51 protein-coding genes and 1 pseudogene (2 of these 52 cut by a window edge) are annotated in these 57,671 nt (G+C 69.3%); 38 read left to right on the top strand and 14 right to left on the bottom strand.

What is annotated here, in order from left to right; all coding sequences use genetic code 11:
• Positions 1–287, bottom strand: the beginning of a protein-coding gene (locus tag ACH4EW_RS11535; RefSeq protein WP_398254603.1) for a S8 family serine peptidase. Its footprint begins 3,538 nt before the window's first position; the window shows 287 of its 3,825 coding nt (coding positions 1–287); its start codon is at positions 285–287; its stop codon lies beyond the left edge, outside the window.
• A gap of 36 nt (positions 288–323) precedes the next feature.
• On the opposite strand from ACH4EW_RS11535, the gene ACH4EW_RS11540 reads away from it, so the two are divergent.
• A complete protein-coding gene (locus ACH4EW_RS11540) occupies positions 324–503 on the top strand; it encodes a hypothetical protein (RefSeq protein WP_398254605.1) in 180 nt (59 codons plus the stop codon).
• Positions 504–632: 129 nt separating this feature from the next.
• Positions 633–1,802 carry a cysteine desulfurase family protein gene (locus tag ACH4EW_RS11545; protein ID WP_398254607.1) on the top strand — a complete coding sequence of 390 codons (1,170 nt, stop codon included), beginning with the start codon at positions 633–635 and terminating at the stop codon, positions 1,800–1,802.
• Between the two features lie 5 nt (positions 1,803–1,807).
• Here ACH4EW_RS11545 and ACH4EW_RS11550 read toward each other — a convergent pair whose 3' ends face one another.
• Complete coding sequence (locus ACH4EW_RS11550; protein ID WP_398254609.1) at positions 1,808–2,518, bottom strand: N-acetylmuramoyl-L-alanine amidase; 711 nt, start codon at positions 2,516–2,518, stop codon at positions 1,808–1,810.
• Positions 2,519–2,579: 61 nt separating this feature from the next.
• Here ACH4EW_RS11550 and mnmA point away from each other — a divergent pair, with 61 nt between their 5' ends.
• The gene (gene mnmA / locus ACH4EW_RS11555) at positions 2,580–3,713 is read left to right on the top strand and encodes a tRNA 2-thiouridine(34) synthase MnmA (protein WP_398254611.1); all 1,134 of its coding nucleotides are present in this window, start codon (positions 2,580–2,582) and stop codon (positions 3,711–3,713) included.
• Positions 3,714–3,790: 77 nt separating this feature from the next.
• Here mnmA and ACH4EW_RS11560 read toward each other — a convergent pair whose 3' ends face one another.
• The 3 genes from ACH4EW_RS11560 to ACH4EW_RS11570 all read right to left on the bottom strand — a co-directional run bounded on the left by ACH4EW_RS11560 (position 3,791) and on the right by ACH4EW_RS11570 (position 6,269).
• Positions 3,791–4,297, bottom strand: a complete 507-nt coding sequence (locus tag ACH4EW_RS11560; RefSeq protein ID WP_398254613.1) for a hypothetical protein — start codon at positions 4,295–4,297, stop codon at positions 3,791–3,793.
• Positions 4,298–4,419: 122 nt separating this feature from the next.
• Positions 4,420–5,058 carry a flavin reductase family protein gene (locus tag ACH4EW_RS11565; RefSeq protein ID WP_398254615.1) on the bottom strand — a complete coding sequence of 213 codons (639 nt, stop codon included), beginning with the start codon at positions 5,056–5,058 and terminating at the stop codon, positions 4,420–4,422.
• A gap of 218 nt (positions 5,059–5,276) precedes the next feature.
• Positions 5,277–6,269, bottom strand: a complete 993-nt coding sequence (locus tag ACH4EW_RS11570) for a GlxA family transcriptional regulator (RefSeq protein ID WP_398254617.1) — start codon at positions 6,267–6,269, stop codon at positions 5,277–5,279.
• 52 nt (positions 6,270–6,321) lie between these two features.
• Here ACH4EW_RS11570 and ACH4EW_RS11575 point away from each other — a divergent pair, with 52 nt between their 5' ends.
• Positions 6,322–6,717, top strand: a complete 396-nt coding sequence (locus ACH4EW_RS11575) for a cupin domain-containing protein (RefSeq protein ID WP_398254619.1) — start codon at positions 6,322–6,324, stop codon at positions 6,715–6,717.
• Positions 6,718–6,830: 113 nt separating this feature from the next.
• Here ACH4EW_RS11575 and ACH4EW_RS11580 read toward each other — a convergent pair whose 3' ends face one another.
• From ACH4EW_RS11580 to ACH4EW_RS11590, 3 genes are all read right to left on the bottom strand, one after another.
• Positions 6,831–8,474, bottom strand: a complete 1,644-nt coding sequence (locus ACH4EW_RS11580) for an alpha/beta hydrolase (RefSeq protein WP_398254620.1) — start codon at positions 8,472–8,474, stop codon at positions 6,831–6,833.
• Between the two features lie 210 nt (positions 8,475–8,684).
• Positions 8,685–8,879, bottom strand: a complete 195-nt coding sequence (locus ACH4EW_RS11585; protein WP_398254622.1) for a DUF397 domain-containing protein — start codon at positions 8,877–8,879, stop codon at positions 8,685–8,687.
• A gap of 12 nt (positions 8,880–8,891) precedes the next feature.
• A complete protein-coding gene (locus ACH4EW_RS11590) occupies positions 8,892–9,743 on the bottom strand; it encodes a helix-turn-helix domain-containing protein (RefSeq protein WP_398254624.1) in 852 nt (283 codons plus the stop codon).
• 278 nt (positions 9,744–10,021) lie between these two features.
• Between ACH4EW_RS11590 and ACH4EW_RS11595 the strand changes: the two genes are divergently transcribed.
• Positions 10,022–10,480: an ATP-binding protein gene (locus tag ACH4EW_RS11595; RefSeq protein WP_398254627.1), complete on the top strand. Its 459-nt coding sequence runs from the start codon at positions 10,022–10,024 to the stop codon at positions 10,478–10,480.
• A gap of 176 nt (positions 10,481–10,656) precedes the next feature.
• On the opposite strand, the pseudogene ACH4EW_RS11600 reads toward ACH4EW_RS11595, so the two are convergent.
• A pseudogene (locus ACH4EW_RS11600) lies at positions 10,657–10,779 on the bottom strand (alpha/beta hydrolase); the annotation flags it as partial.
• 102 nt (positions 10,780–10,881) lie between these two features.
• Complete coding sequence (locus ACH4EW_RS11605; RefSeq protein ID WP_398254629.1) at positions 10,882–11,217, bottom strand: DUF427 domain-containing protein; 336 nt, start codon at positions 11,215–11,217, stop codon at positions 10,882–10,884.
• Positions 11,218–11,317: 100 nt separating this feature from the next.
• On the opposite strand from ACH4EW_RS11605, the gene ACH4EW_RS11610 reads away from it, so the two are divergent.
• From ACH4EW_RS11610 to ACH4EW_RS11670, 13 genes are all read left to right on the top strand, one after another.
• Positions 11,318–11,857, top strand: a complete 540-nt coding sequence (locus ACH4EW_RS11610) for a TIGR00730 family Rossman fold protein (RefSeq protein WP_398254632.1) — start codon at positions 11,318–11,320, stop codon at positions 11,855–11,857.
• 125 nt (positions 11,858–11,982) lie between these two features.
• Positions 11,983–12,672 carry an SDR family oxidoreductase gene (locus ACH4EW_RS11615; RefSeq protein ID WP_398254635.1) on the top strand — a complete coding sequence of 230 codons (690 nt, stop codon included), beginning with the start codon at positions 11,983–11,985 and terminating at the stop codon, positions 12,670–12,672.
• 143 nt (positions 12,673–12,815) lie between these two features.
• Entirely contained in the window at positions 12,816–13,841 is a 1,026-nt protein-coding gene (locus ACH4EW_RS11620) for a methionine synthase (protein ID WP_398254638.1), read from the top strand.
• Between the two features lie 30 nt (positions 13,842–13,871).
• A complete protein-coding gene (ligA, locus tag ACH4EW_RS11625; protein ID WP_398254640.1) occupies positions 13,872–16,094 on the top strand; it encodes an NAD-dependent DNA ligase LigA in 2,223 nt (740 codons plus the stop codon).
• 326 nt (positions 16,095–16,420) lie between these two features.
• Positions 16,421–18,565: a putative bifunctional diguanylate cyclase/phosphodiesterase gene (locus tag ACH4EW_RS11630; RefSeq protein ID WP_398254642.1), complete on the top strand. Its 2,145-nt coding sequence runs from the start codon at positions 16,421–16,423 to the stop codon at positions 18,563–18,565.
• A 174-nt stretch (positions 18,566–18,739) separates the two neighbouring features.
• A complete protein-coding gene (gatC, locus tag ACH4EW_RS11635; protein WP_015036350.1) occupies positions 18,740–19,036 on the top strand; it encodes an Asp-tRNA(Asn)/Glu-tRNA(Gln) amidotransferase subunit GatC in 297 nt (98 codons plus the stop codon).
• Positions 19,037–19,041: 5 nt separating this feature from the next.
• The gene (gene gatA / locus ACH4EW_RS11640; protein ID WP_398254645.1) at positions 19,042–20,544 is read left to right on the top strand and encodes an Asp-tRNA(Asn)/Glu-tRNA(Gln) amidotransferase subunit GatA; all 1,503 of its coding nucleotides are present in this window, start codon (positions 19,042–19,044) and stop codon (positions 20,542–20,544) included.
• Positions 20,541–20,780, top strand: coding sequence for a hypothetical protein (locus tag ACH4EW_RS11645; protein ID WP_398254648.1), 240 nt, complete (start codon positions 20,541–20,543; stop codon positions 20,778–20,780). Before gatA ends, ACH4EW_RS11645 begins: the two co-directional genes overlap by 4 nt.
• 15 nt (positions 20,781–20,795) lie before the next feature.
• Positions 20,796–22,304 (top strand): Asp-tRNA(Asn)/Glu-tRNA(Gln) amidotransferase subunit GatB, encoded by a 1,509-nt coding sequence (gene gatB, locus ACH4EW_RS11650; RefSeq protein ID WP_398254650.1) that lies wholly within the window; start codon positions 20,796–20,798, stop codon positions 22,302–22,304.
• A gap of 245 nt (positions 22,305–22,549) precedes the next feature.
• Entirely contained in the window at positions 22,550–24,673 is a 2,124-nt protein-coding gene (locus ACH4EW_RS11655; protein WP_398254653.1) for a phosphocholine-specific phospholipase C, read from the top strand.
• Between the two features lie 177 nt (positions 24,674–24,850).
• Entirely contained in the window at positions 24,851–27,088 is a 2,238-nt protein-coding gene (locus ACH4EW_RS11660; RefSeq protein WP_398254655.1) for an MMPL family transporter, read from the top strand.
• On the top strand, positions 27,088–27,642 hold the full coding sequence (locus tag ACH4EW_RS11665; RefSeq protein ID WP_398254658.1) for a GNAT family N-acetyltransferase: 555 nt from the start codon (positions 27,088–27,090) through the stop codon (positions 27,640–27,642). Before ACH4EW_RS11660 ends, ACH4EW_RS11665 begins: the two co-directional genes overlap by 1 nt.
• A 70-nt stretch (positions 27,643–27,712) precedes the next feature.
• Positions 27,713–28,432 (top strand): hypothetical protein, encoded by a 720-nt coding sequence (locus ACH4EW_RS11670; RefSeq protein WP_398254660.1) that lies wholly within the window; start codon positions 27,713–27,715, stop codon positions 28,430–28,432.
• A gap of 268 nt (positions 28,433–28,700) precedes the next feature.
• Here the strand turns inward: ACH4EW_RS11670 and ACH4EW_RS11675 are convergent, their stop codons facing one another.
• The 3 genes from ACH4EW_RS11675 to ACH4EW_RS11685 form a co-directional block, all read right to left on the bottom strand.
• A complete protein-coding gene (locus ACH4EW_RS11675) occupies positions 28,701–28,991 on the bottom strand; it encodes a DUF6191 domain-containing protein (protein ID WP_398254662.1) in 291 nt (96 codons plus the stop codon).
• Between the two features lie 22 nt (positions 28,992–29,013).
• Complete coding sequence (locus tag ACH4EW_RS11680) at positions 29,014–30,186, bottom strand: PQQ-dependent sugar dehydrogenase (RefSeq protein ID WP_398254822.1); 1,173 nt, start codon at positions 30,184–30,186, stop codon at positions 29,014–29,016.
• Positions 30,187–30,378: 192 nt separating this feature from the next.
• Complete coding sequence (locus ACH4EW_RS11685; protein WP_398254825.1) at positions 30,379–31,335, bottom strand: aldo/keto reductase; 957 nt, start codon at positions 31,333–31,335, stop codon at positions 30,379–30,381.
• 169 nt (positions 31,336–31,504) lie between these two features.
• On the opposite strand from ACH4EW_RS11685, the gene ACH4EW_RS11690 reads away from it, so the two are divergent.
• The 6 genes from ACH4EW_RS11690 (at position 31,505) to serA (ending at position 41,177) form a co-directional block, all read left to right on the top strand.
• Positions 31,505–32,455, top strand: coding sequence for a 2-hydroxyacid dehydrogenase (locus ACH4EW_RS11690; protein ID WP_398254665.1), 951 nt, complete (start codon positions 31,505–31,507; stop codon positions 32,453–32,455).
• Positions 32,456–32,747: 292 nt separating this feature from the next.
• Complete coding sequence (locus tag ACH4EW_RS11695; RefSeq protein WP_398254667.1) at positions 32,748–35,591, top strand: putative bifunctional diguanylate cyclase/phosphodiesterase; 2,844 nt, start codon at positions 32,748–32,750, stop codon at positions 35,589–35,591.
• Positions 35,592–35,808: 217 nt separating this feature from the next.
• Positions 35,809–37,665, top strand: coding sequence for an acetolactate synthase large subunit (locus tag ACH4EW_RS11700; RefSeq protein ID WP_398254670.1), 1,857 nt, complete (start codon positions 35,809–35,811; stop codon positions 37,663–37,665).
• 22 nt (positions 37,666–37,687) lie between these two features.
• Positions 37,688–38,215 (top strand): acetolactate synthase small subunit, encoded by a 528-nt coding sequence (gene ilvN / locus ACH4EW_RS11705; RefSeq protein WP_351206880.1) that lies wholly within the window; start codon positions 37,688–37,690, stop codon positions 38,213–38,215.
• A 94-nt stretch (positions 38,216–38,309) separates the two neighbouring features.
• Entirely contained in the window at positions 38,310–39,311 is a 1,002-nt protein-coding gene (gene ilvC, locus ACH4EW_RS11710) for a ketol-acid reductoisomerase (RefSeq protein ID WP_398254672.1), read from the top strand.
• A gap of 273 nt (positions 39,312–39,584) precedes the next feature.
• Positions 39,585–41,177, top strand: coding sequence for a phosphoglycerate dehydrogenase (serA, locus tag ACH4EW_RS11715; protein WP_398254675.1), 1,593 nt, complete (start codon positions 39,585–39,587; stop codon positions 41,175–41,177).
• 6 nt (positions 41,178–41,183) lie between these two features.
• Here the strand turns inward: serA and ACH4EW_RS11720 are convergent, their stop codons facing one another.
• Complete coding sequence (locus tag ACH4EW_RS11720) at positions 41,184–42,326, bottom strand: PucR family transcriptional regulator (RefSeq protein ID WP_398254678.1); 1,143 nt, start codon at positions 42,324–42,326, stop codon at positions 41,184–41,186.
• Positions 42,327–42,505: 179 nt separating this feature from the next.
• Here ACH4EW_RS11720 and ACH4EW_RS11725 point away from each other — a divergent pair, with 179 nt between their 5' ends.
• From ACH4EW_RS11725 to ACH4EW_RS11790, 14 genes are all read left to right on the top strand, one after another.
• Positions 42,506–43,432, top strand: a complete 927-nt coding sequence (locus ACH4EW_RS11725; protein ID WP_398254682.1) for a proline dehydrogenase family protein — start codon at positions 42,506–42,508, stop codon at positions 43,430–43,432.
• Between the two features lie 47 nt (positions 43,433–43,479).
• Entirely contained in the window at positions 43,480–45,111 is a 1,632-nt protein-coding gene (pruA, locus tag ACH4EW_RS11730) for an L-glutamate gamma-semialdehyde dehydrogenase (protein WP_398254685.1), read from the top strand.
• Between the two features lie 148 nt (positions 45,112–45,259).
• Positions 45,260–45,802, top strand: coding sequence for a GNAT family N-acetyltransferase (locus ACH4EW_RS11735; protein ID WP_398254687.1), 543 nt, complete (start codon positions 45,260–45,262; stop codon positions 45,800–45,802).
• A 262-nt stretch (positions 45,803–46,064) separates the two neighbouring features.
• Positions 46,065–46,193 (top strand): hypothetical protein, encoded by a 129-nt coding sequence (locus ACH4EW_RS11740; RefSeq protein ID WP_382942278.1) that lies wholly within the window; start codon positions 46,065–46,067, stop codon positions 46,191–46,193.
• A gap of 218 nt (positions 46,194–46,411) precedes the next feature.
• The gene (locus ACH4EW_RS11745; RefSeq protein WP_398254689.1) at positions 46,412–47,485 is read left to right on the top strand and encodes a 3-isopropylmalate dehydrogenase; all 1,074 of its coding nucleotides are present in this window, start codon (positions 46,412–46,414) and stop codon (positions 47,483–47,485) included.
• 241 nt (positions 47,486–47,726) lie between these two features.
• A complete protein-coding gene (locus ACH4EW_RS11750; protein ID WP_398254692.1) occupies positions 47,727–48,815 on the top strand; it encodes a branched-chain amino acid aminotransferase in 1,089 nt (362 codons plus the stop codon).
• Between the two features lie 86 nt (positions 48,816–48,901).
• Positions 48,902–49,222, top strand: coding sequence for an FtsX-like permease family protein (locus ACH4EW_RS11755; RefSeq protein ID WP_398254694.1), 321 nt, complete (start codon positions 48,902–48,904; stop codon positions 49,220–49,222).
• Positions 49,223–49,392: 170 nt separating this feature from the next.
• Positions 49,393–50,076, top strand: a complete 684-nt coding sequence (gene ureA, locus ACH4EW_RS11760) for an urease subunit gamma (RefSeq protein WP_398254697.1) — start codon at positions 49,393–49,395, stop codon at positions 50,074–50,076.
• On the top strand, positions 50,073–51,761 hold the full coding sequence (locus tag ACH4EW_RS11765) for an urease subunit alpha (protein WP_398254700.1): 1,689 nt from the start codon (positions 50,073–50,075) through the stop codon (positions 51,759–51,761). Before ureA ends, ACH4EW_RS11765 begins: the two co-directional genes overlap by 4 nt.
• Positions 51,762–51,783: 22 nt before the next feature.
• Positions 51,784–52,785, top strand: coding sequence for an agmatine/peptidylarginine deiminase (locus ACH4EW_RS11770; RefSeq protein WP_398254828.1), 1,002 nt, complete (start codon positions 51,784–51,786; stop codon positions 52,783–52,785).
• Positions 52,786–52,788: 3 nt separating this feature from the next.
• A complete protein-coding gene (locus tag ACH4EW_RS11775; protein WP_398254702.1) occupies positions 52,789–53,427 on the top strand; it encodes a TetR/AcrR family transcriptional regulator in 639 nt (212 codons plus the stop codon).
• A 101-nt stretch (positions 53,428–53,528) separates the two neighbouring features.
• Positions 53,529–54,863, top strand: a complete 1,335-nt coding sequence (locus tag ACH4EW_RS11780; RefSeq protein ID WP_398254705.1) for an MFS transporter — start codon at positions 53,529–53,531, stop codon at positions 54,861–54,863.
• A 304-nt stretch (positions 54,864–55,167) separates the two neighbouring features.
• Positions 55,168–56,775 carry a citramalate synthase gene (gene cimA / locus ACH4EW_RS11785; RefSeq protein ID WP_398254708.1) on the top strand — a complete coding sequence of 536 codons (1,608 nt, stop codon included), beginning with the start codon at positions 55,168–55,170 and terminating at the stop codon, positions 56,773–56,775.
• Between the two features lie 86 nt (positions 56,776–56,861).
• Positions 56,862–57,671, top strand: partial view of a hypothetical protein gene (locus ACH4EW_RS11790; RefSeq protein WP_398254710.1) — the 5' portion only. Its footprint extends 558 nt past the window's final position; only the first 810 of its 1,368 coding nucleotides appear in the window; its start codon is at positions 56,862–56,864; its stop codon lies beyond the right edge, outside the window.

The raw sequence follows: 57,671 nt of genomic DNA on the forward strand, positions 1-57,671 counted from the left end.
CGGGGCAGTACGTACAGCTGCTTGTCGATCTCCAGCTGGGTGAAGTCGGCCTGCGAAGCGCCCGGGGCCGGCTCGACGGATAAGGCCTTCCGGCCGCCGGGGAAGGTCTCCAGCCGCACCCGGTCACCGGTCACGAGCGTGACGGAGCTGACCTGGGGGCGGCCGGCGGAGTTCGCGCCGACGGAGGCGGGCGCCGGGGCGGCGCTCGCGCCGGAGGAGGTGGGGGCGAGGGTGGCGATGAGGACTCCTGCCGCCAGTACGGCGGCAGAGCGATACCGTCTGTGCATCGGAACCTTTCCAGGAGGCAAGGAAATGGACACGCGGTGCGGCTCAAGACTGGGGCCCCACTGATCGGCCGCACCAGCCTTTTCCGTGCCGTGCTTGCGACATGTCGCCAAAACGACACGGCGCGCCCCACCGCGCGCACCGGCGGAGTCACCGGGGCCGAGCGGCCCCTCCTCGTCACCGGCAACGGCCTCGTCGCCCGGGACTTCGCCGGCTGAACCGGGCGCGGAGCCCGACGCCCTCCCCGCCCGGACGGGCCCGGGAACGGGGCGAGGAAGATCGCACCCGGCCGTGCGCGGGTGTGCCCGCCGTACGCCCCGCCGCGGGCTCGTAGAATCGAGCCCACCATGGCTTACCTCGACCACGCCGCGACCACGCCGATGCTTCCGGAGGCGATCGCGGCGATGACCGCCCAGCTCGCCGTCACCGGCAACGCGTCCTCACTGCACGCCGCCGGGCGCCGGGCCCGCCGTACCGTCGAGGAGTCGAGAGAGACCCTCGCCGATGCCCTGGGCGCACGCCCCAGCGAGGTGGTCTTCACCTCCGGAGGCACCGAGGCCGACAACCTCGCGGTGAAGGGCCTGTACTGGGCCCGCCGCGACGCCGACCCCCAGCGCACCCGGGTGCTGGCCAGCCCCGTCGAGCACCACGCGGTGCTGGACGCCGTCGACTGGCTCGCCGAGCACGAGGGCGCGAACGTCGAGTACCTCCCCGTCGACAGGTACGGACGCATCCACCCGGACGTACTGCGCGAGGCGATCCTCCGCAATCCCGACGATGTCGCGCTGGTCACCGTGATGTGGGCCAACAACGAAATCGGCACGATCATGCCGATACGTGAACTGGCCGCCGTGGCCCGCGAGTTCGACGTACCGATGCATGCCGACGCGGTCCAGGCCTTCGGGCAGCTGGAAGTCGACTTCGCACGGTCCGGGCTCGCCGCCATGACGGTCAGCGCGCACAAGATCGGTGGACCGTTCGGCATCGGCGCGCTGCTGCTCGGCCGCGAGTACACCCCCGTACCCGTGCTCCACGGCGGCGGCCAGGAGCGGCACGTCCGCTCGGGCACCCTCGATGTGCCCGCCATCGCCGCCTTCGCCGTCGCGGGACGGCTGGCCGCCGACGGACGCGAGGAGTTCGCCCGCGAGATCGGCGGTCTGCGCGACGACCTGGTCGCGGCCGTGCTGGCAGCCGTCCCCGACGCCGTCCTCGGCGGCGACCCGGCGCCGGGCGGCAGGCTCCCCGCCAACGCACACTTCACCTTCCCCGGCTGTGAGGGGGACTCCCTGCTCCTGCTGCTGGACGCCCAGGGCATCGAGTGCTCCACCGGCTCCGCGTGCACCGCGGGGATCGCCCAGCCGAGCCACGTCCTGCTGGCCACCGGCACCGCCCCGGACCTGGCCCGCGGCACCCTGCGCTTCTCGCTCGGCCATACGTCCACCAAGCAGGACATCGACGAGGTGGCCCGCGCGATCGGCCCGGCGGTGGAGCGGGCACGGACGGCAGGACTCAGCTGAGGAGATCAGGCCCGTCCGGCGCCGGGGGAAGGTGACGGGCCCGAATCCGCCGCCCGGACCAGCTTCAGATACCGGTCCCAGTCCCAGTGCTTCCCCGGATCGGTGTGGTCCGTATCCGGCACCTCCACATGCCCGACGATGTGCTCGCGGTCCACCGGTATCCCGTACCGTCCGCATATCGCCGCCGTCAGCCGCGCCGACGCCCCGTACATCGCCGCCGTGAAGTCCTGCGGACGGTCCACGAACCCTTCGTGCTCGATGCCGACACTGCGCTCGTTGTACGACCTGTTCCCCGCATGGAATGCCACATCCAGCTCACGGATCATCTGCGTCACATGGCCGTCCTTGCGCACCACATAGTGCGCCGCCGCCCCGTGTGCCGGGTCCTGGAAGACCTTCACCGCGCTCTGGTAGCTGCCCTGGGTGACATGGATGACGACCCGGTCGATCCGGTAGTCGGCGGGGCGGTCGGCCCGCCGCCAGTTCGCCGAGGACGCCGATATCCACTCGGCCCGCGCGTAGTCCACCTCGCCCGGCGTGCGGGGCTTGTCCACCCCGGGCAGCCGCCACCAGGCACGCTCCAGCGTCTCCCAGCCCAGCGCCGCCGTACCCGCGGCCGTGACGGCAGCGCCGATCAGCAGCCCGCGGCGGCTGATGCCGCGCCCGGACTTCGCCCCTGCGGAGCCCTTGGCGCCCGCTGTCCCCTTGGTCCCCATGTGGTCCACAACGCTTGTGCACGAGCGTTCGGTTCCCGGCGCACCGTACCCTGGTGAAGCTATGACTGAGACTTCCCAGCGCCCCCTCCGTGTGCTCGCCGCCATGTCGGGCGGTGTCGACTCCGCCGTCGCCGCGGCCCGCGCCGCCGAGGCGGGCCACGACGTGACCGGTGTGCACCTCGCCCTTTCCACGAACCCGCAGTCCTTCCGTACCGGGGCGCGCGGCTGTTGCACGATCGAGGACTCCCGTGACGCGCGCCGCGCCGCGGACGTCATCGGCATCCCGTTCTACGTCTGGGACCTGGCGGAACGCTTCCGCGAGGACGTCGTCGACGACTTCATCGCCGAGTACGAGGCCGGGCGCACCCCCAACCCGTGTCTGCGCTGCAACGAGAAGATCAAGTTCGCCGCGCTCCTCGACAAGGCCCTCGCGCTCGGCTTCGACGCCGTGTGCACCGGCCACTACGCCACCGTCGTGCTGAACGAGGACGGCAGCCGTGAGCTGCACCGCGCCTCCGACATGGCCAAGGACCAGTCGTACGTCCTCGGCGTCCTGGACGAGAAGCAGCTCGCCCACGCGATGTTCCCGCTCGGTGACACCCTCACCACCAAGGACGAGATCCGCGCCGAGGCCGAGCGCCGGGGCCTGGCCGTCGCCAAGAAGCCCGACAGCCACGACATCTGCTTCATCGCCGACGGCGACACCCAGGGCTTCCTGGCAAGCCGGCTCGGCACCGCCGAGGGCGACATCGTCGACGAGTCGGGCACGAAGGTCGGCACCCACGAGGGCGCCTTCGGCTTCACCATCGGCCAGCGCAAGGGCCTGCGCATCGGCCACCCCGCCCCCGACGGCAAGCCGCGCTATGTCCTGGACATCTCCCCGGTGAACAACACGGTGACGGTCGGCCCGGTCGAGTCCCTTGACGTCACCGCGCTCACCGCCATCAAGCCCCGCTGGTGCGGCACGGCCCCGGCCGGCCCCGGTACGTACACCGCCCAGCTCCGCGCCCACGGCGGCGAGACCGAGGTGACCGCCGAACTGGTCGACGGCACGCTGAACGTCACCTTCACCGAGCCGGTACGCGGCGTGGCCCCCGGCCAGGCCGTCGTGCTGTACGACGGCACCCGCGTGGTCGGCTCGGCGACGATCGCGACGACGGCGCGGCGCACCGAGGCCGGGGCAGCGGCCGACTGAGCGGCAGGGCCACGCACATCGCGCCCCGCATCCGACAGCTGCCGGATGCGGGGCGCGATGTGCGTCGGGACCCGGGATCAGTCGGCAGGGGCGAGGGCGTAGCCCCACCACACGCCGTGTTCCCTGGCCAGTTGGATACGCACGTGCTTGCCGTCCGAGAGAGTGAGTTCGGCCTCGGACGTACCGCCCCGGGGGGCCTTGAGACGCTGGAGGAGCGACCGGCTGTCGCGCACTGGTTCGGCACGGGCCGTGACCTGGCCGCCTGCTGCCGCCGTGGCGAGCGGACGCAGGAAGTCCGAGGATTCCTGGGTCGTCGCCGTGCCGTCGGGGTAGCCGTCGGCCAGCGCGTCGATGCCTCTTACGTCCCCGTCCGCCAGACGCTGGACGAACACCGTCAGGAATGTACGCACCTCCTCGGGCGGACGCTCGCCCTCGTAGGTGACGCTCACTTTCGGCTCGGCGGCGAGTGCGTACGGGGTGTCGTCGGTGCGGTTGAACCACCAGACGGCGGCCGCGCACAGGCCTACGAGGACTGCGGCGGCGCCGGTGAGGGCGGCGGTGCGCTTACCCGTGCGGAGTGACATGGGCGATCCAGACTGAGCGAGGATGGTTACGGCTTCGGGCGGAGGCGCCATCGTGCAGACCCGAGTCGCCCTGCGTGAATGATCACAAAAATGCGGGCGAGTTGCTGCCAGGAGGTACCAGCTCAGAGGGCCGTCGACTGAAGCTGATGAGGCATGTTCCAGCCTGCGGCGAGTTTCGAGGGGTGGACGTTACGCCCACCGCCGAAGAACTCGCAGAACTTCATGATGAGCGGGTCCCAGCCGCGCGGATCCACATAGTGCGTGCCCGGGATGACCAGTTCCTCCTCGATATGGGCCCGAAGGACCTCGACCTGGAAGGCGGTGGCGTGCGGCTCGGGACCGCCGAAGGGATGGGCCGAGACGACCCTGCACTCCAGTTGGATCGGACATTCCGCGACCCGCGGCGCCCGGACCAGCTCCGATTCCTGCTCGGTCAGCTGTGCGGTCGAGAACTTGTCCGGCTCGTATCGGTAACCCTGCTTCACCTTGTAGTCCGGCACGGCCTGCTTCCCGGTGGTGAGCGCGATCCGGTCCACGGCGTCGACCATCGCCGAGGAGGGCAGGTTGAGCACGCATTCGCCGTCGCGGAGCAGGTTCGCGGTGGTCTGGGCGTTGTTGCCGAGACCGAGCATGCAGGACTGGCCCAGCCACCATGCGGAGGACATCGGCGCGAGGTTCGCCGTGCCGTCCTCGTTGAGCGAGCTGATCAGCACCACCGGAGTTCCGAAGTACAGGACCTTGAGCCCGGGGACGACGTGCATGCGCTGTGCCTTTCGCAAAGTACCGGCTGGACAGACTCACGATCTGGAGCGCGAGCCGTCGCCGAATCTTCCGGAAGAAGGTGAACGCTGCTGGCGGGAATCAGACCTTGCGTTCCGGCGGGCCGGATCGACGGCAGTGCTGGAGACACCCAGCTGCCTGCCCGTGGGCGCGCGACGACCCGGCGACCACACACGGTGAACAGCAGGACAGACTCCGCCTACCTCACCCCCGGGCCGAACCGACTCCGGTAATCTGACGGACTAAGTCCCGTCTCGCGACGCATGAGCGCGCGCAGATTGGCAGCACTGCCAAGCCCGCTGCGCCGTGCAACCACGTCGAAGTGGTTCTCACCCCGCTCGATCAGCCGGCAGGCCAAGGCGAGGCGTTCCCGTGTGAGCCACGCCAACGGAGTCGTGCCCAGTTGTGCCTGGAAACGGCGATGCAGCGTCGCCGGACTGACTGAGGCGCGCACCGCGAGATCGGCCACCGTGAGCGGTGAGTCCAGCCGCTCCTGGGCCCAGGCCAGGACAGGCGCCAAGGACTCGTCCGGGGCGTCGGGCACGGGGCGTTCGATGAACTGCCGCTGCCCTCCGTCCCTGTGAGCTGCGAAGACCAGCCGTCTGCTGACCGAGTTGGCGACCTCCGCGCCGTGGTCGCGGCGCACGATGTACAGCCCGAGGTCGAGGGCAGCCGCGCTCCCCGCGGCCGTGAGGATGTCACCGTCGTCCACGAACAGCACGTCTTCTTCGAGTCGAACGCAAGGAAAGCGGGCCCGGAAGGAGTCCGCCCATTGCCAGTGCACAGTGGCCCTGCGCCCGTCGAGAACCCCGGCCTCGGCCAGGGTGAACGCACCGCTGCAGAAGCCGACAAGCCTCGCACCGCGCGCGTGCGCCCGCCTAATGGCGTCAAGCACAGCTGGGCGGCGAGCCACCTCGACATCGGGTCGGTTGGGGACGATCAAGGTGTCCGCCGAGCCGGCTGCTTCCAGGTCGGCGACTCCCGTGAGCGTGAAGAAGCCGTCCCTCATCAACGTGCGAGGCTCGGGCGAGCAGAGCCGGAAATCGTAGAGATCACGGCCGATCTCGGGTCTGCGCAGGCCGAAGACCTCGGTTGCGCAGCCGAACTCGAAGGGGTTTGAGTTCTCGTCCACGATCACGACGACCCGGTGCGGGCCCGCCATGCGTGCTGCACGCGAGGATTCTTGCGACATGTGCGATTTCTAGCACTCACGCCTGCCGTGCTCAACCGGCAAGGATTCACCCATGAACAGTGAACCCATCGCCCTCAGCAGGGCTCTGGCCTCCTTTGATGCGCTGTGGAGCCCGCGCATCGTCACCCGTGTCAACGACTACGACGTACGGATCGCCAAGGTCGCCGGCGAGCACCTCTGGCACGTCCACGACGACACCGACGAGTTCTTCCTAGTACTCGACGGGGAGCTGCACATCTCGTTGCGCGAGCCGACCGGGGAGCGCACGGTCAAGCTCACACAGGGCATGGTCTTCACCGTCCCGCGAGGTGCGGAGCACAAGCCGTACGCCCCTACCGGTGCCGCAATCCTTCTCTTTGAGCCCACAGGGACACCGACGGTCGGCGACCGCCATGACGAGATACCCGATCACGTCGACGCGACGACAGGACACGCACTCGACTCTTGACGAACCGCTTTCCTCCGACGCCGACGCCGACGACGCACGATGGGGCGGGACCCCTTCAGGAGGTCCCGCCCTATCGTCAATGGGTCATGCGGCAATGGGCCGTGCGACCGGGCTCAGAAACGGTCCGGGGCACGCTCCGGGAGCGGGGACCCAGGGAGCAGGTCCCGCTTCTGGTTCTTCCGTGCCTCCGCGTTCGAGTCGGCCGTCGCCTCGCAGGTCACGTCCTTCGCCGGGAGCTTGCCGGTGAGCAGGTAGTCGGTGACCGTACCGTCCGTGCACGCGTTGCCGTTCGGGTAGACGCCATGGCCCTCGCCGCCGAGGACGGTGACCATTTTCGAGCCCTTCAGGTAGGAGTGCAGGGCCTGACCGTTGGTCAGCGGGGTCTGCGAGTCCCATTCGTTCTGGACGACCAGGGAGCCGACCTTGTTGTTCACCTTGGTTGCCGGTTCCACGGACTTGTCCCAGAACGCACAGGGCTTGATGCTGGACGTGAAGTCACCGTAGAGCGGGTAACGGCCCTTGTCCTTGATGGCGTCCTGCCGGTAGCTCTCAGGAGCGCGGGACCATGCGGCCGAGTTGTCGCCGCACGCCACGGCCCAGAAGCTCGCCGTCATGTTGTCGGCCGGCACCTCGGCGGCATCGGCGGCGCCTGCGGTCCCGGTCCCCTCGGATCCGGCGGACGCCGTGAGCTTCTTCGCGGAGGCGGGCTCGCCGGCCGCGGCCTTCTTCAGCTGCACGACCCACGCGGTGGCGTACTCCGGGCTGAAGACCGCCCCGCGCATACCTCTCCGGATGTCATCACCGGTGGTCGGCTGCCCCTCTACCTCGATGGGCTTCTCGTCGGCCTGCGCGACCAGGTCCCAGAAGGTCCGGTCGACCTTCTTCGGGGTGTCACCGAGGCCGTACTTCTCCGAACGCTCGGCGGCCCACCCGGTCCACCGGTCGAACGCGGGCTCGGCGCCTTCCGCCCACGACTGGATCATCCCGCGCCAGGCGCGCGCCGGATCGACCGCGCTGTCCAGCACGAACCGGTCGGCCCGGCCCGGGAAGAGCTGGGTGTAGACGGCTCCCAGGTAGGTGCCGTATGAGTAACCCACGTACGAGATCTTCTTCTCACCGAGGATCGCCCGGAGCAGATCCATGTCGCGCGCGGTGTTGCGCGTGGTGATGTGCGGGAGCGTGTCGCCCGCTTTCTCCTTGCACTTGTTAGCGACGTCGCGTGCCCAGGCGACGTCCCTGTCGAACGTCTCCTTCTTGTACGGCCGCAGCCAGTTCTCCTCCTCCGGCTCCAGATCGCAGGAAACCGGGCTGCTCTGTCCCACACCGCGCGGGTCGAAGCCGATGAGGTCGTACTTCTGCTGTGCGGACTCGGGGAGCACATCCTGCATATCCAGCGGCATGTAGAGCCCCTGTCCCCCCGGGCCGCCGGGGTTGGAGAACAGGACACCGTGCCGCTTGTCGGGCGCGGTGCTCTTGATCCGGGATATGGCCAAGTCGATCCGCTTGCCCCCGGGAACCCGGTAATCCAGCGGGACCTTGATCGTGGCGCACTCGAACTCTGCCGGAGAGTCGGCTTCGCACCGCTTCCACTGCGGCTTCTGCTTCACATACCGGTCCAGCGCGCCCTTGGCGGCGAACGAGGAGGCGGTCGACGGGGTGGCGGCCGGAGCGGCCGTGGCCGTCGAGGTGGCGAGCGCGGGAGCCAGCGTTGCTGTGAGGCTCACGGCCAGCAGCGGCGCGAGACGTCCTCTGCGCATGGTATCGATCCTTCCGGTCGCATGTTCGGACAGGAAAGATCTTTCAGGAACCGGCCACGCATGCGGATCCCCCGCTGGGCTGCACCTCCCCCTCCACCCTGGTGATGACGCAACAGTCGTGAGTGGTCCCCGAGTTGTAGGGGACGGACCGCCCTCAGCGACGGGCGGTACCCTAGCGGGCGCCTGCGGTGGACGCGGGCTTGCCCTACCTCAGGTAAGTGTGGACTTGTCGGCCTTCACTCCGCGCACAAGGGCGCGTAGCGCTGCTCGGTTCGTCGATATGACAGCGGCCGGGCTCTCGCTCTCGCGGAGGGCGATGCGGTCCGCCTCCACCGCCGCGACCTCGACACAATTGTTGCCGGAGGCCTCGGAGAACGAGGACTTGAACCAGTTCAGTTCGGGCAAGGCTGACACCTCTTACAGCTCATTTGCAATGGTCAGGATGGCGTCCTGCGACTGCGTCGGATTCAACGCCACCTGTTCGACCGCGTCCAGCCGCCTGCGGAAGTTGGTCAGTTGTGTCGGTGAGTCGAAGTAGACGGCGCCGATGGGCGAGTCCACCTGCACTGTGTCCAGGTGGGGGCTGTGGGCTGCTGCGTACAACACCGAGTCCCCCGCCATGGGGAATCCGCCGATCGAGAACGGGATCACGAGAAGCGTCACGTTGTCGCGCTCGCTCTCTTCCAACAAGCGTTTGAGCTGCGTCTTGGCCACCCGACGGCCACCCACTTGCATCCGTAGGGCTGATTCGTGGATGAGCCCGTTGTACGGGATGGCGGGTTTCTTCGTGAGTACCTGATGGCGGGCCAGACGCTGGGCGATACGCAGCTCGATCTCCAAGCGAGGAAGCGCCGGGATGAAGAGATCGAAGAGAGCCCGCGCGTGGTCTTCGGTTTGGAACATCCCAGGGAGATGCGCGGTCTGGAGCGTCCGGAGACTCGATGCGTGGTGTTCGAGTTCGGATACTTCGAGGAAGTCCGGCGGGATCTTGCCCCGATACTCGTCCCACCAACCTGCCCTTCGGCCACCCGTCATCGTGGCAAGAGCATCGATGAGCGTGGGGTCGTCGCATTCGTAGATGCTGGCCAGCCTGCGAAGGCGCTCCTCGCTGATGCCGAAGCGACCAGCCTCCACGTTCGAAATGGTCGTGCGATCGGTACCCAACAGCTCTGCAGCCTTCGGGGCGGACATGCCTGTTGCTTCGCGCAGCCGCCGAAGCTCTGTGCCGAAACGGCGTTGACGAACTGTTGGTGCCTGCCGTGGTGCCATGTGTCCTCTCCTCGGTCGCGCTCATTGTGTCGATGCCGGATGCGCGCGTCCATCCATCCCAGAAATTCAACTCGTTGGACTGAAAGTGGTCTCACGGGTTGGAAGTTTGTGGTTACTCTATGTCTCGCACTGGTCACGCTGTCGTCACAACGGAAGCGCACCGATCCGCCCCGCCCACCCGGGACGGCGGCCCCCGGACCGGCAATGCCACCGCTCGACAGCGACGGCCCGTGGCGCACTCACACTTGTCACTGCTCGCACGCACCCAGGAGGTGCCCGTGAGGACTGAACCCACCCCCGGCATCCGCCCCCACCCGGTTCCCATCGCGTTCACCGAACCGTGGAGCTACGAACTCAGCTTCCCCTGCGACCCGCGCAGCCCCCGTATCGCCCGCACTGCCCTCAGGGCCATTCTCGGTGCTCACGAGCTGGGTGAACTCACCTACCGCGCGGAGCTGTTGACGTCCGAATTGACTACCAACTCCGTACGGCACACCAAGGGGCCAGCCGCCGTACGGCTCCAGTGGCGGCACCCCGTGCTCCGGGTCAGCGTGTGGGACATGAGCCCGGATCTTCCCGAGCCGTATGCACCGCCTGCGCACCCCGACGCCGAAGCCGGGCGGGGCATGGCCATCCTCGAACTCGTCGCCGACCGCTGGGGAGGGTGCGCCATAGGGGAAGGGGCATGCGGGCCGGGCGGCAAGACTGTCTGGTTCGAGCTCGCCATCGGTGTCTGACGGGAAATGCAGATCAGGGAGGTGTCCGGGTTCGGGTCCGCCGACAGGCGAGCTTCACGGTGCCGGAATCAGCGACCTCTGAGGTCGGGCCGTGTCCCTGCCGGTCATTCCGCACGTGTCCCGCGCGGCCGCGTCCGACCCTGTACGGGCGTGGCTGCGCGGGGTGGACCGTGGGCTCAGGATGCCTGGCGCTCGTACACGTCCCTGGCGAAGAAATCCGCCAGTACTGGGGCCATCACCTGGGGCGCCAGTTCGCGTGTCTGGCCCGTCAGGGCGCGGTGCCGTCGCGGGAGAGAGTCCTACCCGTGTGAAAGTTGACTGCGATGGTGCGGAAAAGTCATCGCCGCAGTCGTGAATTTTTGAGGTTCTTCAAATCGAAAGGCAGCAGCGGTGCTTGACGATCAGTCGGAGACCGTTTCGGTGTCGTAGAAGCAGAAGTGGTCCTTGATCGCGGCGACTTCGGGCTTGGGATCCGGATATGCCCAGACGAGATCGGCCGCGTCCAGCAGCGACCAGTAGGAGGCATCGCCCTTGAACGGGCAGTGGGTATGGGTGTCCGAAGCCGTCAGGAGTTCCGTGCGTACGTCCTCGGGCGGCAGGTAGTAGCGGACCGGGCAGCCCGTCTCGCGCAGGACGAGCGGGCGCCTGCTCTCGGCGAGCACCTGTCCGTCGCGCACCACACGTACATGCTCGGTGCCGGGTTCGACGGTGATGATGTGTCCTCGTGTGGAAGTCATATCTGGTACAGCGGCGCCACGGGCCGGTTTCTTCCCCGGCGTCGGCTGGATGTCCGCCTGTCCGCCCGGGGGCGTCAGTGCTGGCCCTTACCGTGTCCGCATGAACATTTGCGTTTTCCTCTCCGCCGCCGACCTCGACGACCACTACACCCAGCCCGCCCGCGAATTCGCCGAGCTGCTCGGTCGGGGCGGGCACACCTTGGTCTGGGGAGGGTCGGAGAGCGGCCTGATGAAGGTCGTGGCCGACGGGGTGCAGGAATCGGGCGGACGACTGGTCGGGGTATCGGTCGAATTCCTGGCCGCGAAGGCCCGTACCAACGCGGACGAGATGGTGATCGCGCGTGATCTCGCCGAGCGCAAGGCGCTGCTGCTGGAGAAGGCCGACGCGATCGTGATCATGGTGGGGGGTACGGGCACGCTCGACGAGGCGACCGAGATCCTGGAGCTGAAGAAGCACGGCAAGCACGGCAAGCCGGTGGTCCTGCTCAACACGGCGGGCTTCTACGACGGGCTGCGCCAGCAGTTCCAGCGCATGGAGGACGAGGGCTTCCTGCCCATCCCGCTGAGCGACCTGGTGTTCTTCGCGAAGGACGGCGTGGGCGCCTTGGCCCACCTGGAGGAGTGGTCCGGCCTGCAGTGACGCGGGGGCGGTGAGCCGCTTGCCGTGACCGGCCGCGGTGACCCGCTTGCCGTGACCGGCCGCGGTGACCCGCTTGCGGCGACCGGTCGGCGGGGTGCGGTCGGGCAGGGTGCGATCATGGGGGCATGTCCACTCATGTCATCACCGGGGCCGGCTCCGGCATCGGCGCAGCTGTCACCCGTCGTCTTCTGGAACGCGGGGACGAGACCGTGCTGCTGGCCCGTGATGCGGGTCGTGCGAGGGAGCTGGCCGAGCTCCACCCCGGCGCCCGTACGCTCGTCGGTGACCTCTCCAATCCGGACCGGCTCTCCTGGGCTTTCGCTCAGCAGGCGGTGCCGGAGCGGGTCGACTCGCTGCTGCACATCGCGGGCGTCGTCGAGCTCGGCAAGGTCGGTGAACTCACGCCCAAGGCATGGCACTTCCAGCTCAACGCCAATCTGGTCGCGCCCGCCGAGCTGACCCGGCTCCTCCTGCCGCAACTGCGGGTCGCCCAGGGCCATGTGCTCTTCGTGAACTCGGGCTCCGGCCTCGCCGCGCACGCCGAGTGGAGCGCGTATGCCGCGAGCAAGCACGGCCTCAAGGCGCTCGCCGACTCGCTGCGCCAGGAGGAGCACGCGGGCGGCGTCCGGGTGACCTCCGTCTATCCGGGGCGCACCGCCAGCCCCATGCAGGCCAAGGTCCACCAGCAGGAGGGCAAGGAGTACGACCCCTCCCGCTGGATCGACCCGGAGTCGGTGGCCACCACGATCCTGATGGCCATCGACCTGCCGCGCGACGCCGAGGTCAACGACCTCACGGTGCGTCCCGGCCGCTGAGCGCCCGGTTGCCGGACAGGGCCGGTGCCGGACTGTCGCGCGGGATGCCGCCCCGGGGAGGTCCCGGCCGCCTCACGGAGGGCCGGACCTCCCTAAGGGCTGTCCCGCGACGGGCCCGGCCGCCCGGACCGTAGGCTTCCCGTGTGAGCGAGAAGAGCAAGTTCAGGGTTCGCCGGGCCACCGGAATCGGTTCCATGCCCGGGGGAGACGCACGGGAGGCGGCCAAGACCGTCACCGGGTCCTTCGGGGACGGCGAGGGCCTGCCGTATCTGGCGGAACTTCCGGCCCGCGGGCCCGGTGCGGACATGATCGGGCGGACCATCGGGCTGCTCGTCGACCTGTACGGCCATGTCGAGCCCAGTGGCTGGCGGATCAGCGACCGGCCCGGACGGGACACCCGCCGGGCCAGGTCATGGCTCGGCGAGGACCTCGACGCGCTGGAGGAGTTCACCCAGGGGTACGAGGGACCGCTCAAGGTCCAGGCCGTCGGGCCCTGGACGCTGGCCGCCGCACTGGAACGGCGGAGCGGCGAGGCCGCGCTCGGCGATCTCGGTGCCTGCCGCGACCTGGCGGGCTCGCTCACGGAGGGGCTGGGCGCCCACCTCGCGGAGGTACGGCGCAGGGTGCCCGGCGCGGAAGTGGTCCTCCAGCTCGACGAACCGTCGCTGACCGGCGTATTGCGCGGGCAGATCAGGACGGCGAGTGGCTACCGCACCTATCGGGCCGTGGACCGTCAGGTCGTGGAGGGGACCCTGCGTGATGTGCTGGCGGCGGGCGGGGAGGGGGCGACGGTCGTGCACACCTGTGCGCCCGATGTACCGTTCGCGCTGCTGCGCCGGGCCGGGGCCGACGGGATCTCGTTCGATTTCTCGTTGCTCACCGAGCGTGAGGAAGAGGCGATCGGGGAAGCGGTCGAGGGCGGCACCCAGCTCTTCCTCGGGGTGGTTCCGGGCACCGACCCGGCCTCAGGCGGATTGTCCGACCCGGGCGGTAGCGTCATGGGTGTCAGGACGCTGTGGCGCAGGCTGGGGCTGAATCCGGGGACTCTGACGGAGTCCGTGGTGATCACCCCGTCGTGCGGGCTCGCGGGTGCCTCGCCCGCGTACGCGCGCGCCGCGCTCGCCCACTGCGCCCGGGCCGCGAGATCGCTCGCAGACAACCCTGAGTAACGGGGCAACGGGTAACGGGAGGACGGGACGATGGTCGGCGAACAGCAGATGGCAGTGCCCTCACAGGCGCAGGAGCAGCACGCACTCCTCGCCGAGCAGATCGAGGAGCACCGCTTCCGGTATTACGTGAACGACCAGCCGGTCGTGAGCGACGCCGAGTTCGACCGGCTGATGCGCGCGCTGGAGGCCCTGGAGGAGACATATCCGCAGCTGCGCACGCCGGATTCGCCGACGCAGAAGGTCGCGGGGCCGTATCTGACGGAATTCACCTCCGTCGAGCACCGCGAGCGGATGCTCTCGCTGGACAACGCCTTCGACGACGTGGAGTTGGCGGCGTGGGGCGAGCGGATCGCCAAGGACGCCGGCTCCGCCGACCACCACTTCCTGTGCGAGCTGAAGGTCGACGGTCTCGCGGTCAACCTCACCTATGAGCACGGGCGGCTGACCCGGGCCGCGACCCGCGGCGACGGCCGCACCGGCGAGGACATCACCCCCAACGTCCGCACGATCGCCGAGATCCCGCACCGGCTGAAGGGTGACCGGGTTCCCGCGCTGGTCGAGATCCGCGGTGAGGTCTTCTTCCCGATGGAGGCCTTCGAGGAGCTCAACGCCCGGCTCGTCGAGGCCGAGGACAAGCCATTTGCCAACCCGCGCAACGCGGCGGCGGGTTCACTGCGCCAGAAGGACCCGAAGGTCACCGCCACCCGCCCGCTGCACATGGTGGTGCACGGCATCGGCGCCCGCGAGGGCTTCGACATCGACTGCCTCTCGCACGCCTACGAGCTGCTGCGTGAATGGGGTCTGCCCACGGCCAGGCACAACAAGGTGGTGGGTTCCCTCGACGAGGTAAGGGAGTTCATCGCGTACTTCGGCGAGAACCGGCATTCCGTGGAGCACGAGATCGACGGCGTCGTCGTCAAGCTCGACGAGATCCCGCTCCAGGGCCGGCTCGGCTCCACCTCGCGCGCCCCGCGCTGGGCGATCGCCTGGAAGTACCCGCCGGAGGAGGTCAACACCAAGCTGGTGAACATCCGGGTCGGCGTCGGACGTACCGGCCGGGTCACGCCGTACGCCCAGGTCGAGCCGGTCGAGGTGGCGGGCTCCGAGGTGGAGTTCGCCACCCTGCACAACCAGAACGTGGTGAAGGCGAAGGGCGTCCTCATCGGGGACACAGTGGTGCTCCGCAAGGCGGGCGATGTGATCCCGGAGATCCTCGGCCCGGTCGTCGATCTGCGCGACGGCACCGAGCAGGCGTTCGTGATGCCGTCGCACTGCCCCGAATGCGGTACGGAGCTGCGGCCCATGAAGGAGGCCGACATCGACGTCCGCTGTCCCAACGCGCGTTCCTGCCCAGCGCAGTTGCGCGAGCGCCTCGCCTACCTCGCGGGGCGCAAGTGCCTCGACATCGACCACTTCGGCTATGTCGCGGCCGCTGCCCTGACCAAGCCGCTGGAGCCCGCCGAGCCGCCGCTGCGTGACGAGGGCGATCTCTTCGGGCTGACCGTCGAGCAGTTGCTGCCGATCCGGGCCTATGTCCTGGATCAGGACAGCGGACTGCCCAAGCGCGATCCGAAGACCGGTGAGGAGAAGACCGCCTGGGTCTTCGCCAACCAGCAGGGCGAGCCGAAGAAGAACGCCCTCGCCATGCTCGATGCCGTCGCCGCGGCCAAGGGCGCCCCGCTGGCCCGGATCCTCACCGGTCTCTCCATCCGCCATGTGGGCCCGGTCGCGGCCGAGGAGCTGGCCCGTCAGTTCCGCTCCATCGACCGGATCGACGAGGCGACCGAACAGGAGCTCGCCGATACCGACGGGGTCGGCCCCATCATCGCCGCCTCGGTGAAGCAGTGGTTCGCCGAGGACTGGCACCGGGAGATCCTGCGCAAGTGGCGGGAGGCCGGGGTCCGGATGGAGGACGAGGGGGCGGGGGAGGAAGTGGGACCGCGCCCGCTCGAAGGACTCACCGTCGTCGTCACCGGCACGCTGGCCGGGCACACCAGGGACGGCGCGAAAGAGGCGCTCCAGAGCCGGGGGGCGAAGGTCACGGGTTCCGTCTCGAAGAAGACCTCCTTCGTGGTCGTCGGCGAAAACCCCGGCTCGAAGTACGACAAGGCGATGCAGCTGAAGGTGCCCGTGCTGGACGAGGACGGCTTCGCCGTACTGCTCGAACAGGGTCCGGACGCAGCACGCGAGGCGGCGGTACCCGTCGCAGAGCCGACGGAACAGGGCAGCTCCGTCGCAGAGCCGACGGAATAGGACGATTCCCCGTCGGACAGTCCCGGCATGGGGCCGATCGGTGGGCGAGCGGCGAACAAGACGGTGCGGAAAGGGTGTAGAGGGGCGAACGCGAAAAGGGTTGTCTTCGGGGGCCGGGTTCACCCGATCAGCGCATACCAGATGCTGACGGACGGTCGGTCTGCATTCGGGCAAGAGCTGTAGAGCGCTGCCCGTAGAAGCCTTCTGCGGCCTACTGTTGAGATATGCACCTGCCGTGCCCGGCCACGGGGTGGGAAATCGGGTCGTGGCGGCATGGAGCCGAACCATCGGTCCACATCGGCACCGCCGGCTGTGAGAGGGACGGAATGAAACCGACCGAGAGCGCCGCACCGGTGTTGCGGCTGCAAGGTTTCGTCGGCCATATGCCCAAAGTGGGTGCCGTCATCGTGGCGATCGCCGTTGTCCAGCTCGCGACCGGTTTCTACCGGACCGTGAGCGAAGGACACGCACTCTTCCCCGACGGCAGGGTCGGCTGGTCCCTCGCCGTCCTCACCGGAATCATCGTCGGCCATCTGGTCACACTCGGACGCGACCGCTGGTGGGGCGGCACCGGTTCCGGGTCCGCCCTCACCCTTGCCGTGCTGCTCCTCTACGGCTGGGTGCCCGCCGGTCTGGTCAGCCTGGTCGTCGTCGTCCTCGTCGGCGCGGTCCGCAGACACCGGTGGTGGCAGGGGCTGTTGCACGGCGCGGTGGACATCCTGGGGATCGGCGCGGCAGCCCTGGTGCTCGCCGCGTTCGGTGAGGCGCAGACCGTCGAGTCGCCCTGGCAGCCACTCGACTGGGGCATCGCCACCGTGCCGGAAGTCCTCCTGGCCGCCGCCACCTATCTTGTGGTGACCAGGGTCCTGCTGTGGTACACACGGGCGCCCCAGGGCTGCGGGCTGCCGACCGTCGCCCGCACCGCCCTGCTGCGCCAGGGCCTCGTCGCGGTGGCCCTGCTCGGCATCGCGCCGCTGATCTGCGTCGTCGCGATGGCCATGCCCGTACTCCTGCCGCTCTTCGCGGTCCCGTTGATCGCCCTGGACTCCACCCTCCGGATCGCCCGCGCCCGGGCCGAGGAGCAGCTGCGTGACCCGCTGACCGGACTGCCCAACCGGCAGTGGCTGCTGGAACGCACCTGGACGGCCCTGGAGGACGCCGAGTCCATCGGCGCCAGGTCCGCTCTCGTCCTGATCGACCTCGACCGTTTCCGTGCGGTCAACGACACCCTCGGTCATCTGGCGGGGGACCGGCTGCTGCTGCAGATAGCGGAACGTCTCAGACTCGCGCTCCCGCGAGGAACGGAGGCCGCGCGGCTCGGTGGTGACGAATTCGCCGTGCTCCTGCCGACCGCCGACTCCGCCACCAGTGCCCAGCGGGTCGCCCGCCATCTGGTCGCCGAGCTGTCCTCCCCGCTGGACCTGGACGGTCTGACCCTGGTGCTGGAGGCGAGTGCCGGGGTCGCCGTCTACCCGGACCACGCACTGGACGCCGAAGGGCTGCTCAGGCGTGCGGACGTGGCGATGTACCAGGCCAAGCGCGACCGTACGGGCGTCGAGGTGTACGAGTCGAAGCGGGACAGCAACACTCCGGACCGGCTCGGGCTCCTGGGCGATCTGCGGCGTGCGCTGGACGCCGGCGAGGTGGAGCTCCACTACCAGCCGAAGGTCCGCTTCGACGGCCAGGTGGCCGGCCTCGAAGCGCTGGTGCGCTGGGTGCATCCGGAACGCGGGCGGGTCCCTCCGGACGAGTTCATCGCCATCGCCGAGTCGTCCGGCCTGATGCCGCACCTCACGGAGTACGTCCTGGAGACGGCGCTGGCCCAGGTCGCCCGGTGGCGGGCGCAGGGGCTGTTCGTCCCGGTCGCGGTCAACGTCTCCCCGCGCGACGTCCACACCCCCGGATTCGCGGGCGGCGTCGCGGCCCGGCTCGCCCGGCACGGCGTCCCGGCCGGGGCGCTGCAACTGGAAATAACGGAACACGTACTGCTGGAGGACCCGCAGCGCGCCGCAGACACCCTCGCCGGACTCGCCGGACACGGCGTGAAGATGTCCCTCGACGACTTCGGTACGGGGTACTCCTCGCTGGTCCATCTACGCCGGCTGCCGGTCAGCGAGCTGAAGATCGACCGGTCGTTCGTGGCCCGTCTGGCCGTCGACAACGAGGACGCGGAGATCGTCCGCTGCACGATCGACCTGGCCCACTCGCTCGGCCTGCTGGTCGTCGCGGAAGGGGTCGAGGACGACGAGACCTGGGAGCGGCTGCGGGATCTGCGGTGCGATGCGGTGCAGGGGTGGCTGGTCGCCGCCGCGATGCCGCCGCAGGAGACGACGGCCTGGCTGCGGGCGCGGGGAGAGCACGGGTGGCGGCGGCCGGCGGAGCTGGCGGCCGCGGCGGCAGCCGGTGCGACGCCCGAGCTGGAGCAGCGGACGTCCGGGCGGTCGGCCGAGTCGCGGTCCGCGACGACGTGAACGCGGGGGTGCGGCGTGTGGGCACCGGGGGCGTCCGGTGCCCGCTCCGCCGTCGACCGCCGGACGGGCTTGAAACCGGATCTGACCAGGGTGTTCGCCCGGGTGGCGGGAGTGGCTGTGGGCGACACCATAGGATTGGGCCAAAACCACACACCAACCCCTGAGGATCGCTGCATGCCTGGCATCACGCGCGAGGAGGTCGCCCACCTCGCCCGGCTGGCACGTCTGGAACTGAAGGGCGAAGAGCTCGATCACTTCGCCGGTCAGCTCGACGACATCATCGGCGCGGTCGCCCGCGTCTCCGAGGTCGCCGACCAAGACGTACCGCCGACCTCCCACCCGCTGCCGCTGACCAACGTCATGCGCGCGGACGAGGTCCGTCCGTCGCTCACCCCCGAGCAGGCGCTCTCCGGCGCCCCGGCCCAGGAGCAGCAGCGTTTCAAGGTGCCGCAGATCCTGGGGGAGGACTAACAGCCATGACGGACAACAGCACCATCATCAAGCTCACCGCAGCCGAGATCGCCGCGAAGATCGCGGCCGGCGAGTTCACGGCCGTCGAGGTCACCGAGGCCCACCTGGCCCGGATCGACGCGGTCGACGAGAAGGTCCACGCCTTCCTCCACATCGACCGCGAGGGCGCGCTCGCGCAGGCCCGTGCCATCGACGCCAAGAAGGCGGCCGGCGAGAAGCTCGGACCGCTGGCCGGTGTCCCGCTCGCGCTGAAGGACATCTTCACCACCGAGGGCATGCCGACCACCGTCGGCTCCAAGATCCTCGAAGGCTGGATCCCGCCGTACGACGCGACTCTCACCAAGAAGCTGAAGGCCGCCGACGTCGTCATCCTCGGCAAGACCAACATGGACGAGTTCGCCATGGGGTCCTCCACCGAGAACAGCGCCTACGGCCCGACCGGCAACCCGTGGGATCTCACCCGTATCCCGGGCGGCTCCGGCGGCGGCTCCTCGGCCGCGCTCGCGTCGTACGAGGCCCCGCTCGCCATCGGCACGGACACCGGCGGTTCCATCCGCCAGCCCGCGGCCGTCACCGGAACCGTCGGCGTCAAGCCCACCTACGGCGGCGTCTCCCGCTACGGCATGGTGGCGTTCTCCAGCTCCCTGGACCAGGGCGGGCCCTGCGCCCGTACCGTCCTGGACGCGGCCCTGCTGCACGAGGTGATCGCCGGGCACGACCCGCTCGACTCGACGTCCATCGACGCCCCGGTCCCGCCGGTCGTCGAGGCCGCGCGCAACGGCAGCGTCGACGGCATGCGCGTCGGTGTCGTCAAGCAGTTCGCCGGTGAGGGCTACCAGCCCGGTGTCGTCCAGCGCTTCAACGAGTCGGTCGAGCTGCTGAAGTCGCTCGGTGCCACGATCGTCGAGCTGGACTGCCCGTCGTTCGACCTGGCCCTGTCGGCGTACTACCTGATCGCGCCGTCCGAGTGCTCCTCCAACCTGGCCCGCTTCGACGCCATGCGTTACGGCCTGCGGGTCGGCGACGACGGCACGAAGTCCGCCGAGGACGTCACCGCGCTCACCCGCGAGGCCGGCTTCGGCGACGAGGTCAAGCGCCGCGTCATCCTCGGTACGTACGCCCTCAGCTCCGGCTACTACGACGCGTACTACGGCTCGGCGCAGAAGGTCCGCACCCTCATCACCCAGGACTTCGAGAAGGCCTTCGAGCAGGTCGACGTCATCGTCTCCCCGACGACGCCGACCACCGCCTTCCCGATCGGCGAGCGCGCCGACGACCCGATGGCGATGTACCTCGCGGACCTGTGCACCATTCCGACCAACCTCGCCGGCAACTCCGCCATGTCGCTGCCCTGCGGCCTGGCCCCGGAGGACGGCCTGCCGGTCGGACTGCAGATCATCGCCCCCGCCATGAAGGACGACCGGCTGTACAAGGTCGGAGCCGCCGTCGAGGCCGCCTTCGTGGAAAAGTGGGGCCACCCGCTGCTGGAGGAGGCTCCGTCGCTGTGAGCGCACTGACCAAGGCCAAGGGCTTCAAGAAGTCCAAGACCGGTACGTACCTGTCCATCGGCACCACCGCCTTCGGGGCCATCGGCGTCGCCAAGCAGGCCAAGAAGGCCCGCTGCGAACACGACACGCTCCGACTGGTCGACGCCGTTGTCTCCGCCGCCGCCATCGCCACTGGTATCGCCCTGCTGCTGCGCGAACTCAAGCGCATCGGCGATGACGACGTACTGCTGGGCTGAGAGGGAAGTTTCACCGTGACTGTCACCGACCTGGTGTCGTACGAGGACGCGCTCGCGTCCTACGACCCCGTCATGGGCCTGGAGGTCCATGTCGAGCTCGGCACCAAGACCAAGATGTTCTGCGGCTGCTCGACCGAGCTCAAGCAGGACGCCAACTCACAGACCTGCCCGGTCTGTCTCGGCCTGCCCGGCGCGCTGCCCGTCGTCAACGAGATCGGCGTCGAGTCCGCCGTCAAGATCGGCCTCGCGCTGAACTGCGAGATCGCCGAGTGGTGCCGCTTCGCCCGGAAGAACTACTTCTATCCGGACATGCCGAAGAACTTCCAGACCTCCCAGTACGACGAGCCGATCGCCTACAACGGCTATCTGGACGTCCAGCTGGAGGACGGGGAGATCTTCCGGGTGCAGATCGAGCGCGCCCACATGGAGGAGGACACCGGCAAGTCGACCCACGTCGGCGGCGCCACCGGCCGTATCCAGGGCGCGTCCCACTCCCTGCTCGACTACAACCGTGCGGGCATCCCGCTCATCGAGATCGTCACCAAGCCGATCGAGGGAGCGGGCGCGCGTGCCCCCGAGGTCGCCAAGGCGTACGTCGCCGAGCTCCGCGAGCTCATCAAGGCGCTCGGTGTGTCGGAGGCCCGGATGGAGATGGGCCAGATGCGCTGCGACGTCAACCTGTCGCTGCGCCCCAACGGCACCGAGACGTTCGGTACGCGCTCCGAGACGAAGAACGTGAACTCGCTGCGTTCCGTCGAGCGCGCCGCCCGCTTCGAGATCCAGCGCCACGCCGCGGTGCTGAGCTCGGGCGGCACGGTCGTGCAGGAGACCCGGCACTTCCACGAGGAGGACGGCTCGACCACGGCCGGCCGCATCAAGGACAACGCCGAGGACTACCGCTACTTCCCCGAGCCCGACCTGGTTCCGGTCGCCCCGGCCCGCGAGTGGGTCGAGGAGCTCCGCAAGGGCCTCCCCGAGCTGCCGCGGCTGCGTCGCAACCGGCTGAAGGAGGAGTGGGGCGTCTCCGAGCACGACATGCAGTCCATCCTCAACGCCGGTGCGGTCGACCTGATCGTCGCCACGACCGACGCGGGCGCCCCCTCGGACCAGGCCCGCAAGTGGTGGATGGGCGAGCTGGCCCGTAACGCCAACGAGACAGGCCGCGGCCTCGACGAGCTGCCGATCACCCCGGCGCAGGTCGCCAGGGTGGCCGAACTCGTCACCTCGGGCGACCTCAACGACAAGCTGGCACGCCAGGTCATCGAGGGCGTCCTCGCGGGCGAGGGCGCCCCGGACACCGTCGTCGAGAAGCGCGGCCTGAAGGTCGTCTCCGACGAGGGCGCGCTGGGCACGGCCGTGGACGAGGCCATCGCCGCCAACGCGGCCATCGCGGACAAGATCCGCGGCGGCAAGATCGCGGCGGCGGGCGCGCTCGTCGGCGCGGTCATGAAGGCCACCCGAGGCCAGGCGGACGCGGCCCGCGTGCGCGAGCTGATCCTGGAGAAGCTCGGCGTCGAGGGCTGATCCCGGAGAGGCCTGCCGTCCTGTGCGTGGGCGGTTCCCGTATGTCCCTGAAGGGGCGGTGCACCCGTGAGCCGGGTGCACCGCCCCTTCACCCATCCCGAGAGCTCAGGGTCCGCCGAACACCGAGCGGTCGGACTATTCGGGACGACCTGTCGGACGTTCACCACCGAGCCGCACGAATTCCTTCCCCGCGCCACCTGGCTTGATTAGATTCCGGGCCATACCACAGGACTTGGGAGGCTCACTTGACCACGGACATTTCACGGCGACGGCTCTTCGCGCTCGGCGGCGGCGCACTCGGTGTCGCAGCGGCGGGGTCGCTGCTCCCGCCGTCGCTGCAGGCCGCGATCGCCGCACAGCCGGCGCACTCGCCGGGGTCCGGTGGTGGCGGGCTCGGAGCCATCAAGCACGTGGTGATCCTGATGCAGGAGAACCGTTCCTTCGACCATTACTTCGGGACGCTCCGGGGAGTACGCGGCTTCGGCGACCGCAACGCCGTCGAACTGCCCTCCGGCAAGCCGGTCTTCGAGCAGCCCGCCCCGCTCGGCACCTCCGTGCTGCCGTTCCCGGTGCGGGACGCCGCCGAGACGCAGAAGAAGGACCTCCAGTACATCGGCGAGCTCGACCACTCCTGGAACGGTGGCGGCAAGGCATGGGCCGGAGGGTGGATGAACGGCTGGGTGACCGCCAAGACGGCCGCCACCATGGCGTACTACGACCGTCGCGACATCCCGCTGCACTATGAACTGGCCGACACCTTCACGGTCTGTGACGCCTACCACTCCTCCATCCACTCCTCGACCAGCCCCAACCGCAACCACCTGTGGAGCGGGAAGACGGGCAACGAGGCGAACGGCAAGCGGGCCGTCGGGAACGACGCGTACAACGAGGGCAGACACCCCGGGTACGACTGGAGCACGTACGCGGAGCGGCTGGAGAAGGCCGGGCGCAGCTGGCGCACGTACACCGAGTGGGAGAACTTCACCGACAACCAGATCGAGTTCTTCGCCACCTTCAAGGCGATAGCCCGCAAGGCGCTGGCGAAGACCGGCGGCCATACGTACATGGAGTCGTTCTACTCGGCGATACGAAACGCGGACGCCACGCAGCGGCAGCGGCTGTTCGGCCTGCTCGAAGAGGGTGTCGCCACCCTGGACAAGACCGAACGCAGCCTCTTCGAGCGTGGGCTGCGCCGGGTGGAGACCGGAACGCTGGCCGACGAGTTCGCCAAGGACGTGGCGGCCGGCACGCTGCCCGAGGTCTCCTATCTGGTGCCGTCGGCCGTCGACTCCGAGCACCCGAGCGTCTCCTCACCGATCCACAGCGCGACGATCGTCTACAAGGTCCTGGACGCGCTGGGCAAGCACCCCGATGTGTGGCGGCACACCGCCGTCCTCATCAACTACGACGAGAACGACGGCTTCTTCGACCACGTGCCGCCGCCGGTCGCGCCGCCCGAGGTTGCCGAGGAGCGGTGGGAGGGCAAGCCCACCGGTCTCGGGATGCGGGTGCCGCTGCTCGTGGTGTCGCCGTGGACCGTGGGTGGCTACGTCTGCTCCGAGGTCTTCGACCACACCTCCGTGGTCCGCTTCCTGGAGCGCTGGACCGGCGTGAAGGAACCGAACATCGGCGACTGGCGGCGCACCGTCACCGGCGATCTGACCTCGGCCTTCGACTTCGGGCACGCGCGGCGCCGGCCCGACGTGGAACAGCCGGGCGCCATTCCGCCGTTCAGCGGACGCTGGGCGCCGAAGCCGCCGCTCGTGCAGCACATGCCCGTACAGGAGCCGGGGACACGCCCGGCCCGTGCGCTGCCGTACCAGCCGGACGCCCAGGCGAAGCTGGTGGACGGGGCGGTGCAGCTGGCCCTCAGCAACACAGGGCGCTCGTCCGCGCATTTCGCGCTGTATCCGTACGCGGGGGAGTTCCCCGTACCGCAGCACCGCGATGTGAAGGGCACGGCGCAATGGACGGTGCCCCTCACCGGTGCGGCGTACCGGTTCACGGTGACGGGGCCGAACGGCTTCCGGCGCGAGTTCGCCGGTCCCGCGAAGGACGGTGTTTCGGCTGGGGCGGAGGTCGCCTCGCGGATCGACGCGCATGAGCGCGATCTGCATCTCACCCTGCGCAACACGGGGCGCACGACACTCACCTTCACCGTGCGGCCCCTGGGCTACGTCGACGAGGCCGATCTGCGGGACTGGACCAGGACCGTCAAGGTCAAGCCGGGACGCAGCCGTACAGTCGTGCACTCGGCGGCCGACGCACACGGCTGGTACGACCTGGCCGTCACCGTCGACGGGGACGATGCCTTCCGGCGCCGGCTGATGGGGCACATCGAGAACGGCCGGGCGAGCGTCTCCGGCTGACGTGGTGAGGCGGCCCGCGGGCCGTGGTGATCTCTGCCACCTTTGTGATTAAAGCCACGAAAGGGACAAAGGATCATTACTGGCTGCGAGAGTGGCTGTTCTCAGGTCATGTGTTCTTTGCGGGTCATTCATGTTTTGAACCGGTAAAGAACCGCGAACCCTCAGGGAGCACGTCCGTTGGCTGCCATAGCCCGCTGGTGCATCAGGCACCGCCTCGTCGCCGTCCTCATATGGCTCTTCGCCCTTGGCGGCGCAGCCACCGCGGCGGGTTTCGCGGGTTCTGCCTATTCCAACGACTACGAGGTGCCCGGTACGGAGTCCGGCCAGGCCGCCGAGCTCCTCAAGAACGGCTTCACGGACCTCGGCGGTGACACGGACACCATCGTCTGGCACACCGCCGACTCCACCGTGCGGGCCGCCGATGTCCAGCAGACGATGACCCGGACCCTGCACGCGGTCGAGGAACTGCCCGGTGTCAGCGCCGTCACCGGACCGTACGGGGCGTCCGGCGCCGGGCAGATCAGCGAGGACGGACACACCGCCTACGCCACGATCACCTTCGACCACCAGTCCGACGACATCCCGGTGGAGCAGGCCCAGGCGGTCGTCGACACCGCGAAGGCTGCCGCCGGCGACCATCTCCAGGTGGAACTGGGCGGCTCGGCCATCGCCCTCACCGAAGCGCCGTCCGTCCGCTTCAGCGAGGCCATCGGGGTCGTCGTCGCAGCGGTCGTCCTGTTCCTCGCCTTCGGCTCGCTGGCCGCCAGCATGCTGCCCATCGCCACCGCTCTCGTCTCCGTCGGCACGGCGTACGCGGGCACCGTGCTGCTGGGCCATGTGATGACCGTCGCCAACTTCGCCCCCATGCTGGGCATGCTGATAGGCCTCGGCGTCGGCATCGACTACGCGCTGTTCATCGTCACCCGGCACCGCACAGGACTGCGCAGAGGCATGACGGTCACCGAGGCGGCGCAGAACGCCGTCGCGACGACCGGGCGGGCCGTCGTCTTCGCCGGAGCCACCGTCTGTATAGCGCTGCTCGGCATGCTGCTCCTGCAACTCGGGTTCCTCAATGGCGTCGCGATCGCCGCCTCGCTCACCGTCGTCCTGACCGTGGCCGCGTCCGTGACCCTGCTGCCCGCCCTGCTGTCCTTCATCGGCATGCGGGCGCTGAGCCGGCGCGAGCGCAGAAATCTCGCCGAGTACGGGCCGCAGCCCGAACTGCCCACCGGCTTCGCCGCCCGTTGGTCAGCGTTCGTCGAACGCCACCCCAAGCTGCTCGGGGCACTCGCCGCCGTGGTGATGGTGGTCCTCGCGCTGCCCACGTTCTCCCTGCATCTGGGCACCGCCGACCAGGGCAACAACCCCTCCTCGTCGACCACCCGGCAGGCGTACGACCTGCTGGCCGAAGGATTCGGGCCCGGCGTCAACGGCCCGCTGACGATCGCCGCGCAGCTCGACGGCGCGGACGACCGGCTCGCGATGGACAGCCTTCCCGCCGCCCTGCGGAGCACCGACGGCGTGGCCTCGGTCAGCCCGGTCACGTACAACAACAGTGGCAGTGCGGCCTTCATCACCGTCGTACCGAAGTCGTCACCGCAGTCGCAGGAGACCAGCGCGCTCGTCGACCGGTTGCGTACGGACGTCCTCCCGCAGGCCGAGGCGAACACCTCGCTCCAGGCCCATGTGGGCGGGGTGACGGCCAGCTACGACGACTTCGCCCAGATCATCATCGGCAAACTCCCGCTCTTCATCGGCGTCGTCATAGGGCTCGGCTGTCTGCTTCTGCTGCTGGCCTTCCGGTCGATCGCCATTCCGCTGAAGGCCGCCGTGATGAATGTGGCCGCGGTCGCCGCCTCGTTCGGAGTCGTCGTCGCGATCTTCCAGTGGGGGTGGGGGAGCGAGCTGCTGGGGCTGGGCAGCGCGGGGCCCATCGAACCGTTCCTGCCGGTCATCATGGTGTCCGTGCTCTTCGGGCTCTCCATGGACTACCAGGTGTTCCTGGTCGGGCGGATGCACGAGGAGTGGCTGGAGACCGGTGACAACCGGCGGGCGGTCCGGGTCGGCCTCGCGGATACCAGTCGCGTGATCAACTCCGCGGCCGTGATCATGATTTCGGTCTTCCTCGCGTTCGTTCTCAGCGGGGACCGGGTCATCGCCATGTTCGGCATCGCGCTCGCCGCGGCGGTCGCCCTCGATGCCTTCGTTCTCCGTACGCTGCTGGTCCCCGCCCTGATGCATCTGCTGGGCGGAGCGAACTGGTGGCTGCCGCGCCGACTGGACCGGTGGCTGCCGCGGATCAGCATCGAGCCACCCGAGTGCCGCGCGTCGCATGCGAAGATCCCGCAGGCAGTGCAGTCAGCAGAAGTGGAGCACGCCGTGCAAGCGGCGGAAGCGGTTCGAGAAGGAGCCTGATGTTCGCGATATCCCTGGGCGACGACGGAGCGGAACTGCGTCCGCTGGAGATCTGGCAGGCGGAGGAGTTCCTCGCCCATATGGACCGGGCCCGCGAGATCGTCGACCCCTGGATCCCGTTCGCCTCGTTCGCCACCGACCTGGACTCGGCGCGCGCCCTGCTCCGGCGGTACGCGGAGAAGCAGGCGGCCGACACAGGGCGGCTCTACGGCATCTGGCTGGACGGCACGCTCGTCGGCGGTGTCATGTTCCGGATCTTCGACACGGAGTCCGGGAACTGCGAGGTCGGCTGCTGGCTGGAGCCGGCGGGGGAGGGGCGTGGTCTGGTCACCCGGGCGGCACGGAAGCTGATCGACTGGGCGGTCCACGAGCGCGGCATGCACCGCGTGGAGTGGGACGCGTCCGCAGCGAACACCCGGAGCACCGCCGTGGCCAAGCGGCTCGGCATGACACGCGACGGGGTGCTGCGCGAGAACTACCTGTACCGCGGCGAGCGGCACGACTCGGAGATCTGGTCCGTACTGGCCCGGGAGTGGCGGGCGCGGAAGGCTTGAGGACGGCGGAGGAGGGACGGGCCGGCCGGTCTTAAGAAGGTTCTCATCTGGGCCGCCTAGCGTGCGGGACATGAACCCCGGAACTCCCAAGAACCCCACCGATCCCACCGGCCCCGTCGCTCCTGCTGTTCTCGACGCTGAGGAGACCGGGGCCGAGGAGAACGCGGCCGACGAGAACGCAGGCGACGAGAACGTGGCGGACGAGAACGCGGCCGAGCAGACCGCGGCCGCGGACGCGACGTACAGCCTCGACAAGGGAGCGGCCGAAGCCGAGGGAGATCCCGCGGGGGCCGACGACGCGGGTTCCGCCTCCGGCTCCGATCAGGACCCCGACCTGGATGTCGACTTCACGGACACCGATTTCGAGGACTCCGGCAAGGGGACGTCCGGCCTCGGCTCGGCCGCCGCGGCCGTGGCCGCAGCCGGTCTTGGCGTCGTCGCGCTCAGCGGGTCCTGGGCCGGCAAGATAGCCGCCGAGCGCGAGACCCTGATCGGGCAGATCAAGAGCTCGAGCGGTGGCACCGCGGCCCAGCAGATCTCCGAGATCTACGGCGATGCCTGGCACTCAACGGCGCTGGTCAACGGCCTCTTCGCCCTGCTCGCCCTGCTGGTCGGCCTCTTCGCCCTGGTCCGCCCGGCCTTCGGCGCGCCCTCCCCGCACCCGCAGCCCCTCTGGGTGCGTGCCGTCGCGACCGCCGGTATCGCGCTCGGTGTCCTCGGCCTGGCGATCTCCTTCGGCATGTACTTCGACCTCATCATGCCCCTGCCGACCCTGGGCAGCGCCGGGTGAGTTGAGTAACGACCTGGGGGGCGATAGGGAGTGGATCAGGGAGCGTCGTCGTGCGGCTTCGATTGCAAGGCGGAGGAGAGAGCCGATGCGGCGCATCGATGACCGACGACAACGCGGCAAGCGGAGTCGCAGGGCGGCGCGAGCCCGCTCCCTATCGGCCCCCAGGTCGTAAGGGCTGTCGCCGCGCGCCCACCAGGGATTGCGGGACAGCCCTTACGCACCGCCCTGCGGCGGTCCCATCCCGTGCGCGGTGCCGTGGGCCGGAGTCTCACCCAGGACCGCGGGCGTCCTGGGTATCCGGTCCGGACGCCTCACCGAGGTCGTCCGCTGCCTGGTCCGGATCCGGTATCCCGTCCGTCGCGGCATGATCCGCACCCGGACCGTCGTCCGTACCGGACGCCCTGACGATCACCTTTCCGGAGGCCAGGTCGATCGGCCCGCGTCCCGGGTCGCCGACGCCGAGATCCACCCGGCTCAGCTCCAGCCGTTTCTGCTCCTCGGCGGCATGCTTACGGCCCGGCGCGAAGAGTTCCTCGAAGAAGTTGAACACCGGTCGCACGCCCTTTCACCTGCTGTAGCCGCTATCGCACCTCCAGCACCAGGATCCTGTCGTCTCCCGGCTTCGGGGTGCCACGGGTGTCCGTATTGCTCGTGACCAGCCAGAGCTTGTTGCCGCCTGCGGCGAGCACGGTGCGCAGACGGCCGTACTTGCCCTTCAGGAACGACTGCGGCGCCGCCAGAGGTTCCCTGTCCTCCCGGGCGGACAGCGGAATCCGCCAGAGCCGCTCACCACGCAGGGCCGCCATCCAGACCGACCCCTTGGCGAAGGCGATCCCGCTCGGGGACGCCTCGGAGGGCTTCCACTGTGCCACGGGATCGATGAAGCCCGGCTTTCCTCCCTTGCCCTCGACCTTCGGCCAGCCATAATTCCCGCCCGGCACGATCCGGTTCAGCTCGTCCCAGGTGTCCTGTCCGAATTCGGACGCCCACAGCTGCTTCTGCCCGTCCCAGGCCAGCCCCTCCACATTGCGATGGCCGTACGAATACACCACGGAGTCGGCCTGCGGATTGCCGTGCAGCGGCCGGCCGTCCGGGGTCATCCGCAGAATCTTGCCGGCCAGCGACTTCTTGTCCTGTGCGAGCTCGCTGTCCCCCGTCTCCCCTGTGCCCGCGTAGAGCATGTGGTCCGGACCGAAGGCGATCCGCCCGCCGTTGTGGACCGAGCCCTTCGGGATGCCCCGCAGAATCGTGTCCGGTGCACCCAGCAGCCGGCCGGGCGTCGTGCCGTTCTCGTCGTACTGCATGCGCGCGATGCGGTTGTCGGACGCGGTCGTGAAGTACGCGTACACCAGATGGTCCGAACCGTACGTGGGGGAGAGCGCGATCCCCAGCAGCCCTCCCTCCCCGCCGGGCGCCACCCCGGGCACGGTGCCCAGCAGGGTCTTCTTGCCGCTCTTCCCGTCGATCCGGGTGATCGTTCCCTTGTCGCGCGAGGAGACCAGCAGATCGCCGCCGGGCAGCTCCGCCAGCCCCCAGGGAGAGTCGAGGCCCTCGGTGAGCGTGGAGACCACCTTGACCGAGCCTTTCGCGGGTGGCGGGGCGACCGACGCGGACGGGGAGGCCGACGGGCCCGAGGCAGCGGGGGAGGAAGAGGACGGCGACGGCAGCTGTCCGGCGCCCGTCGTGCTGCCGAAACCGTTCCCCGCCGAACACCCCGCGGTCAGCAGCAGCGCGCCCGCGGCCAGCGCGGCCACTGTCCCGCGGCGCACGCCTCGACGCCGTCCCCGACGACCAGCGGGGCCTTGTAAAGATCCGAACAGAACACCACGCACAGCACCGATCCCTTCGACGGCCATCCGACTTCTGTTCTTACACCGCACCCCCGTCCCCGGTTCTCCACGCACGTCAGATTTCTCGATCGTGGATCACGAACGGGTGGCCGCTGATCAGTACCACGACCCCCGCGCCGCAGGCAGCCAGGCGATCTCCATCAGATCCCGCGGGGTCAGCTTCAGCCCGGCCGCCCCCGCATTCTCCACCGCCCACCGCTCCCGCTTGGTCCCCGGCACCGGCACCACATGCGGCCCCTGCCGCAGCACCCAGGCCAGCGCCACCTGCGCCGCAGTCGCCCCGTGCCGCTCCGCGATCCGCCGCAGCCCGACCACCACCGGCTGGTTCGCCGCCATCATCTCGGCCGTGAACCGTGGATGCCTGGCCCGCAGATCCTCCGGCTCGAAGCCCTGCCCCGGGGTCAGCGTGCCCGTCAGATAGCCGTTCCCCAGCGGCATCGCCGCCAGCAGCCCCACACCCCGCGCGGAGCACCACGGAAGCAACGACTCCAGCGCCTCCGGCGACCAGACCGAGAGTTCCGCCTGCACCGCGCTCACCGGGAAGACCTGCTGCACCCGTTCCAGCTGACGGATCGTTTCGTCGTACCTTCGGGCACCCGGCCGGCGTGAAGCCCGCGCCCCGACCGCACAGAGTCCGAGCGCCCGCACTTTTCCGGCGGTCACCAGCTCCGCCATCGCGCCCCAGGTCTCCTCGACCGGCACCTCGGGATCGGCCCGGTGCAGCTGGTACAGATCGATCACGTCGGTCTGCAGCCGCCGAAGCGAGGCGTCACAGGCCCGCCGCACATAGCCGGGGCGGCCATTGGCGACGATGTGCTGATCGCCCACCAGCAGCCCGCACTTGGTGGAGACGAAGGCATCGGATCTGCGGCCCTTCAGCGCCCGGCCCACCAGCAGCTCATTGGTGAAGGGGCCGTACATGTCGGCTGTGTCGAGCAGTTGGACGCCCGCGTCGAGCGCGGCGTGCACCGCACGCAACGCACGGTCACCGCGCTGCTGCGACGCGCTGTACGCCCAGCTCATCGGCATGCAGCCAAGACCCACCGCACCCACGGCGAGCGCCGCCGCACCAAGACTCCTGCGCTCCAACTCCCCGAACCCTCCCTAAGGTCCCGTGACCACAGGACCTCGGCCCCGCCGTCACGGGACCACACCGCACCCCAAAGTAACCTCTGCCGCCCGCCGCCCCTCGCGCAGCCTCCAGGTCGTTAGCCTCCTGACCATGACTTCGACGAAGACTCCTGACGTGTGGCTGCCGTTTCCCGCCGACGAGATCGAAGGACTCCCCGAGGGTCTCAACTACCACTTCTGGGACGGCGCGCAGGACTACCCGGCCGACCCGGCCGACTGCGTCTTCTACGTCGTGCCGTACATGAAGGGTTCCCGGATCTCGGTCCGTCCGCTCGCAGACATGGCACAGGTCCGCATCGTGCAGACGCTCACTGCGGGCATCGACCATGTCGAGCCGGGCCTCGGTCTGCTGCCGGCCGGGGTGCGGCTGTGCAATGCCAAAGGGGTCCACGAGGCGTCGACCGCGGAGCTCGCCCTCGCCCTGATCCTCGCCTCCCTGCGCGGCTTCCCCGGGTTCGTCCACGGCCAGGACAAGGAGGAATGGCGGGCCGGCTTCTATCCCGCGCTCGCCGACAAGTCCGTGCTGATCGTGGGGTACGGATCGATCGGGGCCGCCATCGAGGACCGGCTCGTGCCCTTCGAGTGCGCGCGGGTGGCGCGCGTCGCGCGCTCTGCACGGACAACGGCACGCGGACCCGTACACACACTCGATGACCTGCCCGCACTCCTGCCCGAAGCCGACGTCGTCGTGCTGTCCACCCCGCTGAACCCGTCCACGCAAGGGCTGGTGGGTGCGGAGTTCCTCGCCGCGATGCCGGACGGAGCGCTGCTCGTGAACGTCGCACGGGGCGGCGTCGTCGACACCAAGTCGCTGCTGCTCGAACTCGGGTCCGGCCGACTGCGCGCCGCCCTCGATGTCACCGACCCGGAACCGCTGCCCGCCGGCCATCCCCTCTGGCATGCTCCGAACGTCCTGATCACTCCTCATGTGGGCGGCAGCACCTCAGCGTTCCTGCCGCGCGCCAAGCGTCTGGTGGCCGGACAGCTGAACCGTTTCGCCGCGGGGGAGCCGATGCAGAACGTCGTACGCACCATCGGTTGACCACGCTACGGTCCCGCTTGACTGCGTACCGTTCTGACAAACCCTCAGTGGTCACGGAGAGTAGATAAACTATGTCCCTGCGTGACTGGTCTGGTGTATCGTCCCGAAAGGGGCGCTGCGCCGAGGAAGGGACTGCGCCGGGGAGGACGCAACACGCGAGGGGGTGACGGGCGATGTACGGCCGATGGGTGAACGATCCGACACCGCAGGACGATCGACGGCGACTGGGCCCTGTTCCGGGTTTCCCGTCGTCCGTCCGCAGAGCGGGCGTCGCGGCGTCGGGTGCACCCCGGTGAGCGCGCCGGCCGGTGCCCTCGGGGCGTTCCTCTCCCGGCGGTCGACCGTCGGCGGTGCGTCCGCACTGGTGTCGCAGCTCCTGGTCGGCCTCGTCTGCGGCGGATACACGGTGGGGGCGGCCCTCGGCTGGGGTTCTTCGGAACTGGCGCTCATCATGGGGGATTTCGGCCTCAGCGCCGCCGCGCTGGTCGCGGCCGTCTCCTGCTACTTCTACGCGCGAAACGGCGGCGACCGGTTCCGGCCCGCCTGGCTGCTGTTCTCGCTCTCCTCGCTCATGGCCGCAGGGGGCAATGCGGTCTGGGGCTGGTACGAGGTCGTGCTCGACCGCTCGGTGCCCAGCCCCACCCTCGCCGACGCCTTCTTCCTCTGCTTCGCACCGCCCGCCATCATCGGGCTGCTCGTCCTTGCCAAACGTCCCGTCACCCGGGCCGGATGGGTCTGTCTCGCACTGGACTCCTGGCTGATCGGCGGATCGCTCCTCACGCTCTCCTGGAGCCTCGCCCTCGCCCACACCGCGCACCTCGCGGACGCCGAGGGCGCGAGCGTGGCCCGCGCGGCGCTCGCGCTGGCCTATCCGCTGCTCGACATCGTGCTGGTCTCCATGGTGCTGGCCCTGCACTTCCGGCGGTCCAACGTCAACCGCTCCGCGGTGAACACCGCCGTTGCCGCACTCGCCCTGACGGTCCTGTCCGACGCCCTGTTCACCTCCCCGCTGCTGCGCCAGGCCTACCACTCCGGCCAGTTGCTGGACGCGGGCTGGTTCGCCGGTTCCGTGCTCCTCGCGTACGCACCCTGGGGCACGAAAAGCGCAACGGACAATGCCTTGCCGCCACGGGGTACGCCGCGCTCCACCAGCAGGCCCATCGCGGGATCGCTGGCCGCGCTGACGCCGTATCTTGCCGCCGCGGTCTGCACCCTCGGCATTCTCAGCAACGTCATCGAGGGCCGTCGGGTGGACCGCGTCGTGGTCTTCACCGGCTGCACGGTGGTGCTCGCCCTGGTCGTCCGGCAGGGCATCATGCTCGTCGACAACATCGCCCTCACCCAGGAGCTGGCGCAGAAGGAGAACCACTTCCGCTCCCTGGTGCAGGGCTCCAGCGATGTCATCATGATCGCTGCCCCCACCGGCGTCCTGCGCTATGTCAGTCCCGCCGCCGTGGGGGTGTACGGACGCGAGGCCGACGACCTGGTCGGCGCCGAGCTCGCCTCGATCATCCATCCCGAGGACCTGGGGCGGGTGGTCCATGAGGTGCGCCGGTTCCTCGCCGCCTGTCCGGGCGAGGAGCCCACCACCCGGATCGAGTGCCGCTTCAGATCCGGTACGGGCGACTGGCTCAATGTCGAATCCACGGTCAACCGCCACCAGGGCGGGCTGATCCTCAACAGCCGCGATGTGACCGAAAGAGTCCGGCTGCAGGCCCAGTTGCAGCACAACGCCGAGCACGACCCGCTCACCGACCTGCCCAACCGCGCCCTGTTCACCGAGCGGGTCCGCCAGGCCCTCGGCGGCCGCCGCTCCGGCGACACCGGCACCGCCGTGCTCTTCCTCGACCTCGACGGCTTCAAGGCGGTCAACGACCGCCTCGGCCACCAGGCGGGCGACGAACTCCTCATCCAGGCCGCCCGCCGCCTCCATGAGTCCGTACGGGTCGGCGACACCGCGGCCCGCCTCGGTGGTGACGAATTCGCGGCCATCATCCTCGGCGACGGCATCCGCGACCAGCCCGCCCGGGAATGCCAGGTCCACGAGATCGCCGACCGGCTGCGCCTCACCCTCTCCCAGCCGTACCGCATCGGCGCCGGTGAGGTCCGGGTCGCCGCGTCCATCGGGGTCGCCTTCGCCGAGCCCGGCATCTCTCCGAGCGACCTCATGCGCAACGCCGATCTCGCCATGTACCGCGCCAAGGCCGGCGGCAAGAACCGCGTCGAGCTGTACGCCCCGCAGATGCAGGCCGAAGTCGTACGCCGCTCCGAGCTGGCGGCCCGGCTGCGTACCGCCCTGCGAGACGGTGAGTTCGCCCTGCTCCACCAGCCCGTGGTGCATCTCGCCAGCGGCGCCGTCGCCGCCGTCGCCGCCCAGGCCCGCTGGCGCTCCGCCCAGGGCATCCTGTTCACCCCTGCCGAATTCCTTCGCGTCGCCGAGGACAGCGACCGCACCGCCGAACTCGGCCGCTGGCTCCTCGAAGAGGCCGTCGAGCAGGCCGCCGACCGGGCCAGGGCCGGTTATCCGGTCTCCGTCACCGTGCGGCTCTCCGCCGGCAGGCTCCTCGACAAGGGGATGCCGTTCGGTTCCGTCGAGTCGCTGCTCACCCGGCACAGCCTGCCCGCCGGCACCCTGGTGATCGAGGTCACCGACAGCGACCCCCGGATCTCCTTCGACGAGCTCGAACAGCGTCTCGTGGCGCTGCGCCGGCTCGGCGTCCGCATCGCGCTCGACGGCTTCGGCAGTGGCTACGCCGCGATCAACGCGCTGCGCCGGCTCCCCATCGACGTACTGAAACTGGACCGCGGTCTCGTCGAGGGTGTCGTGGAATCCGCCCGGCTGCACAAGATCACCAGCGGCCTCCTGCGCATCGCGTGCGATCTCGGCATGCAGTCCGTGGCCGATGGTGTCGATCTGCCGGAGCAGGTCATCGCCCTGCGCGCCATGGGTTGTACGCACGGCCAGGGGATGGCCTTCTCCGGGCCGCTCGACGAATACCGGCTGCGCCGCGCCCTGGCCCGCGGCGAGTTCCCAGTGCCCGGATCCGGCAGTGCCACTGCCCAGCCGGTCCTGACGGGCGGCTCGATCCCGCTCCTCAGTGGCTCACATGTTGAGACGCCCGTCCCACCCGCTTGACACGTTGCATGCGCCGGAGAGAGGGTCAGTGTCATGCGAACCCGAATTCTCGTACTTGGAAAGCGCGTCGGCTGAAGCAGAGTCCCTCACTGACACTCTGCGGACCACACCGGCGCGCTCCCCTCGCTTGCCTCACGGCACGAGGGGTTTTTTGTTGCAATAGCACCAGGCAAACCGCCGCAAAATACCCGCAAAAACCCTCAGCTTCGAGAAGAGAATGCCGATGACCGAGCAGGCCACAGGGGCCCACCATCCCCAGCCGCGGGCCCGTAACGGCGGATCGTCCGCCGCCACCGTTGAGCACGTCACGGGCGCGCAGTCCCTCATCCGGTCTCTCGAGGAGGTGGGGGCCGACACGGTATTCGGCATTCCAGGCGGTGCCATTCTTCCGGCGTACGACCCGATGATGGACTCCACCCGGGTCCGCCATGTGCTGGTCCGTCACGAGCAGGGCGCCGGACACGCCGCCACCGGCTACGCACAGGCCACCGGCAAGGTCGGCGTCTGTATGGCCACCTCGGGCCCCGGCGCCACCAACCTGGTCACGCCGATCGCGGACGCCCACATGGATTCCGTCCCGCTGGTCGCGATCACCGGTCAGGTCGCCTCCAAGGCCATCGGCACGGATGCCTTCCAGGAAGCCGACATCTGTGGCATCACGATGCCGGTCACCAAGCACAACTTCCTGGTCACCAAGGCCGAGGACATCCCGCACACGATCGCCGAGGCCTTCCACATCGCCTCCACCGGCCGTCCGGGCCCCGTCCTCGTCGACATCGCCAAGGACGCCCTGCAGGCGCAGACCACGTTCAGCTGGCCGCCCACCCAGGACCTGCCCGGCTACCGTCCGGTCACCAAGCCGCACGCCAAGCAGATCCGCGAGGCAGCCAAGCTGATCACCCAGGCCAAGCGCCCGGTGCTGTACGTCGGCGGCGGTGTCATCAAGGCGGGGGCCACCGCCGAACTGAAGGTCCTCGCGGAGCTCACCGGAGCGCCCGTCACCACCACACTGATGGCGCTCGGCGCATTCCCCGACAGCCACCCGCTGCACGTCGGAATGCCGGGCATGCACGGTTCGGTCACCGCCGTCACCGCGCTGCAGAAGGCCGACCTGATCGTCGCCCTCGGAGCCCGGTTCGACGACCGCGTCACCGGCAAGCTGGACAGCTTCGCCCCGTACGCCAAGATCGTCCACGCCGACATCGACCCGGCCGAGATCGGCAAGAACCGCGCCGCCGACGTCCCGATCGTGGGCGATGCCCGCGAGGTTCTGGCCGACCTGGTCCAGGCCGTCCAGACCGAGCACACCGAAGGTCACGTCGGTGACTATGACGCGTGGTGGAAGGATCTCAACCGCTGGCGCGAGACGTACCCGCTCGGCTACGACCTGCCCGAGGACGGCAGCCTCTCGCCGCAGCAGGTCATCCAGCGCATCGGCCGGCTCGCCCCCGAGGGCACGATCTTCGCGGCGGGCGTCGGCCAGCACCAGATGTGGGCCTCGCACTTCATCCAGTACGAGCAGCCCGCCACCTGGCTGAACTCCGGTGGCGCCGGAACGATGGGTTACGCGGTCCCGGCCGCGATGGGTGCCAAGGCCGGCATGCCGGACCGTACGGTCTGGGCGATCGACGGCGACGGCTGCTTCCAGATGACCAACCAGGAACTCACCACCTGCGCGCTCAACAACATCCCGATCAAGGTCGCCATCATCAACAACGGCGCGCTCGGGATGGTCCGCCAGTGGCAGACCCTGTTCTACAACCAGCGGTACTCCAACACCGTGCTGCACTCCGGCGCCGACACCGAGGGCGTCCCGGCGAAGGGCACCCGCGTCCCGGACTTCGTCAAGCTGTCCGAGGCCATGGGCTGCTACGCGATCCGCTGCGAGGACCCGGCCGACCTGGACAAGGTCATCGAAGAGGCCAATTCCATCAACGACCGCCCCGTCGTGATCGACTTCATCGTCCACGAGGACGCCATGGTGTGGCCGATGGTCGCCGCCGGCACCTCCAACGACGAGGTCATGGCCGCCCGCGGAGTCCGCCCCGACTTCGGCGACAACGAAGACGACTGAGAGACAGAGAGAGACCGACTCCATGTCCACCAAGCACACGCTCTCCGTCCTGGTCGAGAACAAGCCCGGTGTCCTTGCCCGGATCACCGCCCTGTTCTCCCGCCGCGGCTTCAACATCGACTCGCTCGCGGTCGGTACCACCGAACACCCCGACATCTCGCGCATCACCATCGTCGTCAGTGTCGAGGACCTGCCTCTCGAGCAGGTGACCAAACAGCTCAACAAGCTGGTCAACGTCCTGAAGATCGTCGAACTCGAGCCGTCCGCTGCGATCCAGCGTGAGCTCGTCCTGGTGAAGGTCCGCGCCGACAACGAGACCCGCTCCCAGATCGTCGAGATCGTCCAGCTGTTCCGCGCCAAGACCGTGGACGTCTCCCCGGAGGCCGTCACGATCGAGGCGACCGGCGGCGCCGACAAGCTGGAGGCCATGCTCAAGATGCTGGAGCAGTACGGCATCAAGGAGCTGGTCCAGTCCGGCACCATCGCCATAGGGCGTGGCGCGCGCTCGATCACCGACCGTTCGCTGCGCGCCCTCGACCGATCGGCCTGACGACCTCGCCGCTCGTATGGCGAGACCCGAAAACGTATCTGACGCAACCCGCCGTACGGTGGGACGCAACACCTGCACACCAAGGAGAGACCCAGTGGCCGAGCTGTTCTACGACGACGATGCCGACCTGTCCATCATCCAGGGCCGCAAGGTCGCGGTCATCGGCTACGGCAGCCAGGGCCACGCCCACGCGCTGTCGCTGCGTGACTCGGGTGTCGACGTCCGTGTCGGTCTGCACGAGGGCTCCAAGTCCAAGGCCAAGGCCGAGGAGCAGGGGCTGCGCGTGGTGACCCCGTCCGAGGCCGCCGCCGAGGCCGACGTCATCATGATCCTCGTCCCGGACCCGATCCAGGCCCAGGTCTACGAGGAGTCCATCAAGGACAACCTCAAGAAGGGCGACGCGCTGTTCTTCGGCCACGGCCTGAACATCCGCTTCGGCTTCATCAAGCCGCCGGCCGATGTCGACGTCTGCATGGTCGCCCCGAAGGGCCCGGGCCACCTGGTCCGCCGTCAGTACGAGGAGGGCCGCGGCGTTCCGTGCATCGTGGCCGTCGAGCAGGACGCCTCGGGCAACGGCCTGGCGCTCGCCCTGTCGTACGCGAAGGGCATCGGCGGCACCCGCGCCGGCGTCATCAAGACGACCTTCACCGAGGAGACCGAGACCGACCTGTTCGGTGAGCAGGCCGTCCTCTGCGGTGGCACCGCCGCCCTGGTCAAGGCCGGTTTCGAGACCCTGACCGAGGCCGGTTACCAGCCGGAGATCGCGTACTTCGAGTGCCTGCACGAGCTGAAGCTCATCGTGGACCTCATGTACGAGGGCGGCCTGGAGAAGATGCGTTGGTCCATCTCGGAGACCGCCGAGTGGGGCGACTACGTCACCGGCCCGCGGATCATCACGGACGCCACCAAGGCCGAGATGAAGAAGGTCCTCGCGGAGATCCAGGACGGCACCTTCGCCAAGAACTGGATGGCCGAGTACCACAACGGTCTGCCCAAGTACAACGAGTACAAGAAGGCGGACAGCGACCACCTCCTGGAGACCACCGGCCGTGAGCTGCGCAAGCTCATGAGCTGGGTCAACGACGAGGACGCGTAACACCGGTGCCTCGGGGGCGGGTCTCCTGACCCGCCCCCGAGGCATTCCCCCTGCTTCACCGCTGGAAGAGGCGGCGTCGTACGTGTGTACAAGTCGTCCACCCCGTGTGGGTGATCCTTCCATCGGGGCACAGTATGCGTCCTGGCGCATGACTACACTTCTCGACACATACACGCGTCAGGCCCACAATGTCGTGCGTCTTCCACGCGGCAAGCCCCTCCACCGCCTGCGGCCGTCGGGACGGCCGTCCGCACTGGACTTGTGAGGACTCACGTGAGCTCGAAACCTGTCGTACTCATCGCTGAAGAACTGTCGCCTGCCACGGTTGACGCCCTGGGGCCGGATTTCGAAATCCGGCACTGCAACGGCGCGGACCGCGCCGAGCTCCTCCCCGCGATCGCCGATGTCGACGCCATCCTGGTGCGCTCCGCCACCAAGGTCGACGCCGAGGCCATTGCCGCCGCGCAGAAGCTGAAGGTCGTCGCCCGCGCGGGCGTCGGTCTGGACAACGTCGACGTCTCCGCCGCCACCAAGGCCGGCGTGATGGTCGTCAACGCACCGACCTCCAACATCGTGACCGCCGCCGAGCTGGCCTGCGGTCTGCTGATCGCCACCGCGCGCAACATCCCGCAGGCCAACACCGCCCTCAAGAACGGCGAGTGGAAGCGCTCCAAGTACACCGGCGTCGAGCTGAGCGAGAAGGTCCTCGGCGTCGTCGGCCTCGGCCGCATCGGTGTCCTGGTCGCTCAGCGCATGTCGGCCTTCGGCATGAAGATCGTTGCGTACGACCCCTATGTGCAGCCCGCACGTGCCGCCCAGATGGGTGTCAAGCTCCTGGCGCTCGACGAACTGCTCGAGGTCGCCGACTTCATCACCGTTCACCTGCCCAAGACATCCGAGACACTGGGCCTGATCGGCGACGAGGCGCTGCACAAGGTGAAGCCCTCGGTGCGCATCGTCAACGCCGCGCGCGGTGGCATCATCGACGAGGTGGCGCTCGCCGCCGCGCTCAAGGAGGGCCGGGTCGCCGGCGCCGGTCTCGACGTGTACACGAAGGAGCCCTGCACGGACTCCCCGCTGTTCGAGTTCGACCAGGTCGTCTGCACCCCGCACCTCGGCGCCTCCACCGACGAGGCCCAGGAGAAGGCGGGTGTCGCGGTCGCCAAGTCCGTGCGCCTCGCCCTCGCCGGTGAGCTCGTGCCGGACGCGGTCAACGTCCAGGGCGGCGTGATCGCCGAGGACGTACGCCCGGGCCTGCCGCTCGCCGAGAAGCTCGGCCGGATCTTCACCGCGCTCGCGGGCGAGGTCGCGGTCCGCCTCGACGTCGAGGTGTACGGCGAGATCACCCAGCACGACGTCAAGGTGCTCGAACTCTCCGCGCTCAAGGGCGTCTTCGAGGACGTGGTCGACGAGACCGTGTCCTATGTGAATGCCCCGCTCTTCGCGCAGGAGCGCGGTGTAGAGGTCCGCCTCACCACCGGCTCCGAGTCGCCGGACCACCGCAATGTGGTTACCGTCCGCGGCACGCTCTCGGGCGGCGAGGAGGTCGCGGTCTCCGGCACGCTGGCCGGCCCCAAGCACCTCCAGAAGATCGTCGCCGTCGGCGAGTACGACGTGGACCTGGCGCTGGCCGACCACATGGTGGTGCTGCGTTACGACGACCGTCCCGGTGTTGTCGGCACGGTCGGTCGGATCCTCGGCGAGGCCGGTCTGAACATCGCGGGCATGCAGGTCTCGCGGGCGGACGCGGGCGGCGAGGCGCTGGTCGTGCTCACCGTCGACGACGATGTCCCGGCGTCGGTGCTCGCCGAGATCTCCACGGAGATCGGTGCCGTATCGGCCCGTACGGTCAACCTGACCGACTGACGGGGATCAGAGCCGCGCGCCCTTGAGCGCCATGTGCAGCAGCAGCCGGTCCTCGCCGTCGTTGAGATCGAGGCCGGTGAGCTGCTGGACCCGGGAGAGCCGGTAGTAGAGCGTCTGGCGGTGGATGCCGAGTGCGGAGGCCGTACGGGACGCCTGGCCCGCGCAGTCGAGGAACACCTCGGCGGTGCGGGCCAGATCCTTGTGCGGCGGGGTGAGCAGGGCGCGGACCGCGGGGTCCGCGGCCGCTTCCGCGGGGAGCGCGGTCAGCAGCCGGTACGGGCCGATCGCCGACCACTCGACGACCGGGCCGAAGCGGGACTCGGCCGCCGCCGCGCGGGCCGCGGCGGACGCCTCGTGCCAGGCCGCGGCCAGGTCCGCCAGGCCGCGGCGGGGCATCGCGACCCCGGCGGTGGCGTACCGGTCCGCGGAGGCACGCAGCCGGTCCGCGGCGGTGAGCGCCGGGTCGAGGACATCGGTGGAGCGCAGCCGGATCAGCGCGGCCAGCGAGGGCCCCCCGAAGTCCCCGGAGGCCGGGACCGAGGTCAGTGCCGATGCCGACGACACCGTGCGGACCGACGGCGGATCGTCGGTCCACGGGGTCACGCACACCATCGTGTGCAGGCCCTCCGCGTCCCGCCCCAGTGCCTCGTGCAGCGCGGTCACCGCCATGTCGCGCTGCCAGCCCCGCCCGGCGGTGAGGACCGCACCGAACTCCCGGGACAGATCCGTGCCGGCCCGCGCCTCGTCGGCAAGCAGCCCCCCGATCCGGGACGCCACATCCATGGCAGCCTTCAGCTGCTCGTCACTCGGTCCGGGATCCGCGTCGAGCAGCCATACGTAACCGAGCACGACACCCCGATGGCGTACCGGCAGACAGATACGGCCCCGGAACACCCCGGCCTCCGGGGCGGCCGGAATGCGGACCGGGCCGGTGGCGCGGGCGATGCCGAAGCCCTCGAACCAGGCACGGACCGCGGGCGTGGAGCGCCTGGTCAGGATCGAGCGGGTGCGGACCGGGTCCATCGCCGTGTCGTCGTCGCTGTCGTGGGCGCCGAAGGCAACCAGGCCGAAATCTCGGTTCTCCAGCGTCGCGGGGGCGCCGAGCAGCCCGGAGATCTCGTCGACCAGCTCCTGGTAATCGCCCTTCACCCAGCCATTCTCGCACCCCTTCAGACATATGTCTGAGATCCCGGGAATGGATGCGTGACAGCTGTCGATGGCACACCGACGGAGGGATCCTTAGATTTCACGGTGGTTCTCCGTGCTGTGCCGGTCTGTTCCTTTTCTGCCGGTACGGCCTTCGTTCGTACTTTCCGTGGAGGTGCCCCGTGCTGGGTCCCGTGATTCTCGCCGCGTCCCGCAGCGACAAGATGCGTCGTTTCATCTCGGCCGCACCTGGCACCAAGCAGGTCGTCGACCGGTTCATCGCCGGTGAGACCGTCGACCAGGTCGTCCCGATCATCGAGGACGCCGCCGACAAGGGCCTTGAAGTCACCCTCGACGTGGTCGGCGAGGACATCACCACTCCCGGGCAGGCCGCCGCCGCCCGCGACGCGTACCTGGAACTGATCGAGCGCCTCAAGGCCCTGGGCCTGGGCGCCAAGGCCGAGATGTCCGTCAAGCTCTCCATGTTCGGCCAGGCGCTGGACGGTGGCCACGAGCTGGCGCTCGCCAACGTCCGCCCGGTCGTCGAGGCCGCCGCCGCGATCGGTACCACGGTCACGCTGGACGCCGAGGACCACACCACCCTCGACTCGATGTTCGCCATCCACGAGGAACTGCGGAAGGACTTCCCGCAGACCGGCTGTGTGATCCAGGCGTACCTGTTCCGCACCGAGGAGGACGCCCGCCGCCTGGCCGCCGCCGGCAGCCGCGTCCGCATCGTGAAGGGCGCCTACAAGGAGCCCGCCTCCGTCGCCTACCAGGACAAGGCCGAGATCGACAAGGCGTACGTCCGCATCCTGAAGACCCTGATGGAGGGCAAGGGCTACCCGATGATCGGGTCGCACGACCCCCGTCTGATCGCCATCGCCCAGGAACTGGCCCGGAAGGCCGGGCGCAAGCTGGACGAGTACGAGTTCCAGATGCTGTACGGCATCCGCAGCGACGAGCACATCCGGCTGGCGGCCGAGGGCCACCGGATGCGCGTGTACACCGCATACGGCACCGACTGGTACGGCTACTTCATGCGCCGCCTCGCGGAGAAGCCGGCGAACCTCCTGTTTTTCGGCCGTTCCATCCTCACCAAGGGCTGACCTGCCCGGCTGACCCCCACCCCCTGACACAAGGAGACAAGGCACTCATGGACGCTGTTACCCAGGTCCCCGCGCCGGTCAACGAGCCGGTCCACTCCTACGCCCCGGGTTCCCCGGAGCGCGCCCGCCTGGAGGCGAAGCTCAAGGAGCTCAGCGAGAACCCGATCGACCTTCCGATGACCATCGGTGGCGAGAAGCGGATGGGCGGCGGGGAGCGCTTCGACGTCGTCCAGCCGCACAACCACAAGGCCGTCATCGGTACGTTCGCCGCCGCCACGCAGCAGGACGCCCAGGACGCGATCGACGCCGCGCTGGCCGCCGCCCCGGCCTGGCGGGCGATGTCCTTCGACGACCGCGCCGCGATCATCCTGCGCGCCGCCGAACTGCTGTCCGGCCCCTGGCGCGAGACGCTGGCCGCATCCACGATGCTCGGCCAGTCGAAGACCGCCCAGCAGGCCGAGATCGACACCCCCTGTGAGCTCGTCGACTTCTGGCGCTTCAACGTCCACTACGCGCGCCAGATCCTGGCCGAGCAGCCCCCGGCCAACTCGCCGGGCGTGTGGAACCGCATGGACCACCGCCCGCTCGAGGGCTTCGTCTACGCGATCACGCCGTTCAACTTCACGGCCATCGCGGGCAACCTGCCCACCGCCCCCGCCCTCATGGGCAACGTCGTGGTGTGGAAGCCGTCCCCGACGCAGACCCACGCCGCCGTGCTGCTGATGCAGCTCCTGGAGGAGGCGGGGCTGCCCAAGGGCGTCATCAACCTGGTGACCGGTGACGGCATCGCGGTCTCCGAGGTGGCCCTGAACCACCGCGACCTGGCCGGCATCCACTTCACCGGTTCGACCCCCACCTTCCAGCACCTGTGGAAGACGGTCGGCAACAACATCGCCAACTACCGCACCTACCCGCGGCTCGTCGGCGAGACCGGCGGCAAGGACTTCGTCGTCGCCCACCCGTCGGCCGACCACGCGGTGCTGAAGACCGCGCTGACCCGTGGCTCCTTCGAGTTCCAGGGCCAGAAGTGCTCGGCTTCCTCCCGCGCGTACATCCCGGCCTCCATCTGGAACTCCGGTTTCAAGGAGAAGTTCGCGGCCGAGGTCGACTCCATCACCATGGGTGACGTCACCGACCTGTCGAACTTCATCGGTGCCGTCATCGACGAGCGCTCGTTCGCCAAGAACAAGGCGGCGATCGACCGCGCCAAGTCCGACCCGTCCTGCACGATCATCGCGGGCGGCACGTACGACGACTCGGTGGGCTACTTCGTCCGCCCGACCGTCATCGAGTGCAGCGACCCGGCGAACGAGGTCTTCACGACCGAGTACTTCGGCCCGATCCTCGCCGTGCACGTCTACGAGGACGACAAGTACGACGAGATGCTGGAGCAGATGGAGTCGGTCTCCGACTACGCGCTGACCGGTTCCGTCATCGCGGGCGACCGCGCCGCGGCCGCGCACACGATGGAGAAGCTGCGGTACGCCGCGGGCAACTTCTACATCAACGACAAGTCGACCGGTGCCGTCGTCGGCCAGCAGCCCTTCGGTGGCGGCCGTGCCTCGGGTACGAACGACAAGGCGGGCGCCCCGCAGAACCTGCAGCGCTGGACCCTGACCCGGGCCATCAAGGAGACGCTGGTTCCGCCGACCGACTACACCTACCCCCACCAGGGCTGATGCCCCCCGGGGCCGCCGCACCCCCGGCGCCCCGCCATGGTTCCCGCCTCCCGCCCGGTTCCCCAGCCGGCCGGGAGGCGGTTTCATTTCCGCCCCTCGAACGAGGGCTGATTGCCCGGAGGCTGAGGTGCCTGGGAGGCTGGAGTGCATGACTGAGCCGACCTTGCTTACCGAACACACCTATCGGCTGACCCCGGCCGCCCTCGACGAGATCCACACCTTCCTGGAAACCGTCTTCGAGGGCGACTTCAGCGACGACGACTGGGACCACAGCCTCGGCGGCATCCACGCCTGCGTTCGGGACGGCAGCGGGCTCCTCGCGCACGGCAGCGTCGCCCAGCGTCGGGTGATCCACGAGGGCCGCTCGTACCGGATCGGATATGTGGAGGCCGTGGCCGTCCGTGCCGACCGTCGCCGGGAAGGGCTCGGCGGGCAGGTGATGGCCGCGCTGGAACAGGTCATCGACGGGGCATACGCCTTCGGGGCCCTGTCCGCATCGGCTGCCGGGGCCGCGCTGTATGCCGAGCGCGGCTGGCAGGTGTGGCCGGGGCGGATCGCCGTGCTGGGGCGGAACGGGGTGGAGCGGCTGCCGGACGAGGAGGGCAGTACCTGGATCCGTGCGGCCGGCACCGCGCTGCCGCCCGCGTCCGGGGAGCTGATCTTCGACTGGCGGGACGGGGACGTGCTGTGAGCGGGCAGCCGTAAACGTCCGTCTCAGATAGTAGGAAGTCCGAGCAATTGTGGAGACAGGACGGCCGAGCTGTCCTAGCTTTGTATAAGCCGAACGTATCGCTGGATCCAGCGACTGGCGGTCTTATGCGCGCGCCCCTGTGCAGGCAACCCCTGCGGCGCCCGCTCCCCGCCCTTTCCGGCGCCTCGAAATCCTGATCTCGAAATCACGTTCACGATTTTTCGATCTCGAAATCCTCGCGATCTCAAGGAGTCGATCCACCATGGCCGAGACGACTGTCCGCCGAGTCCGTCACACCCGCCGTCCGACCGAGTCGGAGCGCCAGAATGCCGCCGCCGCCCTGCAGCGGGCCCTCGACCGCAGGGACAACGGAGGCTCCACGGGCCACTGAGAACGGCCCCCGGGGCCAGTTCATGGCAACCGGCCCGGGGAGTGTCGCCCAGCAGGCCTGCCGCGTCGGGTCGGTGCGCTCGCCGACCGGCCCCTTGCGCTGGACCGCGTTCCTCAGGATCGCGTCCGTGCGTGTGAACGAGTACACGCACAGCTCTTCATATGTCCGCATGGTGGACGTGATATGTCATGGTGTGGGACGCGCAGTAAGGTGCGGACATGTCTCGCAGCATCAATCTCGCAGTGATCCCTGGTGACGGTATCGGCCAGGAGGTCGTGACTCAGGGCCTCAAGGTCCTCAATGCTGTTCTCCCGCAGGATGTGAAGCTGGAGACCAAGGAATTCGACTTCGGAGCCAAGCGCTACCACGCGACCGGTGAGACCCTCACCGACGCGGATGTCCAGGCGCTCAAGCAGCACGACGCGATTCTGCTCGGCGCGATCGGTGATCCCTCGGTCCCGTCCGGCGTTCTGGAACGCGGCTTCCTGCTGAAGCTCCGTTTCCTCTTCGACCACCATGTGAACCTGCGGCCGTCGAAGCTCCTCCCGGGTGTCGAGACTCCGCTGAAGGGTCAGCCGGAGATCGACTTCGTCGTGGTCCGCGAGGGCACCGAGGGCCCGTACACCGGCAATGGCGGCTCGATCCGCACCGGCACCCCGCACGAGGTCGCCACCGAGGTCTCGGTCAACACCGCCTTCGGTGTCGAGCGTGTGGTCCGTGACGCCTTCGCCCGCGCCCAGGCGCGCCCGCGCAAGAAGCTGACGCTGGTTCACAAGAACAACGTGCTGACCTACGCCGGGCACCTGTGGACCAACATCTTCAACAAGGTCGCTGCCGAGTTCCCGGACGTCACCACCGACTACCTGCACGTGGACGCGGCGACGATCTTCCTTGTCACGCAGCCCGAACGCTTCGACGTGATCGTCACCGACAACCTCTTCGGCGACATCATCACCGACCTTGCCGCGGCCGTCTCCGGCGGCATCGGCATCGCCGCCTCGGGCAACATCAACCCGAGCGGCGAGTTCCCCTCGATGTTCGAGCCGGTCCATGGCTCTGCCCCCGACATCGCGGGCCAGGGCAAGGCCGACCCCACGGCCGCGATCCTCTCCGTCGCCCTTCTCCTGCGTCACCTCGGCTACGAGGCCGAGGCCGTGCGCATCGAGGAGGCCGTCTTTGCCGACCTCGCGGAGCGAGCGGGGCACCTCCCAGGCCCTTCGGGCTCCGAGGGAAGCACGACTCGTACGACCGACCAGATCGGCGACGCGCTCGCGGTACGCGTAGCGAACTGACCCGACGACTCCTCTTTCGAAGCCGCCGGGTCGCAACCGCACCCGGCGGCTTCTCCTATGCGGTCCCGGGTGCCACCATCGACCAATGGACCGCATTCGCGTCATTTCGTGCGCGGCCGCCCGGGAGAGATAATCGAACGGGACCGTGGCTCGCGGTGAAGCTTGGACGTCCTAGCACCTGTCTTGACAGGAGTGGCGTGAGCGCGGTCCAACACACACAACCGGTGAAGGACACGCACACATGACGACGCCCACGATCGAGCTCAAGCCCTCCTCGAACCCGCTGTCCGACGCGGAGCGCGAGGCGATCCTGGTCAAGCCCGGATTCGGCCGCTACTTCACCGATCACATGGTGACGATCCGGTGGACCGAGGGCCGCGGCTGGCACGACGGCCAGCTCGTCCCCTACGGCCCGCTCTCCCTCGACCCCGCCACCACGGTCCTGCACTACGGGCAGGAGATCTTCGAGGGCCTCAAGGCATACCGCCGGCCCGACGGCAGCGTCGCCACGTTCCGCCCCGAGGCGAACGCCAAGCGCTTCCAGGCCTCGGCGCACCGGCTCGCCATGCCGGAACTGCCCGTCGAGACGTTCATCGAGGCGTGCGACGTGCTGGTGCAGCAGGACAAGGCATGGGTTCCGGCGCACGGCGGCGAGGAGTCGCTCTATCTGCGTCCCTTCATGATCGCGACCGAGGTCGGCCTCGGCGTGAAGCCCGCCAACGAGTACCTCTTCGTCGTGATCGCCTCGCCCGCCGGTGCCTACTTCCCCGGTGGCGTCAAGCCGGTCTCCATCTGGCTCTCCGAAAACCGCGTCCGCGCCGTCCCCGGCGGCATGGGCGACGCCAAGACCGGCGGCAACTACGCAGCCTCCCTCCTCGCCCAGGCGGAGGCCGCGGCGAAGGGCTGCGACCAGGTCGCGTATTTCGACGCCGTGGAGCACAAGTGGGTCGAGGAGCTCGGCGGCATGAACCTGTACTTCGTGTACGGGAACAAGATCATCACCCCGACCCTGACCGGCTCCCTGCTCGCCGGTGTCACCCGTGACTCGCTGCTCAAGGTCGCCCGCGACCTCGGCTACGAATCCGAGGAGGGCCGCGTCTCCATCGACCAGTGGCGCGACGACACCGCGAACGGCAGCCTCACCGAGGTCTTCGCCTGCGGCACCGCCGCCGTCATCACCCCGGTCGGCACCGTCAAGTCCGCGGGCGGCGAGTGGACCCAGAGCGGGGGCGCGCCCGGCGAGGTCACGATGAAGCTGCGCGAGCGCCTGCTGGACATCCAGCGCGGCGTCGCCGAGGACACCCACGGCTGGATGCACCCCCTCGGCTAGGACTGCAGCCGTCCACGACGAAGGCCGCGCCCGGTTCCCGCCGGGCGCGGCCTTCGTCGTGCTGCGGCGGCGACGAGGTGCGCCTCGTGTCCGTCACCGACCGGGCCGTGGAGCGTCGCCCGCAGGTCACCGCTCTCTCCCTCCTCGGCGCCCGTCGGCGCACCCTGCGGCTCGTCCAGTGCACGCAAGTCGTCCTGCCGCTCGCCATCGGCCTCGTCCTCGCGCTGGCGGCCGGGAAGGCCGCCGAGTCCGCATACCTGATCACCGGCGGCGGCCAGGTGTTCTGGGACGGCGAGGGGATCCCTCTGCTGGTGGCCGCCGCGGTCGGCGTTCTCGTACTGGCGACGGTGGGCACCCTGCCGCTGGTCGGGCGCCGCATCGATCCGGAGCTGATTCGCCGCGACTGAGACCGGCCGGAAGGGTCCACCGGCTCGGGGCGTCCGGCACGGCGCACCTCTCCGGCCACCGCACTGAGCGGCGACCCGATATGGAGCGCTACTCAAACAAATAAAGCATTCCTTTCTGTTTCCCGCTTCCCTCCGGTTAGAGTGGCGCTCTAACCCGGAGGTATGGAGACGTGCGACTGACCCCGACGGAACGTGACCGGCTGCTGCTGTTCAGCGCCGCCGAACTGGCCCGGGCCCGCCGCGCCCGAGGGCTGAAGCTGAATGTGCCCGAGGCGACCGCCCTGATCGCGGACACGGTCTGCGAGGCGGCCCGCGACGGGCGCAGGCTCGCGGAGGCCATCGAGGCGGGGCGGTCCGTGCTCGGGCCCGACGATGTCCTGCCGGGGGTCGCCGACGTCGTCACCGAGGTCCATGTGGAGGCCGTCTTCGACGACGGTTCGCGGCTCGCCGTGGTCTCCGGCCCACTGGGCGACGGGCTCGGCGAGGCCGCGCCCGGGGCCGTCGTCCCCGGTCCCGCCACGCCCGAGCCCGAGCCGGCGACGCGGCTGACCGTCCGCAACACCGCGACCGTGCCGGTCTCCGTGACCTCGCACTTCCACTTCTTCGAGGCCAACCCGCGGCTCGATTTCGACCGGTCGGCGGCCTACGGGATGCGGCTCTGCGTCCCCGCCGGGTCTTCCGTCCGCTTCGGGCCGGGGGAGTGCGTCGAGGTGGGTCTCGTGCCCATCGGCGGCGACCGGATCGCCATCGGCTTCGCCGGTCTGGTCGACGGCCCGCTCGATGCGCCCGGCGCCAGGGAAGAGGCGCTGCGGCGCGCGGCGGCCTGTGGATATCTGGGAGTTGAACAGCGATGAGCATCGATCGTCACGAGTACGCCTCCGTGCACGGCCCGCGCGCCGGCGACCGGGTCAGGCTCGGTGACTCCGGGCTGACCGTCCGCGTCGAGTCCGACGCACAGCAGCACGGCGAGGAGTTCCTCGCCGGATTCGGCAAGACCGCCCGTGACGGGCTGCACCTCAAGGCCGCCGCCGTCCGGGACACCTGCGATGTCGTCATCAGCAATGTGCTGGTCATCGATGCCGTGCAGGGCATCCGCAAGGTGTCGATCGGCATCCGCGAGGGCCGGATCGCGGCGATCGGGCGGGCCGGCAACCCGGACACCCTCGACGATGTCGACGTCGTCGTCGGCACCGGGACCACCATCGTCTCCGGCGAGGGAATGATCGCGACGGCGGGCGCTGTCGACACCCATGTCCATCTGCTCTCGCCGCGGATCATGGAGGCATCGCTCGCCTCCGGCGTCACCACGATCATCGGCCAGGAGTTCGGCCCGGTCTGGGGCGTCGGCGTCAACTCGCCCTGGGCGCTGCGTCACGCCTTCAACGCGTTCGATGCCTGGCCGGTCAACATCGGCTTCCTGGGCCGCGGTTCGTCCTCCCACCAGGCTCCGCTGGTCGAGGCCCTTGCCGAGGGCGGGGCCTGCGGCTTCAAGGTCCATGAGGACATGGGCGCCCACACCCGAGCCCTGGACACCGCGCTGCGGGTCGCCGAGGAGTACGACGTCCAGGTCGCCCTGCACAGCGACGGGCTGAACGAGTGCCTGTCGGTCGAGGACACCCTGCGCGTCCTCGAAGGCCGCACGATCCACGCCTTCCACATCGAGGGCTGCGGCGGCGGACACGTCCCCAACGTCCTCAAGATGGCGGGCGTCGAGAACGTCATCGGCTCGTCCACCAACCCGACGCTGCCCTTCGGCCGGGACGCGGTCGCCGAGCACTACGGGATGATCGTCTCCGTACACGACCTGAAGACGGACCTGCCGGGCGACGCCGCCATGGCCCGCGACCGCATCCGCGCCGGAACGATGGGCGCCGAGGACGTCCTGCACGACCTGGGCGCCATCGGCATCACGTCCTCCGACGCGCAGGGCATGGGACGCGCCGGTGAGACGGTCCGCCGCACGTTCGCGATGGCCGGGAAGATGAAGGCCGAGCTGGGCCCGATGGATGGCGACGGCCCGGCGGACGACAACGGACGCGTCCTGCGCTACATCGCCAAACTCACCATCAACCCCGCCATAGCGCACGGCCTCTCGCACGAGATCGGCTCCATCGAGACCGGGAAGCTCGCTGACATCGTGCTGTGGCGGCCCGAGTTCTTCGGTGCGAAGCCGCAGCTCGTGCTGAAGGCCGGATTCCCGGCGTACGGGGTCACGGGCGACCCGAACGCCGCCACCGATACCTGCGAACCCCTGGTTCTCGGACCGCAGTTCGGTGCGTACGGGGCAACGGCCGCCGACCTCTCGGTCGCGTTCGTCTCGCAGGCCGCGACCCAGCTCGGGGCGGACCTGATGCCCACGCGCCGACGCCGAGTCGGAGTGCGCGGCACCCGCGGCATCGGCCCCGGCGACCTCGTCCACAACTCCCGTACCGGAGAAGTCGCGGTGGACGCCCGCAGCGGTCTGGTCACCCTGGACGGCGATCCGCTGCGCTCCGAGCCCTCCGACTCCGTCTCCCTCAACCGCCTCTACTTCCTCTAAGGACCCCGCAGTGACCTTCCGCATGCCGCCCGAGTGGGCCCCGCACGAACGCACCTGGATGGCCTGGCCGGGCCCCAACCCGACCTTCGACACCGACGCCGAACTGGACGAGGCCCGCAGAGCCTGGGCCACCGTCGCCCGCGCCGTCCGCCGCTTCGAGCCCGTCACGATGGTCGTCGGCCCCGGCCAGGAGGACGGCGCCCGCGCACTTCTCGGCCCGGACATCGAGCTGGCCGTTCGCCCGCTCGACGATGCCTGGATGCGCGACATCGGCCCCACCTTCGTCACCGACGGGCAGCAACTGGCCGCCGTGGAATGGACGTTCAATGGCTGGGGTGCCCAGGACTGGGCCCGCTGGGAGCACGACCAGCACATCGCCCGCTCCGTCGCCGAGCTCGCGGCCGTCCCCGTGCACAGCTCCACACTCGTCAACGAGGGCGGCGCCATCCACGTCGACGGCGAGGGCACCGTCCTGCTCACCGAGACCGTGCAGCTCGGCAAGGAACGCAACCCCGACTGGACCCGCGCCGAGGTCGAGGCCGAGATCCACGCCAGGCTCGGCACCGAGAAGGCCATCTGGCTGCCCCGCGGACTGGCCGGTGACTACGGCACGTACGGCACCCTCGGCCATGTCGACATCGTCGCCGCCTTCGCCCGCCCCGGCACCGTCGTCGCCCATGTCCAGCCGGACCCGGCCCACCCCGATCACGAGATCACCCGTGAGACCGTCCGTATCCTGCGCGCCGCCACCGACGCCAGGGGCCGCTCCCTGAACGTCGTGGAGGTCCCCGCGCCCACCGTGCTGAAGGCCGACGGGGAGTGGGTCGACTACTCCTACATCAACCACTACCTCTGCAACGACGGTGTGGTCCTCTGCGCCTTCGACGACCCGCGCGACAAGGAAGCGGCGGCGATCTTCGGTGAGCTGTTCCCCGACCGTACGGTGACACTCGTCGACGCACGTACGATCTTTGCCGGCGGTGGAGGCATCCACTGCATCACGCAGCAGCAGCCGAAGGTCTGAACCGTGCCCCCCGCTCCACGCCGTCGCAACACCGCCCCGCCCCGCGAGGAACTGCTGGCCGCCGCCATGGCGACCATCGCCGAACGGGGCCTCGACGGCCTCACCATGGCCGGGCTCGGCCGTGAGGTCGGCATGAGCAGCGGACACCTCCTCTACTACTTCCGCACCAAGGACGAGCTGCTGCTCCAGACCCTGGAGTGGAGCGAGGGCCGGCTCGGCGCGGAGCGGCGCACCCTGCTGTCCGGGCGGGCGACGGTGCGCGAACGGCTCGACGCGTACATCGATCTGTACCTCCCCGACGGCCACCGCGATCCGCACTGGACGCTCTGGCTCGAGGTCTGGAACCGTTCGCAGAACGCCGACGAGGACGCACGCGCCCGGCAGGCCGCGATCGAGGGCGCCTGGCACCGCGACCTGGTGGCGCTGCTGGCGGAGGGCGCCTCGCGGGGGGAGTTCCGTACCGTTGACGCCGACCGGTTCGCGACCCGGCTGCGCGCCCTGCTCGACGGGTTCAGCGTCCATGTCGCCGTCGGTCTCCCCGGCACCGGCCGCTCCCAAGTCATCGCCCAGGTCCGGGAATTCATCGACGATTCGCTCACCGCCCCGGAGCGGCCCCCGCTGCCGTCAACGAAACGCACGTAACGGCCTCACCCGCTGCCAATCGCGGGTGAGGCCGTAAGACCGCGTGATCGTCCCTTTGCGGCCTTGTCGCGTTCCCGGCTGTTCGGGCACGGTGACGGACCATGGGACGAGAGCAGTGGAAGAAAATCTGGGTCGGCTCCGCCGGCAACATGGTCGAGTGGTTCGACTGGTTCGTGTACGCGACCTTCGCGGTCTACTTCGCGGATTCGTTCTTCCCCGAAGGCAATGAGACCGCCAACCTCATGAACACCATGGGCATCTTCGCCGTCGGCTTCTTCATGAGGCCGGTCGGTGGCTGGATGCTCGGCCGGATCGGTGACCGCAGAGGACGCAAGGCCGCGCTCACCCTCACCGTCACCCTCATGTCGGCCTCCGCGGTCCTCATCGCCATCGCGCCGACGTACGACGTCGCGGGATACGGCGGTGTCGCCGTCCTGCTGGTGGCCCGGCTGCTCCAGGGCCTCAGCGTCGGGGGAGAGTACGCCGCCAGCGCCACCTATCTGACCGAGGCGTCCGCGCCCCACCGGCGCGGCTTCGCCTCCAGCTTCCAGTACGTGTCCATGACCGCGGGACAGCTCATCGGCCTCGGCCTCCAGATCATCCTGCAGCGCAACATGTCCGATGCGGCCCTGCACAGCTGGGGCTGGCGCATCCCGTTCATCGTCGGCGCGCTCGGCGCGGCCGTCGTCTTCTATCTGCGCCGCTCCATGCTGGAGACCGAGGTGTACGCGGAGTCCGGCGCCGCCGAGCAGGAGGACCGCGGCACGCTGAAGGCGCTGTGGCAGCACAAGCGCGAGGCGTTTCTGGTGATGGCGCTGACCATGGGCGGGACCGTCGCGTACTACACGTACACGACCTATCTCACCAAGTTCCTCTCCAAGAGCGCCGGCATGGAGAAGTCCACCGCCTCGCTCGTCAGCTTCTGCGCCCTGTTCGTCTTCATGTGCATCCAGCCGGCGGCCGGGCTGCTCTCCGACCGGATCGGCCGCCGCCCGCTGCTGATCACCTTCGCCCTCGGCTCCACCTTCCTGACCGTGCCGATCATGACGAAGCTCAAGCACGCGGGCACCTTCTGGCCCGCGTTCGGCCTGGCGCTCCTCGCCCTGGTCGTCGTCACCGGGTACACGTCGATCAACGCCTGTGTGAAGGCCGAGCTCTTCCCGACCGGCATTCGCGCCCTGGGCGTCGCTCTCCCGTACGCCATCGCCAACGCGCTCTTCGGCGGCACCGCCGAATACGTGGCGCTCTGGTTCAAGAAGGCGGGCGTCGAGTCCGGCTTCTACTGGTACGTGGCGGGCTGCGCCGCGGTCTCCCTGGTCGTCTACCTGACCATGCGCGAGACCCGCGACATCGACCTGGGCAGGGTCGGTGCGGCCGACCGGAGGGCCGGGCAGGCCCAGTCGTCCGGAGCGACGAGCATCACGCCCGCACCCTGAGACGGGCATCACGCCCGCATCCTGAGACGGGCCACGGCACGGAGGCAGCCCTGTGCAAGACTGCCTCCGTGCCTTCGTTCGTCATGATTATCGGCAACAGGCGCGCCGGTCCGCAGTGACCGTCTCGTACCACCACGTGCGGCACGGCCACCGTGCCCCAGACCCGCGCGCAGACCTCTCGCACCCGCGAGGGGTTTTTTCGTTTTCCGGCCCTCACCTCGGCCGGGGCGAGGCGCGCGGGATGATGGGGGCAAGTGGAGCCAATTCATCCGGATCCACTCATCCGACGGGAGTTCAGACCAGCATGACCACCAAGGCCAAGCCCACCGACGACAGCTTCCATGTCTTCGACACCACACTGCGTGACGGCGCACAGCGTGAAGGCATCAACCTGACGGTCGCGGACAAGCTGACCATTGCCCGGCACCTGGACGACTTCGGCGTGGGCTTCATCGAGGGCGGCTGGCCCGGCGCCAACCCCCGCGACACCGAATTCTTCGCCCGCGCCCAGCAGGAGATCGAGTTCAAGAACGCCGAGCTGGTCGCCTTCGGCGCGACCCGCAGGGCGGGTGGCAGGGCCGCCGAGGACCCCCAGGTCAAGGCTCTGCTGGAGTCCGGTGCCCCCGTCATCACGCTGGTCGCCAAGTCCCACGACCGCCATGTGGAACTCGCCCTGCGCACCACACTCGAAGAGAACCTGGAGATGGTCCGCGACACCGTCTCCTTCCTCCGTGAGCAGGGCCGCCGGGTCTTCGTGGACTGCGAGCACTTCTTCGACGGCTACCGCGCCAACCCCGAGTACGCCAAGGCCGTCGTCAGCGCCGCCTCCGAGGCCGGGGCCGATGTCGTCATCCTCTGCGACACCAACGGCGGGATGCTCCCGGCCCAGGTCCAGTCCGTCGTCTCCACCGTTCTCGCCGACACCGGCGCCCGGCTCGGTATCCACGCCCAGGACGACACCGGCTGCGCCGTCGCCAACACCCTCGCCGCCGTCGACGCGGGCGCCACCCACGTCCAGTGCACCGCCAACGGCTATGGCGAGCGGGTCGGCAACGCCAACCTCTTCCCCGTCGTCGCCGCCCTGGAACTCAAGTACGGCAAGACCGTCCTTCCCGAGGGCGCGCTCGCCGACATGACCCGTGTTTCGCACGCCATCGCCGAGGTCGTCAACCTGACGCCCTCCACCCACCAGCCCTATGTGGGTGTTTCCGCCTTCGCCCACAAGGCCGGACTGCACGCCTCCGCGATCAAGGTCGACCCGGACCTGTACCAGCACATCGACCCCGCGCTGGTCGGCAACACCATGCGAATGCTCGTCTCCGACATGGCGGGCCGCGCCTCCATCGAGCTCAAGGGCAAGGAGCTCGGCATCGACCTCGGCGGCGACCGCGAACTCGTCGGCCGGGTCGTCGAGCGCGTCAAGGAGCGCGAGCTCAAGGGCTACACGTACGAGGCCGCCGACGCCTCCTTCGAACTGCTGCTGCGCGCCGAGGCCGAGGGCCGGGTACGCCGCTACTTCCGCACCGAGTCCTGGCGCGCCATCGTCGAGGACCGCCCCGACGGCACGCACGCCAACGAGGCGACCGTGAAGCTCTGGGCCAAGGGCGAGCGCATCGTCGCCACCGCCGAGGGCAACGGCCCGGTCAACGCACTCGACCGGGCGCTGCGCGTCGCGCTGGAGCGGATCTACCCGCAGCTCGCCAAGCTGGAACTGGTCGACTACAAGGTCCGCATCCTCGAAGGCCGCACCGGCACCGAGTCCACCACCCGAGTCCTCATCACCACGGGCGACGGCAGCGGCGAGTGGGCGACGGTCGGCGTCGCGGAGAACGTCATCGCGGCGTCCTGGCAGGCGCTGGAGGACGCTTACACGTACGGTTTGCTGCGGGCCGGGATCGAGCCGACGGAGTAACGACCTCGCCCACGATCGGCGTGGGGAGGAAGCCGGCCCAGGTGGGTGGTGGCGCACAAGTCACCCACCTGGGTTAGCTTCGATATATGCGGAACAGGCTGTTCCCGTCCTTGTTGGCCGGCCTGCTGCTGATTCTCTCGGTGGCGGTGCTCGCCATCGCGCCCGCCGCGCCCGCAGCGGTCGGTGCATCGACCATCAATGACGCCGCGCAGGCGCTGCGCAGAGGCCCTGTGTACGTCGACCCGGCAGCCGCCGACCAGCTCTCGCCGGGACAGGCGGCCGCTCTGACGAAGAAGATCAAGGACGCCGACAAGCCCGTGTTCGTGGCGGTACTGCCGCGTACCTCGGCGTTCCCCGAGCAGACCCTGCTGACCACCCTGCGTACCGACACCGGCATCACCGGCGTCTACGCGGTACGTCTCGGCAACGGGTTCAACGCGGGCGCCGACCCGCAGGTGATGTCCACCCGGGCGGTCCAGAACCTCACCGCCGCCGTGAAGGCATCCGGCACCGGCACCGACGCCGCGACCCAGCTGAATGCCTTCGTCGACCGGGCGGTCGAACAGGCCCGGGGCGGCGCCCCCGCCTCCTGGGGCCGGTCCTCCGCGACCGGCGGATCATCGTCCGTCGCCGGACTGATCACGTTCGGCGCGATCCTGGTGCTGGGCGCCGGTACGGCCTACACGATCTTCCGGCGCAACCGGGGGCGCAAGGAGGCCGAGGAACGGGCCGCACTCGACAAGCTCCGGGTCGTCGTGGACGAGGACATCACCGCGTACGGCGAAGCCCTGGACCGGCTCGACTTCCACCCCGCCGAGCCGGGCGCCGACGACAACATGCGCGCCGACTACGAGCGGGCACTCGACTCCTACGACAGCGCGAAATACCGCATGTCC

This window comes from Streptomyces sp. NPDC018000, assembly GCF_044328025.1.
Lineage (GTDB): Bacteria > Actinomycetota > Actinomycetes > Streptomycetales > Streptomycetaceae > Streptomyces.

What these genes read in the sequence shown, in the direction of transcription:
- ACH4EW_RS11700 (WP_398254670.1), top strand. Translation starts at nt 35,809, where the DNA reads ATGCCGATGACCGAGCAGGCCACAGGGGCCCACCATCCCCAGCCGCGG.
- ACH4EW_RS11605 (WP_398254629.1), bottom strand. Translation starts at nt 11,217, where the DNA reads ATGACTTCCACACGAGGACACATCATCACCGTCGAACCCGGCACCGAG.
- ACH4EW_RS11745 (WP_398254689.1), top strand. Translation starts at nt 46,412, where the DNA reads ATGTCTCGCAGCATCAATCTCGCAGTGATCCCTGGTGACGGTATCGGC.
- ACH4EW_RS11545 (WP_398254607.1), top strand. Translation starts at nt 633, where the DNA reads ATGGCTTACCTCGACCACGCCGCGACCACGCCGATGCTTCCGGAGGCG.
- ACH4EW_RS11750 (WP_398254692.1), top strand. Translation starts at nt 47,727, where the DNA reads ATGACGACGCCCACGATCGAGCTCAAGCCCTCCTCGAACCCGCTGTCC.
- ACH4EW_RS11690 (WP_398254665.1), top strand. Translation starts at nt 31,505, where the DNA reads ATGACTTCGACGAAGACTCCTGACGTGTGGCTGCCGTTTCCCGCCGAC.
- ACH4EW_RS11780 (WP_398254705.1), top strand. Translation starts at nt 53,529, where the DNA reads ATGGGACGAGAGCAGTGGAAGAAAATCTGGGTCGGCTCCGCCGGCAAC.
- ACH4EW_RS11740 (WP_382942278.1), top strand. Translation starts at nt 46,065, where the DNA reads ATGGCCGAGACGACTGTCCGCCGAGTCCGTCACACCCGCCGTCCGACC.
- gatA (WP_398254645.1), top strand. Translation starts at nt 19,042, where the DNA reads ATGACGGACAACAGCACCATCATCAAGCTCACCGCAGCCGAGATCGCC.
- ACH4EW_RS11610 (WP_398254632.1), top strand. Translation starts at nt 11,318, where the DNA reads ATGAACATTTGCGTTTTCCTCTCCGCCGCCGACCTCGACGACCACTAC.
- gatC (WP_015036350.1), top strand. Translation starts at nt 18,740, where the DNA reads ATGCCTGGCATCACGCGCGAGGAGGTCGCCCACCTCGCCCGGCTGGCA.
- ACH4EW_RS11575 (WP_398254619.1), top strand. Translation starts at nt 6,322, where the DNA reads ATGAACAGTGAACCCATCGCCCTCAGCAGGGCTCTGGCCTCCTTTGAT.
- pruA (WP_398254685.1), top strand. Translation starts at nt 43,480, where the DNA reads ATGGACGCTGTTACCCAGGTCCCCGCGCCGGTCAACGAGCCGGTCCAC.
- ACH4EW_RS11590 (WP_398254624.1), bottom strand. Translation starts at nt 9,743, where the DNA reads ATGGCACCACGGCAGGCACCAACAGTTCGTCAACGCCGTTTCGGCACA.
- ilvN (WP_351206880.1), top strand. Translation starts at nt 37,688, where the DNA reads ATGTCCACCAAGCACACGCTCTCCGTCCTGGTCGAGAACAAGCCCGGT.
- ACH4EW_RS11560 (WP_398254613.1), bottom strand. Translation starts at nt 4,297, where the DNA reads ATGTCACTCCGCACGGGTAAGCGCACCGCCGCCCTCACCGGCGCCGCC.
- cimA (WP_398254708.1), top strand. Translation starts at nt 55,168, where the DNA reads ATGACCACCAAGGCCAAGCCCACCGACGACAGCTTCCATGTCTTCGAC.
- ACH4EW_RS11670 (WP_398254660.1), top strand. Translation starts at nt 27,713, where the DNA reads ATGAACCCCGGAACTCCCAAGAACCCCACCGATCCCACCGGCCCCGTC.
- mnmA (WP_398254611.1), top strand. Translation starts at nt 2,580, where the DNA reads ATGACTGAGACTTCCCAGCGCCCCCTCCGTGTGCTCGCCGCCATGTCG.
- ACH4EW_RS11550 (WP_398254609.1), bottom strand. Translation starts at nt 2,518, where the DNA reads ATGGGGACCAAGGGGACAGCGGGCGCCAAGGGCTCCGCAGGGGCGAAG.
- ligA (WP_398254640.1), top strand. Translation starts at nt 13,872, where the DNA reads ATGGTCGGCGAACAGCAGATGGCAGTGCCCTCACAGGCGCAGGAGCAG.
- ACH4EW_RS11735 (WP_398254687.1), top strand. Translation starts at nt 45,260, where the DNA reads ATGACTGAGCCGACCTTGCTTACCGAACACACCTATCGGCTGACCCCG.
- ACH4EW_RS11665 (WP_398254658.1), top strand. Translation starts at nt 27,088, where the DNA reads ATGTTCGCGATATCCCTGGGCGACGACGGAGCGGAACTGCGTCCGCTG.
- ACH4EW_RS11565 (WP_398254615.1), bottom strand. Translation starts at nt 5,058, where the DNA reads ATGCACGTCGTCCCCGGGCTCAAGGTCCTGTACTTCGGAACTCCGGTG.
- ACH4EW_RS11580 (WP_398254620.1), bottom strand. Translation starts at nt 8,474, where the DNA reads ATGCGCAGAGGACGTCTCGCGCCGCTGCTGGCCGTGAGCCTCACAGCA.
- ACH4EW_RS11615 (WP_398254635.1), top strand. Translation starts at nt 11,983, where the DNA reads ATGTCCACTCATGTCATCACCGGGGCCGGCTCCGGCATCGGCGCAGCT.
- ACH4EW_RS11765 (WP_398254700.1), top strand. Translation starts at nt 50,073, where the DNA reads ATGAGCATCGATCGTCACGAGTACGCCTCCGTGCACGGCCCGCGCGCC.
- ACH4EW_RS11570 (WP_398254617.1), bottom strand. Translation starts at nt 6,269, where the DNA reads ATGTCGCAAGAATCCTCGCGTGCAGCACGCATGGCGGGCCCGCACCGG.
- ACH4EW_RS11630 (WP_398254642.1), top strand. Translation starts at nt 16,421, where the DNA reads ATGAAACCGACCGAGAGCGCCGCACCGGTGTTGCGGCTGCAAGGTTTC.
- ACH4EW_RS11770 (WP_398254828.1), top strand. Translation starts at nt 51,784, where the DNA reads ATGCCGCCCGAGTGGGCCCCGCACGAACGCACCTGGATGGCCTGGCCG.